Raw genomic sequence first — 55,425 nt, 5'->3', positions numbered from 1 at the left:
GCCCTGGGTAGCCCGTCGAGCCACGCCACCCGCGTCGGCACGTAGTCGACGGCCACCTCCAGGAACGTCCCCTTCCTGGTGAACGACAGTCCGATCGGCTGGCTCGGGTAGGACGTCGCCACGCGCTCGGAGTCCGCCAAGTCCGCCGCCATCGTGGCGAGGAAGGGCCACAGCCAGTTGACGTCATCCCATTCGGCCACGCCGACGATTTCCTGGCCGTCAATGGACATCCGTATCGCACCCTCGACATAGTCGGGGTCGCGGATCGGCGCGTCGTACTCCGCGATCCGCGTGAACACTCCGTCCCGGCCGCGCAGGTATGTCTCGATCTCGACTGTCATCAGTGGCAATCCTGTGATCGTCATTTGAGAATCGACCGATCCGGCCGCGAAAGACCTTGAGCGTGTGGTGCAAGGCGCCGACTCGCGCGCAGATCTGATCATACGCTGATAACGATCTTCCAGATCGCCTTACCGAGAACTCGCCGTTCTCAGGAGAATCCGCGTCCGGCTGGGTACGCGGCGCTGCCAGGCTCCCTTACGTGCCTTGCGCGGGGTTGCGTCGGGTGTGCGCGGGCCTTCGCGGCGGAGCGGTGCGCGCCGGCCGGGAACGCGATCATCGCCAGGTCGCGAGGGCCCCTGGTCGCATGCCGCTCGCTGCTGAATATGTCTGAGTGGCGTGTTCCGGCGGAGTTTGTCGCTATCGTCGGCGCTCAGCAGCCTGGTTGCGGGCGGTGGGACGTGGGAGGTCGAGTGCGCCAGACAGCCGTCGTGGGGGGTTCAGTGCGAGGACGGACGGGCCGATGATTCGCCTGCGTCAGCCCTTGGGGCTCCGGTGGTACGTCCTGCTCGGTGCCGTCCAGGTCATTGTTCTCGGCGCGGCCGTGGGTTACGCGGCCCGGCTTTCCGAGGATCCGGGCGCGAACCCCTCCCCGGCCGTGACCGGGGCGGGGCCCGGCGTCGGGGGTGCCGGGCGGATGACGGAGTCGGCGGCTCCGGTCGGGCCGAGGCGGAGCGGTACCGTCACACCGTCGCCCGCGGCGGCCGTCACGCCCAGGACGCCCTCTCCCACGCCGTCCAAGGTCACGTCGGCGCCGGCCACGTCCCGGCGTCCCACGCCGCGGCCGACTCCGTCCGTGACGCGGCCCGCGCCCGCCGCGTGGACGGCCGGTGTCAGCTACCGGCCCGGCGACAGGGTGGCCCACCGCGGCGTGTCGTACGTGTGCAGGCAGGGGCATATCGCGCAGTCCGACTGGCAGCCCCAGGTCACTCCCAACCTGTGGAGCCCCGCCTGAATCGGTGGCCGAACACGGGTCGGTGCCATTGTTCGTCGAGGAGAAAGAGTCCGGGTGACACGTTTCATGGGAGTGTGCGACTATTGTCGGCGCTCAGTCACCGGTGCCGCTGCGATACCCCGAGCGGCTGGAACGGGAGGTCGTGTGCGCCGGAGTCCCGTCGTGGGTGCGGGCGGTCCTGGCGGGGCCGGCTGATGGCCCACGCGCGTCCTCCTTCCAGAACGCCCCACCGTCGTCGGCACGTGGTGCTCGGCGCCGTCGTCGCGGTCGTGCTCGTCGTCGTGGTGGGTTACGCGGCCCTCGGTGACGCGGTCGGGCCGTCCGATGATCCGGGGCCGTCTCCCGCTCCGGCGATGACCGGCGCGGGTCCGGCGGTCAAGTCGGGAGCGCCGGGCCCGCAGCGGTCGGACGCGGTCGGTGTGGGACGGAACAGCTCCGCGACGCCGTCCCCGACGACGAGTACGACCGGCCCGGCCACGCCGACGCCGTCGACCACCCGGCCCACCCCGCCGCGCACCACCGCGCCGCCACGGACGGAGGAGACGCCGTCGAGGCCGGCGAGGCGGCCCGGGGTTCCGGCGTGGTCGGCCGGTGTCAGCTACCGTCCCGGCGACACGGTGACGCACAACGGCGCGTACTACGTCTGCAGGCAGGGGCACACCGCGCAGAACGACTGGCAGCCCCAGGACACCCCCACGCTCTGGAACGCGGCGTGAGCCGGAGACGCGCTACCGCTCCTCCGACGCCCGCTCTCCGGGCAGCTCCACCTTCGTGATCTCGAAGAAGTCGTTGGGACGGCCCGCGTAGTGGTCGGTGATCCGGGACTCCACGTGAATGTCGTCCCAGGCCGCGGCCGGTTCGAGGCCGACGCATTCGTGCGGGTCGGCGGGTCGGATGTCGAAACCGGTCCGGTGGTCGACGAGCCAGCAGTGTTCCGGGGTGATCGAGTCCTGCCGGAAGTACACCGGGTCGTCGGGCAGGTCGTCCGGGTGGACCTTGCCGAGGACCCTTCCCCAGCGGCCCTTGGCGTAGGCGGCGTTCGCGACCCAGGCGATGAACAGCGGTGGTCCGGAGAAGACATAGCGCGGGCGGCGTCCCTCCCGGCGCACCTCGGCGAGGGCGTCCTCGGCGTAGAAGGCCGTGCTGCTCTTGCGCATGAACACCGCGTAGGCGACGTCGCCCGATTCGGTGACGACCTTCAGAACTCCGCCGGGTGTGAACCGGACCGCCATGCGCACACTCCCTCATCCGGGACGGCATGATCATGGCACACGGGTGTCGCGCCGTTCCAAGCTGGGTGGGCCTCGGGAAGGGCGGTCCGGCGGCGTCGCTCCGTGCCGAGGAAGCGGTACACGATGAAGGCGATGGTCGCGGCGGCCGACGTCCACACGATGACCCGCCCGATGGTCGAGAGGACCTCGTTCCTTCCGGGAGGCTGCACGGCCATCTGCAGGGCGGCGCCGACCGGGACGGTCACCCTCGCGAGCAGACCGACCGGACCGGGCCGGGGGATGCACGCGCCCACGGCGCCCAGGGGAAATCCGAAGACGACGGCGGCGGGCAGCCACACCGGGTCGACCACCTCCCAGGAGAACACGGATCGGTCGTCATGGACGGTCTCCACGACGGCGTAGGCCTCCGTCGCCGCCGCCAGGGCCAGCGCACCGGCGACGGCGCCCCGAAGCAGTGCGTCCGGGCCGGGTGCGGCGTTTCCGGCGCGGACGGTCAGCCATCCGATGAGGACCGCCGACCCCGCCCACGCCCAGCCGACGTCCAGCAGCAGGCTGACGATCTCGGCGACCGACCAGCCCTCGGTCGTGGCGGTCCGGCTCTCAAGATCGACTGTGCTCAGGGCGAGGGCGTTGGCCAGGGCGGTCAGCGCACCGAAACCCGCTCCGGCCGCCAGCGCGCCCGCGAGCGTTCGCAGCGGGCGGCTCGGGGGCCGCTCGTTCGGCCCGGTGTCGATCATGCCTTTCTTTGTACCTTACGGAGATCGTTTTCAGTGTTTCATCCGCACGCGGGCCGGTTCCGGCTAGAGGCGGCTTGGCAAGAGTGACTCTTCCGGTAGGTCTGGTTTCGGTACCTTGAGTGGATGGGTGATGGCACGTTCCTTTTCAGGGAATTCCTCCGCTGTCCATTACAGGTCGGCGCGGTCCTGCCGAGCTCGCCGTCCCTGGCGGCGGTGGCGGCCCGGACCGTGCCGGAACACGGGGACCCGGTCGTGGTCGAACTGGGACCCGGGACGGGGCCGATCACCAAGGCCGTCCAGGAGCGGCTGGGGGAGCGCGGGCGGCATGTCGCGGTGGAGGTCAACCCGCGGCTGGCCGAGTCGCTGGAGCGGCGCTGGCCCCGGGTGACGGTGGTGCACGGGAACGCGGTGCGGCTGCCGGAGATCCTCACCCGCAGGGGCCTGACCGCCGACGCCGTCATCAGCTCGCTGCCGTGGGCGTCGTTCGGCGGTGAGCTCCAGGACAAATTGCTGGCCGCCACCCTGAACGCGTTGGGAGACGACGGCGTGTTCTCCGCGTTCGCCTACATCCACGCGCGGCTGATGCCGTCCGCCGTGCGGTTCCGGCGGCGGCTCGACGCGTCGTTCAGCGAGGTCGAGGTCAGCCCGGTCGTCTGGCGGAACGCTCCGCCCGCCGTCGTCTACTTCTGCCGCCGCCCGAGACATGGAGGTCGCTGAACGGGTGACGGGAGGCGGCGTCCACCGTCAGGGCGTCCGCGACCTCGCGTCGCTCTTAGGGCTCGCAGCTTCGGTCACCGGCCTTTTCGCTCTCTACCGGCCGTTGAACAGCGGACCGGCACGGTTGAACCTGAAGACCCCGCTGGACGACTGGATCCCGCTGGTCGCTCCGTTCGTCGTCCCCTACGTGTCGGTGATGCTCCTGGTGCCGCTGACGTTGGCCGTGCTGCTCACCGTGAACGCTCGCCTCGCCAAATCCGCGCTGATGGCGACCGTGCTCACCCTGCTCGTCGCGTACGCCTTCTACAGCCTCGCCCAGACGCACGTACCGCGCCCGCTCATCGACGGGGACGACGTGTTCGCGCGGTTGCTCCGCACCGTTTACCGCAACGACGAGCCGTACAACTGTTTCCCGAGTCTGCACACCGCGTTGTCGGTCATCATGGCCGTGCACTGGGTGCGACTCAGCCCCCGGATCGGGCGTTGCGTCGCGGCCTGGTGCGGCCTGATCATGTTCTCGACGCTTTTCGTCCATCAGCACTACGTGGCCGACATGGCGGGTGGAGCGGCGGTCGCGGCGTTCTCCTGTTGGGCGGGACTGCGTCTGAGCCGCGAGTGACCTAAAGTGGCCAACCCCGGTGCGACCACGGGGCCACCACGGCAGTCTGAACGCATGTAGCGAACACGCACCGTGAGGGACTGGTGGCGGAAACGTGAGAAGGCCCTCCTTCCTCGGCAGTGGCCTCATGGCAGTTCTGGTGATCCTGGCGATCGTCGTGCTCCCGCTCTTCCACGAAGCGGGCGGCGGCCTGCTCCCCGAGGAGTTCATCAGACGGCACCAGCTCGGATTCTGGACGGTGTTCGGCCTGATCAGCCTGCTGGCGATCGTGCTGTACTGGCTGGAACGGCTGGAGCGGCGCCGCGCCCGCACCGAGCATCCGCCGCCCGGCGACGACCCGCTCGACCGCGCCGTCGGTCAACTGTCCAGAACCGTCGACGAGTACTGGCGCCGGGAGGCCGCCCGGCGCGGCATCGGCGACCACGACCGGCATCTGCCGCTGCGCTGGAGCGTCCGGGCACCCGAGGGAACGCCCGAACCCTTATCGCACACGGGCACGCTCACCGAGGCGATCGTCGCGACGTACCTCGCCTCGACCGGACGGATGGTGATCCTCGGCGAGCCGGGAAGCGGCAAGTCCGCCCTCGCGATGATGCTGACCCGGGGGCTGGTGCGGGCCGAGGACACCGAGGCGCCCGTGCCCGTCCTGCTGTCGGTGTCCGGCTGGGACCCCGCCGAGGAGGAATTGGATACCTGGGTCGCCGGACGGATCGCCGACGACCACTCGTACCTGCGCTCCACCGACGTCTACGGCAGGGGCGCCCCGGCCGGCCTGCTGGCCCAGCGGAAGGTCATTCCGGTGCTGGACGGTCTCGACGAACTCCCGCGCGGCCTGCGGTCCCTCGCGATCCGCCGCATCGGCGGCTCGTCCTTCGACGCCTTCGTCCTGACCTGCCGGTCCGCCGACTACGCCGACGCCTCGCGCAGCGGCGGCGCGCTGGTCCGCAACGCCACCGAGGTGCGGCTGGAGCCGCTGCGGCCCGACGACGTCACCCTCGCCCTCTTCCGCGACTACGAGGCCGGGCAGCGCTCCCGCTGGGGGCCGGTCCTCGAACGGCTGCACTCGGGCACCGACACCGCGTTGACCGCCGCGTTCAGCACACCACTGATCGTCTCGATCGCCCGCGACATCTACCAGGACCCGCGCAACGATCCGAAGGAGCTCCTCGACCGGCGCCGGTTTCCCACGTCCGAGGCGATCCGGGCGCACGTCCTGCGGTCGCTGGTCCCGACCGTCTTCCCCGTCGACCTGTCACGGGAGGCGCTGCGCGAGCCCGACGCGTGGGACGGTCACCACGCCGAGCGCTGGCTGCGGTACCTGGCGCGCAGCCTGGAGGAGCGGCAGATCGGCGACATCCGCTGGTGGGAGCTGCCGTTGCTGGCGCGCCGCACCGAACGGATCCTCGCGGCGGCGGTGGGCGCGTTGATCGCCGGGGTTCCCGTCGGCCTCGGGTTCGGCGCGCTGACGAAGCCGATGTGGGGCCTGGTCGCCGGGCTGGTCGCCGCGGCGCTCCTCGGCGCCTGCAGCGCCGGCACGCTCCCCCCGCCGTCCGAACTGCACTTCGGCCTGCGCAAGAGCTGGGCGCCGGGGCTGAGCGGCACCCTGACCGCGGCGGGCGGCGGCGTCGTGGGCTGGGCCCTCGAGGGCAGCACGAGCTTCGGCGCCGTCGTCGCGCTGGGGCTCGGCATGCCGATCGGCATCGGCTACGGCCTGGCACAGCCGGACGCGACCGTCCGCCCCACCAGCCCGCGCCGGCTGCTGCGGCAGGACCAACAGGTCGCCATCGTCTTCGGTCTGCTCTACGCGGTCACGACCGGCATCGTGGCCGGCATCAGCATCGGGCCGCTGTTCGCCGTCGCGTTCGGCGTCGGATGCGGGCTCGCCGGAGGGCTGCTGTACGGGCCGATCTGGTTACTGGCGTTCCAGACCCAGAACGTCGGCGTCATCGCCTGGGTGCACTATGTGCTGATCCGCGTGCTCCTCGTTCCCCGGGGCCACCTGCCACGCCGGACGATGGCGTTTCTGGAGGCCGCCCACCAGCGCGGTGTGCTCCGGCAGGTCGGCACCATCTACCAGTTCCGGCACGCCGACCTCCAGGCGAGCATCGCCGCCGGCGGCGTCAACGGCTCGGCCCCCGGCTGACCCGCCCGGCCTCGACGGTGCCGGGAGCGCGGGTGGCGATGCCGTCCAGAAGCAGGTCGAGCTTGCGGCGAACCACAGGAGGGGCGGGTCGTCGCCGCGCTGCTCGGCGTGCTCGCCGCCGCCGTTCTGATCCGCTCCCGCGACCTGCGCGACGACGCGCCCGCCCGCGCCCCCGTCGCCGATCCGCGGGCCGAGCCGACCTGAGCGCGTTGACCGGTGACCCACGGCCACTTCCGGACGTCCTGGACGAGTTCGCTGGTCCGGCCCGTTCGATCGCGGTTCGATCGAGACCTTCCTGGTCTGCCGGAGCGGGGCCGCGCGGAGGACGTCTAGGATGAGGCGGCGACGACATCGCCGGAACCTTGGGGCGACGGCGCATGGGACCGCGCACCTGGCTGATCGCCGTCGACACCGTTGGAGGACGGGCGCGCGTGTACGCATACCGGCCGATGCCCGGGGGGACGGCCGTCACGGAACCCGAGCGCGCCGACGGTCCGCTCCGCCGCTTAGCCTCCGGCCCGACGGGCGGTGCCTGACATGCCGGACAACGCCGTGCCGGTGCTGGAGCTCCGCGGGGTGGGCAAGACGTTCGGTGGCGCCCGCGCCCTGACCGACGTCGACTTCACCCTGGCGGCCGGTGAGGTCCACGCCGTCGTCGGGTTGAACGGCGCGGGCAAGTCCACCCTCGTCGAGACGATGTGCGGCGCCCTCGTGCCCGACGGCGGCACCGTCCACATCGACGGTCGCCACACCGCGCTGACGCCCCGTCGCGCGCACGCGGCCGGGGTGCGCATCGTGCACCAGAGACGCTCCCTGGTCCCCGGGCTGACCATCGCCGAGAACCTCCTCCTCGGCCGCCTCCCCACCCGCTTCGGCGTGGTCGACTGGCGGCGCGCGCACCGGACGGCGGCGGACGCCCTCGCCGACCTCGGCATCGAGATCGCCACCGACCGGACCGCCGCCGGCCTCGCCCCGGCCGAGCGGACCCTGGTCGAGATCGCCCGCGAGGCGCATCTCGGCGGGCGCGTCCTCGTCCTCGACGAGCCGACCGCGTCACTGGGCGCCGCCGACGCCGCCCGCGTCCACCGGCTGGTACGCGCCCTGCGCTCCCGCGGCACCGGCGTCGTCTACATCTCGCACGACCTGGACGAGATCCTCGGCCTGGCCGACCGGATCACGGTGCTCCGTGACGGCCGCCGGATCGTCACCGTGGCCGCCGCGGACGTCGACCTGCCCGCCCTGGTCAGGGCCATGGTCGGCGACCGCCTCACACACGAGGCCGACACCCGCGACCCCCGGCCCGACCCCACCCGGACCCACGATGCCCAGGATTCCGATGTCGGGGGTTCTGGGGGGCGGGCGCGGATGGCCGGTGAACCGGTGTTGGAACTCAGGGGGCTCAGCGCGGGGCGCCTGCGCGGGTTCGATCTGAAGGTGCACTCCGGGGAGATCACCGCGGTGCTCGGGCCCATCGGTGACGGTCAGTCCGAGCTGTTCCCGTTGCTCAGTGGGCTGCGGCGCGCGGGGGCCGGGCAGATTCGGGTGGACGGCCGGGACGTGCCGTCCGGTGATGTCGGCGCGGCGCTGGCCGCGGGGCTGCGCTGTGTCACCGGTGACCGGCTCGCCCACGGACTCGTCCCGGGGTTGACCGTCGACGAGAACCTCGACCTGGTCCGCCGTGGGCTGCGCCGCCCCTGGCTGGTGCGGTGGCGCCGGATGCGCGAGCGCGGGCGGGCCGCCCGGGACCGGTACGGCGTCACCGCCGTGCACGCGAACCCGCCCGTCGCCGCCCTGTCCGGCGGCAACCAGCAGAAGACGCTGCTCGCCGCGTGGCTCGGCACCGACATGACCGCGTGCCTGCTGGAGGAGCCGACGGGCGGCGTCGACGTCGCGGCGAAGGCCGACATCCACCGGATCGTCGGCGGGTTGGCCGCGTCGGGCGCCGCGGTGCTGCTCGCGTCCGGTGACGTCGACGAGGTCGTCGGGCTCGCCGACCGGGTCGTGGTCGTCCGGGCGGGCCGGACGGTCGCGGACCGGCCCATCGACCAGGTGACCCGCGACGAGCTGGTCGCGCTGACGGCCGGAGGACGGGCGACATGAGCATCACCACTCTCCGCGGCCGCGTCGGCGTGACCCTCCCGGCCGGGCTGACCCGGCATCTGGGGCTGCTGACGGTGCTGCTGGTCATCGGCGCGGTCACGGCCGTGAACAGTCCCGCGTTCCTCACCGGGACGAACCTGCTCAACGTCTCGCAGCAGGTCGCCGTCACCGCCGTGCTGGCCGCGGGTCTCACCCTGCTCATGACCGCGGGCGGCATCGACTTCTCGCTCGGCTCCATCGCGGCCGTGACCAGCGGTGTGGTCGCCCAGCTCATCTCCTCGGGCGTGGACGGGTGGACGGCGGCGCTCGCGGGCGTCGCGGTCGGCGCGGCGATCGGCCTGGTGAACGGGTCCGTCGTGACGTTCTTCCGCGTCGCGCCGTTCGTCGCGACGCTCGCGACGTCCACCGTCCTCGGCGGGGTGGCACTGCTGATCATCGACGGGCAGAGCGTCTCCATCGGCGACCACCTGGAGGTGCTCGGGTTCGGCGAGGTGCTCGGCGCGGTCCCCGCGCTGGTCGTGCTCGCCTCGCTCGTCTGCCTGGCCGCCGGGCTGATCATGCGTTGGACGGCGTTCGGCCGCAACGCCTTCGCCATCGGCGGCAACGAGAACGCGGCACGGCTCGCGGGCATCCCGGTGGCACGCACCAAACTGCTCCTCTACACGCTGAGCGGCCTGCTCGCCGGGCTCGGCGGCGTCATGCTCGTGTCCCGGCTCGGCGCGGCGAGCCCCGGCACGGGCGGGCTGCAACTGGAGCTGACCGTGGTCGCCGCGGTCGTGATCGGCGGCACCGCGCTGCACGGCGGGAGCGGCACCGTCGTCGGGACCGTGCTCGGCGTGATCCTGCTCGGCGTCGTCGCCAACGCCCTCAACCTCCTCCAGGTGGACGCGCACTACCAGGACGTCGCGGTCGGCGGCGTCCTGCTGGTCGCGGCCATCACCAACCATCTCCGCGGCCGCGACCGTGGGACGACCAGGTGACAAGCCCCCCGGAAGGGACTGAAAGGATCGTTATGGCCGACACTTCACGCAGGTGCCTCCGTTCGGTGGCATCGGGCCTCGCGCTCGCCGTCTCCCTCGGTCTCGCCGTCGGATGCTCGGTGGACGAGGGCGGGAAGGAGGCCGCCGCCGTCCCGTCCGACAAGAAGATCACGGTCGGCTTCGTCAACGGCAACAGCATCCAGTTCCACACGTGCCTGCAGAAGGCGCTGCTGGCGCGGGCGGCGAAGCGGGACGTCGAGGTCCTGACCGCGAACTCGGCCGCGGACCCGAACAAGGAGCTGTCCAACATCGACGACATGATCGCCAAGAAGGTCGATGTGATCGTCGTGCAGACCGTGAACGTCGACTCCCTGCGCGGCGGCGTCGCCCGCGCCAACCGGGCCGGTATCCCGATCTTCCTCACCGGGGTCGCCTCCGGAGTCGACCAGTCGAAGATCCTCGGCGCGGTCGTCGCCGACGTGACGCAGGTCGGAAGTTCGCTCGGCGGCTGGGTGGCCAAGGACACCGGCGGCGGGCCCGCCAAGATCGCGATCATCGGGGGCGCTCCCGGCGGCGCCGCCGAACTCATGACCGCCGCGTTCAAGAAGAGCATGGGCCCCGGGGCGAAGATCGTGTTCGAACAGCCGGCCTTCTGGCAGCGGTCCAAGGCGCAGGACGTGGCGGAGAACCTCCTCCAGGCCGAACCGGACGTCGAGTACGTCCTCGTCCACAACGAGGACATGGCCTTCGGTGTCGAGGCGGCGTTCCGCGCCGCCGGCCGCACGCGCGTCAAGATCCTCACCAACGGCGGCACGGCCGAGGGCGTCGAGGCGGTCCGGACCGGCCGGTTCGCCGTCACGGTCAGCAACACGCCGAAGGACATCGGGGAGATGGCCGTGGAGAGCGTCGTCGGGCTGCTCCGGAAGGACGCGTCGGCCAAGAAGATCGACAGCGTGCCCCAGGTGGTCGTCACCCGGGAGAACACGAGCGCGGCACGGCCCTACTGCGTCCGGTGACCGTCCGGCGGCGCGGGCCGGCGGCCGGGGAGGGCTCGCCGATCCCGCCGCACGCGACGGACGAGGTCGGAGGCCGCCTCCGGCCATTCGGGGTGGTCGAAGGCGAATCCTGATTCCAGGAGGCGGCCCGGGACGACGCGGCGGCTCTTCAGCAGGAGCTCGGTGTCCGAGCGCAGCGCGAGCGCCCCGAGTTCGGCCATCCAACTCGTCGCGGGCAGGCCCACGGGAACGCCCCACGCGGCGCGCAGCGCCCGCATGAACGCGCGCTGCGAAAGCGGGTTGGGGGCGGCGACGTTCACCGGGCCCGTGATGTCGTCGCGGTCGATCAGGAACTCGACGGCGCGGACGAGATCGCGGTCGTGGATCCAGGACACGTACTGCGCGCCGCCCGCGACCGGGCCGCCGAGGCCGAGACGCGCCAGGCGCAGCAGGACGTCGAAGACGCCGCCACGGTCGGGGCTCATCACCATGGCGGAGCGCAGCGCGACCTTGCGGGTGGACGGCGTCGCGGCGCGTTCCTGCTCCCGCTCCCACGCCTTGGCGATCTCGACGCTGTAGGCCCAGTAGCGGGGGACGCCGGTCTCCGCGCCGCCGATCACGCCGGTCGCCTCGTCGTTGGGCGCGTCGAAGCGGTGGGCGTAGATGGTGGCGGTGCTCATCTGAAGCCAGATCCGGGGCGGCCGCGCGGCGGCGGCGACGGCCTCGCCGACGACCCGGGTGGAGCGGACGCGCGAGTCCATCATGGCCGTCAGGGTGGCCGGTGTGTAGCGGCAGCCGACGCTGCGACCGGCCAGGTTGATCACGACGTCGGCGCCGTCGATCGCCTCGGCCCATGGGCCCGGGGTCTCCCCGTCCCAGCCGATGTCGCCCTCGCGTGACGGTCTTCGGGTCAGGATCACGACGTCGTGGCCGGCTGCGGTCAGGGCCCGGCGCAGGATCGTGCCGACCTGCCCGGTGCCCCCGGGAATCACCATCTTCATCGGCTGCCCCTCGATGTGGGACACCGAGCCTAGCGCAGTTCCTGAACGCGTTCAAAAGCGAGGGAGGGTGATCACCTCGGGCCGCTTCTCAGGGGGCGGGGGTGGCGAGCCGGACCGCGATCGCGTCCTCGACGTCCTTCGGGGCGCGCCCGGCGTAGCCGTTGAAGACGCTGGAGAAGACCAGCGTGCGGCCGTCGGGGCGGGTGACGTACCCGGACAGGGCGGTGACGCCGGTCAGCGTGCCGGTCTTGGCGTGGACGTTGCCCGCCGCCGCGGTGCCGACCATCCGTTTCGCGAGCGTCCCGCCGACGAGCCGGTCGGGTCGTCCGGCGACCGGCAGGGCCGCGTACCAGGCCGGGAACCACGCCTGCCGCCGCGCGTTGCCCAGCAGGACGCCGAGCTGCGCGGCCGTCGTGCGGTTGGACCGGGCGAGGCCGGAGCCGTCCGTCATGGTCACCCGCGCGGGGTCCACACCGAGCCGTCGCAGGTAGGCGGTGACGGCGGGCAGTCCGGCCCGCCAGGTGCCGCGGCCGTGGACCTTCCGACCGACCGCCTTGACGAGGGTCTCGGCGATGACGTTGTTGCTCAGCTTCATGAACGGCGCGGCGAGCCGGGACAGCGGCATCGACGTCCGTGCCGCGACCGTCGTGGCGTCCGCGGGCGTCCGGCCGCGTTCGATGGTCCCCGCCACGCGGACGCCGTGGGCCCGCAGCGCCCGGCGGAACACGTCGGCGGCGTACAGCGCGGGGTCCTCCACCGTCCGCAGGAACTCCTTGGCGGGCGCGCCCGCCGGATGCGAGCCGCTGATCACGATCGTGTCGGAGCCGTTGGCCCGCTGCACCGTGATCGTGGACCGCGACCCGGCCGGGCCCGTCGTGGCCCTGTTGTCGACCTTCACCACGCCGGTGGCCGGGGTCAGGGCGACCCCGACCGGTTCGCCCGCCCCGGCGGCGGTCACCGAGACACCGACCGAGCCCGCGTCGAAGTCGGCGTTGGGGGAGACGGTGAGCGCGGAGATCCGCCCCGCGTAGGCGTACTGGAGGTCCTCCGGATCCCAGTCGCGCCGGACGCGCTCGCCGCCGAACCAGGTGTCGTCGGCGACGAGGTCGCCCTCGATCGTGGTGATCCCCCTGGCCGCGACGGCCCCGGCGAGCCGGTCGTAGTCGGCGGCCCGCATGGTGGTGTCGCCGGTGCCCGTGAGGTAGAGGTTCCCGCCCTTGACGCTCACCGTCGTCCGGAACCGGTATCCGGCGCCGAGGACGCCGAACGCCGACGCGGACGTGTACAGCTTGTTGTTCGACGCGGGCACGACCGGCGTGTCGCCGCCCCGGTCGTACAGGACCCCGCCGGACGCGGCGTCGCGGACGACGACGCCCACGGTCGCGCCGCCGAGGCGCGCGTCCCGCAGGACGGCGTCCAGGTCCCCGGCCAGACCGCCGCCGTCCGGAGGTGTTCGGGCGAGGGCGGCGCGGGCGGGGACGGCGCCGCCGGCGACCAGTCCCGCGCCCAGCAGGAGGGCCGCCACGACCCGTCGGATGACCATGACGCGGGAGCCTAGGCGGGGCCCCCTTCCTGAACGCGCGTTCGACGCGCAGACTTTACAGAAGGAGGGCAGGCACATGGACGACGGAGAAAGGACGCAACGACCGCACGTCCTGTTCGGTTTCGACGGGACGGCGGAGAACGAGGCCGCGATGCGCTGGGCCGTGGGGGAGGCCCGGTGCCGTGGGCTCGACCTGGTGATGCTGCACTGCTGGCACTGGCCCTACGCGAGCGGCCACGTGGACCGCGACGCCGAGACGATCATGAAGCGGGCGGGGGAGAACCTGCTGGAGCGGGGCGTCCACCGGGCCCGGGAGCTGGGGGCGCCGGGCGCGGTGCACGGCCGCCTGACGCGCGGACCCGCGGCGCAGGCCCTGCTGCGCGCGTCCGCGACGGCGGAGCTGGTCGTGATCGGCGCGCACGAGCGGCTGGACGCGGGCGCGACGGCCCTGGAGCTTCCGGCGCGGGCCACCCGGCCGGTGATCGTCGTCCGGGACGTCGACGGGCGGGCCCGGCCGCGGGGCCCGGTCGTGGCGGGCGTCGACGGGACGGCGCGCAGCGACGCGGTGCTCGGCTTCGCCTTCGAGGCGGCGGCGCTGCGCGGCTGGGACCTGCAGGTCGTGTACGGATGCTGGGAGCCCGGCGCCGTGATCGACTCCGAGCTGGCGCTGTTCAACGACCGGGAACTGCTGGAGAAGACCCGCGCCGCCGAGTTGGAGGAGGCCGTCGGGCCGTGGCGGGATCGCCATCCGACGGTCGACATGACGGTGTCGCTGCTGCTGGAGCGCCCCTGCGAGGCGCTGCGGGACGCGGTGGAGCACGCCGGCCTGCTGGTGCTCGGCGACCGCGGAACCGGCTGGGACCCGCTCGGCGCGACCAGCACGGGGATGCTTCGCAGCGCACCGTGCCCCGTCGCGATCGTCCCGGGAGGCGGGGCCGGGTGACGGCCGCCCGCCGCTAGGGCTTGCGGAGGATGCCGCCGTACTCGTTCAGGTCGCGTCCGAGCCTCGACCCGTCCGCGTACGCCGCGAGTTCGGCGGGGATGGGCGCGAGCGGCGGCTGGTCCGGGTCGGGGCGCCAGTCGCCGACGTCGACCAGCCCCGGCTCGACGGGCTCCAACCCGGCCGGGAGGAGCGCGTCGACCTCGGCGCGGTCGCGGGTCTGCCAGCGCAGGCCCGCGGCCGTCGAGCGGGAGTCCATGTCGGTGGCGCGCTCGCGGTCGGAGCAGACGATCTGCGTGAACGCGAGGTGGCTGCCGGGGACCGCGCGCTCGATGACGGTGCGCAGCACGCCGCGCGGGTCGTCGGCGTCGATCAGGTGATGGCCGACGGACAGGAACAGCACGGCGAGCGGCTCGTCGAAGTCGATGAGACGTTCCACGTCCGGGTGCGCGAGGAGGGCCTCCTGGTCGCGCATGTCGGCGGTGATCACGACGGTGGAGCCGTCACCGGCCAGCAGCGCCCGGGCGTGCACGAGCACGATCGGGTCGATGTCGACGTAGACGACGCGGGCGTCGGGCACGAACCGCCGCGCGACCTGGTGGACGTTGTCGTCGGTCGGCAGCCCGCACCCCATGTCGAGGAACTGCCGGATGCCGGCCTCCCGCGCGAGGTACCGGACGGCCCGGTACAGGAACAGCCGGTTCTGCCGGGCGACGTCGATCATCTCGGGGAACTCCGGCAGGTTCTTCAGCATGAACCGCCGGTCGACCTCGTAGTTGTCCTTGCTGCCGAGAGCCCACCCGTAGATGCGGGCGGGTGTCGGCACGTCGTAGGGGATATCGACAGGGACGTCCTCGTTTGCGGCCACAGCACCTCAGGCTAGCGCCTATGCCGCGTTCCACCCGGCCGAAGCCGTCAAACGAAAACGATCATGGTTTGCCGACCAGCGCGGCGGTGGCGTCCAAGGCCGGCCCGACCGACAGCCCCGGATCGAGGATCAGCTGGAGCATCAGACCGTCCAGCAACGCGATGACCAGCATGGCGGTGCCCTCGCGGCGCTCGGCGGGCCACTCCGGGCACAGCTCCGCCAGCCGTCCGGCGACCCGGCCGCGCACGGCGCGTGTCCAGTCCCGGCGCTCGGCGCCCATCCGCGGATCGCGCAGCGCCCGGACCAGCAGCTCCGCCGCCAGCCTCAGCCGGCGCTCCCCGGCCACCATGTCCGGGACGAGATCGTGCAGCGCCCGCACGGCGGTCGGGGTGTCGGGCGCGGCGAGCAGCGCCTCCACCACCGGATCGACGATCATCTCGCCGGCGCGCTGCGCCACCGCCACATGCAGCCCCGGCAGCCCGTTGAAGTAGTGGTGCAGCAGTCCCGGCCTGATGCGGGCCCGGTCGGCGACGGCCCGCGCCGTGATCGCCGACCAGCCGCCCTCGGCGAGCAGATCGAGGCCGATCCGCACCAGCTGGTCGCGGCGCGCCCGCCCGCGAGGAGTCGACGCGCTGCGCACGCCGGACGGATCCTCGTCGGTCATGCCGCCAAGCTATCCCAACGGTTGCACCGTGCAAAGATCACCCACGGGGAGTTCGGACGGTCGCGCCCGCGACCGTTCCCGCCGTGTGCGAGGATGATCCCCCGAGAAGACAGCGCCTTCCCGGTGCACGGCGCACCGGTCCCGCCCGGAGGCCTGAGGTGAGTTACGACGCCGCACCCGACGCCGCTCTCGACCCTGCGCTGGACAGGGTGTCCGGCCCGCCCATGTCGATCGACATGACGATCGAGCGGGGCTGCATCGTGGTCCGGCTCGGCGGACATCTCGTCGTCGACAACGTTCCCCGGCTCAACCGCTGGATGGACCGCATCGGCAGGCTGGAGGGCCGCGTGCTGGTCGCGATGGACCTGCACGGCGTCGTGGGCTGCGACTCCGCGGGCGTCAACGCGCTCGTCGGCGGCGCGGGCCGCATCCGGCAGGCCGGCGGTTTCCTCATAGCCGCGCATTACCCCGACGCGTGCGAGGCGTTCGCCGGACGCGCCGACCTGGAGACCCGCGCCACCGTCGACGACGCCATCGCCGAACTGCGCGCCCTGCGTTCCTAGCGCGTTCGGCATTCCCGGCGCGCCCGGTGCGCCCGGCCCGGTGCGGGCCGGGCCGGGCCGGGGGCACCGGGCCGGGCCGTCACGAGTCGCGTTCGCGTTCGGCGACGAGCTGCAACGCCACGTCGATGATCATGTCCTCCTGGCCGCCGACGTATCCGGCCTCGCCGACCCGCTGCAGGATCTCGTGCGCCGGGACGCCGTAGCGTTCGGCGGCCCGCTCCGCGTGCAGCAGGAAGCTGGAGTACACGCCCGCGTACCCCTGCGTGATCGCGCCGCGGTCGGCGTGCGGCAGCCGGTGCAGGAACGGCTTGACCACCTCGTCGGCGGCGGCCAGCACCCCCTGCACGTCCACGCCGGTCGGGACCCCGAGCCGCTCGAACGTCGGAACGAGCACCTCGGTCGGCGAGTTGCCCGCGCCCGCCCCGAGCGCGCACAGCGCCCCGTCGATCTGCAGGGCCCCGTTCTGCTGCGCGAGGACGGAGTTGGCGACGCCGAGCGACAGGTTCTGGTGGCCGTGGAAACCGACCTGCGCCTCGTGCCCGATCTCCCTCACCAGCGCGCCGACCCGCTCCTGCGCCTCGCCGAGGACGAGCGCCCCCGCCGAGTCGACGACGTAGACGCACTGCGCGCCGCGGTCCACCATGATCCGCGCCTGCCGCGCCAGCTCGTCCGGGCCGACGCGGTGCGACAGCATCAGGAACCCGACGGTCTCCATGCCGAGGTCGCGGGCGGCGGCGAAATGCTGGAGCGACACGTCCGCCTCGGTGCAGTGCGTCGCGATCCGCGCGACGGACGCCCCGGCGTCATGCGCCAGCTTCAGGTCCTCGACCGTGCCGAGGCCCGGCAGCAGCAGCACGGCGATCTTCGCTCGGGTGGCCTCGTCCACGGCGGCGGCGACGAGCTTGACGTCGTCCTCCAGCGAGAACCCGTAGTTGAACGACGAGCCGCCGAGCCCGTCGCCGTGCGTGACCTCGATGACCTCCACCCCGGCGGAGTCCAGCGCGTGCACGACCCCGCGGACCTGCTCCTCGGTGAAGCGGTGCGCCATCGCGTGGCTGCCGTCCCGCAGCGTGGAGTCGGTGATCCGGATCTTCTGGTTCTCGCTCATGAGGTGACCTTCCTGCGCGCGAGCCGCTCACCGACGCGGGCGGCGGCCGCGGTCATGATGTCGAGGTTCCCCGCCCACGGCGGCAGGTGGTCGCCGTTGCCGCGGACCTCCAGGAACACGGCGACGCGCGCCATCCCGTTCCAGATGTCGCGGGGCCCGTCGAACTGCGGCTCGGCCCGCAACGTGTAACCGGGCACGTAGTTCCGCACCTCGGCGACCATCTTCTCGATCGACTCGGTGATCGCCTTCGTGTCGGCGTCCTCCGGGATCGCGCAGAACACCGTGTCCCGCATGATCATCGGCGGGGTGACCGGGTTCAGGATGATGATCGCCTTGCCGCGTCCCGCGCCGCCGACCTTCTCGATCGCGCGGGCCGTGGTCTGCGTGAACTCGTCGATGTTGGCGCGGGTGCCGGGCCCGGCGGAACGGGACGCGATCGACGCGACGATCTCCGCGTACGGGACCGGGACGATCGACGACACCGCGTGCACGATCGGGATCGTCGCCTGCCCCCCGCACGTGATCATGTTGAGGTTGGGGGCGTCCGACAGCGCGTCCAGGTTCACCGGCGGGCACACCAGCGGGCCCGTCGCGGCGGGCGTCAGGTCGATCGCGGTGATCCCGGCCTCGGCGTAGCGCGGCGCGTTCGCCAGGTGCGCCTTCGCGGACGTCGCCTCGAACACCAGGTCGGGGAGCGTCGGCTGGGACAGCAGCCAGTCCACGCCCTCCGCCGACGCCTGGACGCCGAGCCCGCGCGCCCGTTCCAGGCCGTCGGACTCCGGAACCACGCCCACCATCGAATGGACGTCGATCAGATCGCTGCGCATCAGCTTCACCAGTAGGTCGGTACCGATGTTGCCCGGCCCGACGATCGCGGCGGTCAGCCCGCTCATGCCCGTTCCTCCTTCCCGAATCTCGCGGTGACGGTGCCGATCCCGGCGAACGTCGCGGACAGCGTCTCCCCGGGGGTGACGGGGACGGCCGCGGTGACCGAGCCGGGCAGCACCACATGCCCCGCCTCCAGCGTCACGCCGCGCTCGCCGAGGACGTTCGCCAGCCAGACCAGGGCGTTGATCGGCGAGCCGAGCACGGCCCCGCCCGCGCCGGTGTCGATCAGGTCGCCGTCGCGGCGCAGCAGGCAGCCCATCAGCGACAGGTCGAGCCCGTCCAGCCGCACCGGCCGGGTGCCGAGCACGACGCCGCCGCTGGAGGCGTTGTCCGCGATCGTGTCCGGCAGGGTGATCCTCCAGTCGGCGACGCGGGAGTCGATGACCTCCAGCGCCGGCAGCACGTACTCGACGGCGGCGACCGCGTCGGCGGCCGTCGCGCCCGGCCCGGCCAGCGGACGGCCCAGCACGAACGCGATCTCCGGTTCGATCCGCGGCTGGAGGAACCGTCCGGTGTCGATCGGGGCGCTGTCCTGGAAGAACATCGAGTCCAGCAGCACGCCGAAGTCCGGCTGGTCCACGCCCATCTGGCGCTGCATCGCGGCCGAGGTCAGCCCCACCTTGTGGCCTTTGATCCGCGCGCCCGCGGCGGTCCACGACTCGACCTGCGCGAGCTGGACCGCGTACGCGTCGGCCACCGACATGTCCGGATGGTCGGTCGTCAGCGGCGGGATGGGAGTGCGGGTCGCGTACGCGCCGAGCAGCGCGGCCGCGGCCTTCTCCACGGAACCCGGATCCATGGGGCGTCCTCTCGTAGGTGGCACTGGCGAGCCTCGCCCGTCCGGGCGGACGCGGGCAACGCGAGCGTCCCGCGAGGTGGGACACTGCCCTTATGACGACGTTCCTTGACCGGGTCGTCGCCGTACTGACCGCGTTCCGCGCGGACGACGACGGCCTCGGCGCCGCCGAGCTCGCCCGCCGCAGCGGCCTGCCGAAGTCGACCGCGCACCGGATCGCGCTCGACCTGGTGGACGCCGGGCTGCTGGAACGGCGGGGCGCTCGGGTGCGGCTCGGCCTGAGACTGTTCGAGATCGGGCAGCGGGTGCCGCGCCAGCGGGTGCTGCGGGACGCCGCCGTCCCGTACATGTCCGACCTGCGGGAGGCGACCCGGCAGACCGTGCATCTGGCGGTGCTGGAGGGCCGCGAGGTCGTCTACGTGGAGATCCTCGGCTCGTCGGGCGGGCCGCGGTTGCCGTCGCAGGTCGGCGGGCGGCTGCCCGCGCACGTGACCGGGGTCGGCAAGGCGATCCTGGCGTTCTCGCCGCCGGAGGTGGTGAAGTCCGTCCTGGGGGCCGACCTCGTCAAGACCAGCGAGCGGAGCGTCACCGCGCCGGGGCTGCTGGCGAAGGAGCTGGAGCGGATCCGGGACGAGGGCGTCGCCTACGACCGGGAGGAGTCGGGGAGGGGCATCGTGTGCGCGGCCAGCCCCGTCCTCGGCCCGGACGGTCTGGCGATCGGCGCGCTGTCGGTGTCGGGCTGGTCCACGAAGCTGCGGCCGTCCGTGGTCGCCCCGGCGGTGCACACCGCCGCGCTCACCCTGTCCCGCACGCTGGGCGCCGACTGACGGAACATCGAACGCGTGAGCAGGGCGGATGCCGTGACCGGCATCCGCCCTGCTTACGTGCTGGCCTTAGTGGCTCAACGTGCGTTGGCCTTGGGGTGGTCCTGGCTCAGCGCGTAGGTCTTGCCTCCGAAGGTGAGGGTGAAGTTGGACGGTGTCGCGATGGGGAGCTGGTAGCTCAGCGCGACGGTGGCGGAGGCGCCGTTGGCGATGCTCGACCAGCTCGGCACCGTGAGGGTCGCTTTATGGAAGTCGCCCTTCAGACCGCCGGTGTTGTTGCCCGTGTGCCCTGCCTGGACCTGGAGGGTCCAGCCGGTCTGCTGGGTCATGGTGGCGGGTGCGGAGGTGCCGTAGTCGAACTTGAAGACGGCGCCGCCCGGGATGGTCTGCCCGGAGTTGTTGGTGATCTTCATCTTCGGCGTGATCGGGTAGTTCCGGTCGCCGACGGGGAAGTCGACCAGCTCCACCTTGACGTCGAGGCGGTCGGCGGGCACGGGCTTGTCGGACTTGAGGTTCCCGTACGGGCTCGCGTTCTTGAGCTTGTCGTGGATCGTGTTGATCAGGGTCTTGCCCATGAAGTACTCGCCCTTGCCGTCGTTGCGGGACGGGTCCCAGGCGTAGTCGCCGGCGAGCTCCCAGATCATGATCCCGCCGATGCCCTTGTCGGCGACCCACTGGGCCTTGGCGGCGAGCGACTCCTCGTCCTCGGTGGACAGGAACACGCCCTCCTGGCTGTTCCACAGCCACGGCGCCTTCATGACGCTGCTGTACTGGCGGGTGTAGGTGCCGACGAGCCGGTCGTCGGGGTCGCTGGCCGGGTCGAGGCCGTAGGCGCCGATGTAGCTGCCGGAGATTCCCTTTTCGAGGTTCTTGGCGTGCCACATCGGGTTGCTGCCCGACGCCATTTCCTTGCCGTTCTCGTCAAGGTCGTGCCAGAGGTTGTCGATGCCGATGCCCCCGTCGCCGCACGGCGTCGTGGAACCGACGTCACCCGCGGTGCCCTTGGGGCACTTCTTCTGGTCGGGGAGCGCGGATTTGCCCCACAACCCGTTCGTGCCGCCCTTCACCTTCTGCCAGCCACGGGTGTAGAAGGGCACGCCGATGTTGATCCGGCCCGCCTGCATCGCGCCGCGGAAGTAGTGGTAGGCCCAGTCGGTATTCAGGTATCCGATGCCGTAGGTGCTGTAGACGCTGCCTTCCTGGAGTTCGTTGTCCTTGCCGTCGTCGAACAGGGCGGCGTTGGGACCGACGAAGTGGTTCCAGGTTCCGTGCAGGTCGTAGGTCATCATGTTGGCGTAGTCCAGGTACGGGACGACCTGGTAGCTGTCGTGCCCGCGCAGAATCCAACCGGAGGCCGACACGGCCGCGGTCAGCATGTAGTACTTGCCGTCGGCGGCGCTCGCCGCGTCGAGCTTCTCGCGCAGCGTCTTCATGAGCGCCACGTACCCGGCCATCAGCTTGGCGCGCCGCGGGTTGGAGAACGTGAAGTCGTCGGGGTGCCCGGCGTACTGCATCGAGGTGGCGTACTCGTAGTCGATGTCGGCGCCGTTGAAACCGTACTTGCGCAGGAACTCGACGACGGAGTCGGCGAAGGTGTTGATGCTCGCCTGGCTGTCGGTCATCTTGTAGAAACCGCCGGAGGCGACGCGCTTACCGTTGTCGTCGATGTAGCCGCCGGACTCCGCCCAGCCGCCGATGGAGATCAGCGTCTTGACGTTCGGGTGCTGCTTCTTGAACTTGTTGAGCAGGTTGAAGTGGCCCTTGTACGGGAACGCGGAGTCCATTTCCGCGCCCTTCACGTCCGGCCATTCCATTCCGGTCGCCGGGTTGGTGGGCTTGTCGCCGCCGACCGAGACCTTGTTCTGGTCGTTGACGTGCGCGAAGGCGTAGTTGATGTGGGTGACCTTGTCCCACGGGATGTCGCTGGCGAGGTAGCGCGGGGTGTTGTTCGCACCGGTCCGCCAGCTGGTGAAGTATCCGATGGCGCGACGCGGGTGGTCGGCGCCCATCTTCTCTCGACCCGCCTCGTCGTAGATCTCGCAGTACGGCGGCGTCACGCCGGGCGACTGGTACAGCCCGTCGGGGCGACAGTCCGCGTGGGCCGAGGCGGAACTCGGCGTCGAACTGGCGGAGGGCGGTACGGCGACGGCGAGGCCGAGCGTCAGCAGGAGCGCGGCACATCCGGTGAGGATCGCCCGGAGTGGGGAGCGGCTTGCGGCCACGGCAATCCTGTCCCTTCAATTATTAGGAAACTATACTAATTATTTGGACCATAACCGCACTTCAAGCCCATAGGCAAGCATTGAAATTTAACGCCGTCTTACAGAATGAACCGCCCCAGCCAGGGGGCCAGACCAGTGAAAGGACATTGTGAAGGAACGCTCCGCGCTCGAACGATCACGGATGGACACGGGGATCGTGGGACACGTGGGCCCGAACGGGATCATTCGAACGGGGTCTGATCCTCGCGGTCGTCGCCGGGGAGGTGGCGGGCCAGAAGCTGCGCGAGGTGCTCGCCGTCGCGCCCGGCGAGCTCGCGCAGTTGGGTTCGGCAGCTGAACCCGTCGGCGAGGACGACCCCGTCCGGTCCGGTCTCGCGGACGGCGGGGAGCAGGTTCTGCTCGGCCACCGCGACCGACACGTCGTGGTGCCCCTTCTCGACGCCGAAGTTCCCGGCGAGCCCGCAGCAGTTCCCGACCCTGCCGACGTCGGCCCCCGCCCGCCTGAGCAGCGCGGCGTCCTTCGTCCAGCCCATGACGGCGTGGTGGTGGCAGTGCGGCTGCGCGATTCCGGTGACCGCGGACAGGTCGGGCGGCGTCCAGTCGTCCGTCTCGTCGAGCAGTTCGGCGAGCGTCCGGGTCGCGGCGGCCACCTCGCGGGCGGTGGCCGCGTCCACCCCCCGGAGCAGTTCCTCGGCGTCCGAGCGCAGAACACCCGTGCACGACGGCTCCATCCCCACGACCCTCGCGCCGCGGCGGACGTGGGGCAGCAGCGCCCGGACGGCGTGCCGGGCCCGGGTGCGCGCGCCGTCCAGTTGCCCGGTCGAGATCCACGTGATTCCGCAGCACACCGGACGCTCGGTGACGGTGACGCGGTAACCCGCGTGCTCCAGCACCCGGACGGTCGCCCTGCCGACCTCGGGGGAGAAGGCGTCGGTGAAGCTGTCGACGAACAGCACCACGTCGCCGTTGCGCCCTTCCGGGCTGGGATGGGACGCGAACCAGCGGCGGAACGTCACCGGCGCGAACGCGGGCAGGGTGCGGCGGCGGTCGACGCCCGCGCTCCACGCGATCAACGGCCGCAGCGCGGCCGACCGCAGCGCCGCGTTCACGACCCTGATCGCCGGAGGCGCCTTGGCGGCGAGCCGCGTCCACCGGGGCAGCCATCCCAGCGCGTAGTGGGCGCGCGGACGGACCTTCCGCCGGTACCGCCGGTGCAGCGCCTCGGCCTTGTAGGACGCCATGTCGATGCCCGTGGGGCAGTCGGACGCGCAGCCCTTGCAGGACAGGCACAGGTCGAGCACGTCGTGCAGGGCTTGCGACGTCCAGCCGTCCGGGCCGAGGTTCCCGCTGACGACCTCCTGCAGCACGCGGGCCCGCCCGCGCGTGGAGTCCTTCTCCTCCCGCGTCGCCAGGTACGACGGGCACATCACGCCGCCCGCGCCCGTGTTGTCGGCGCGGCACTTGCCGATGCCCGTACAGCGGTGCACGGCCCGGGAGAGATCGCCGCGATCGTCCCGGTACGCGAGCGCCAGGCCGCGCGTCAGCGCGACGGTCGTCGCCGGGCGCAGGTCGGCGTCCACCGGTGCCGGACGCACGATGATCCCCGGATTGAGCAGGTCATCGGGGTCGAACACGTCCTTGACGGCCGCGCACAGCGCCAGCGCCTCGGCCGAGTACATGTGCGGCAGCAGCTCGCCACGGGCGCGGCCGTCGCCGTGCTCGCCCGACATGGTCCCGCCGTGCCGGGCCGCGAGCGTCGCCGCCTCGGTGAGGAACCCACGGAAGACGCGGGCGCCGTCGGCCCGGCCGAACGGGAAGTCGATCCGGACGTGGACGCAGCCGTCGCCGAAGTGCCCGTACGGGACGCCGAACAGGCCGTGGCCCACCAGCAGCGCCTCCAGTTCCCGCAGGTAGGGGCCGAGCCGCTCCGGCGGGACGGCCGAGTCCTCCCATCCGGCGTGGGCCTGCTCGCCGTCCGGGGTCCGCGCCACGAGGCCGGAGCCGTCCTCCCGGATCCGCCACAGCGCGTCGGCGAGCGCCATGTCCTCGACCGGCATCGAGTCGAGGCACCCGGACTCCTTGACGATCCGCCGGGCGGTGACGCGCAGCTCCTCGATCCGGGGCCCGGCGAGCTCCACGAGCATCCAGCCGGACCCGCGCGGCAGCGGCGGCACCGCGTGCGGGCCGCGCCGCTCCCGCACGACCCCGGTGATCCGCGAGTCGAGCCCCTCGCAGGCGACGGGCCCGTACGGCAGGATCGCCGGGACGGCGTCGGCCGCGTCGGCCATCGACGCGTATCCGAGGACGACCAGCAGCCGGCACGCGGGCTCGCGCACCATCCGCACCCGCGCCGCCAGTGTCAGCGCCAGCGTCCCCTCGCTGCCGGTCAGGGCACGGGCGACGTCGAACCCGTTCTCGGGCAGGAGATGTTCGAGGGAGTAGCCGGACACCTGCCGCCCGAACCGGCCGAACTCCGTCCGGACCAGCGCCAGATGCTCGCCGACGAGCCCACGCAATCGATCAAGAGCGGCGTTCCCCGCGTCGGGTCCCGCCCCCGGTATGTCGCCGAGGCGCAGCCGCTCCCCGGCGCCGGTGACGACGTCGAGACCGAGCACGTTGTCGCTGGTCCGCCCGTAGCCGAGCGCCCGCGACCCGCACGCGTTGTTGCCGATCATCCCGCCGAGCGTCGCCCGCGTCCGCGTCGACGGATCGGGCCCGAACCGCAGCCCGTGCGCCGCCGCCACCCGGTGCAGCCGCTCCTGGACGATCCCGGGCTCGACCAGCGCCGTCCCCGCGTCGGGGTCGATCTCCAGGACCCGGTCGACGTGCCTGCTGACGTCCACGACCACCCCGGGGCCGACCGCGTTGCCCGCGATGGACGTCCCGCCGCCGCGCATCGTCAGCGGCACCCGCGCGTCCCGGCACACCTCCAGCACCGCCGGAAGCTCGCCCGCGTCCCGGGGCGTCACCACGACCCGCGGCGGAACCCGGTACAGCGACGCGTCGGAGGAGTACATCGACCGGGCGAGCGTGGAGCCGTCGACCCCGCCGACCCCGGCCCGCCGCAGCGCGGCCACCAGCTCCGCGTGTTCGGGACGATCGGTCACGACTCCAACGGTAGTCGGTGCCCCTAGGCCGGTTCCGACTCGTCGGCCCGCTGCCGGGGCAGCCGCAGTTCGAGGGTCGGCGTCAGGGTCGCCTCCGCCACGAGGGCCTCGCGGGGCACCCGGCCCGCGGCGGCCAGGGCGCGGCCGACGGGAAAGGCGCGGGCGCTGGCGGGCAGGGGACCCTCACGGCCGCTGAGGAGCACCTCGACCCGCCCGGCGGCGTGCGGGTCGGTGGCCCGGGGCAGCCGTCGCAGTGTCTGGCGGGCGACCGCCTCCGCGCTGTCGTACAGCGCGGTGCCGGCGGGCAGCCGCCGCAGGATCTCCGGTGCCACCAGCGGATAGTGGGTGCACCCGAGGACCACGGCGTCGCAGTGGTGGGGGGTCCGCGCGGCGGCGTCGTCGATCGCCGCCGCGGCGGCGGCCACGTTCCCGTGGTCGATGGCCTCGGCCAGCCCGGGGCAGGCGACCCGCTCCACCGGCTTGCCGTTCGCGAACTCGGCGATCAGGCGGGTCTGGTAGCTGCTGGCCGTGGTCCGGACGGTCGCCCAGACCGCGATGCTCCGGCCCGCCGCCGCGGCCGGTTTCACCGCGGGGACGGTACCGATCACCGGTACCTCGGGCTCGAACTCCCGGCGCAGCACGTCGATCGCGGTGACGGTGGCGGTGTTGCAGGGCACGACGATCGCCTCGGCGTCCCGCCGGACCGCCTCGCGGGCGGCGGCGAACAGCCGGTCGGTGATGAAGGACGTGCTCCGCGGCCCCCACGGCGCGCCCTCGGGGTCCATGAGCAGCACCAGATCGAGCTCCGGAGCCAGATGCCGCACCCAACCGGCGGTGGAGAGAAGACCAAGCCCCGAATCGATCAATGCCACGGACACAGGGTCAAGTTATCAACCCCTCCGTCCCGCCCTCCGCCCGGTGGGCGGCCCTGCCGTCCCGGTCGCGCACACGGCGTCTCGCGGCGATACCACCCCTGGTTCACCCCTTGACCTGCTCTGCCGGGTCGTGCACACTCGCTTCAACCAGCGCACACTTGTGCGACGGACGAACCAGTTCCGTCGCCACCCGTTCACCGAAACGAGCTCCATGACCCCCGCAGAGGCGACGCGGGGCGGCAGGAGGGTCGCCGCCCCGCCCCACCCGAACCCGAAAGTCCCCGACCTGCGACTCCCGCCGCGAAGCTGCGACGCGCATTGCCATATCTTCGGTCCCGGTCATGTCTTCCCCTACCCGGAGGACCGGGCGTACGACCCTCCCGACGTCTCCAAGGACGATCTGCGCCGACGCCATGACCTGCTGGGCTTGGACCGTGCCATCATCGTCCAGTCCGCGGCCCACGGAACCGACCACTCGGCGCTGCTGGACGCGCTGCGCACCTACCCCGACGCGTACCGGGGCGTGGCGCTGCTGACCCCGCGGACCACGCCCGCCGAGGTCGCCGAGCTGCACGCGGCCGGGGTGCGCGGCGTGCGCGTGCAGTTCATGCCGCATCTCGGCCCCGGGCCGACGCCCGACGAGCTGCGCGCCGTCCTCGACCTCGTCCGCCCGTACGCCTGGCATGTGGCCTTCCACATCGCGGGAGACGCGGTCGTCGACATGTTCGACACGCTCCGGTCCACGGGACTGCCCGCGGTGATCGACCACATGGCCCGCGTCGACCTCGCCACCGGGCTGGACGGCGACCAGGTCCGGGCGCTGCGCCGGTTGCTCGACACCGGCGACGTGTGGGTCAAGCTCAGCGCGCCCGAGCGGCTGTCGACCGAGGGCCCGCCCTACGAGGACGCCGTCGCGCTGGCCCGCCTGCTCGCCGCGCAGGCGCCCGAACGGTGCCTGTGGGGCACCGACTTCCCCCACCCCAACGTGCCCGAGATGCCCGACGACGGCGTGCTGGTCGACCTGATCGAGCGGATCGTGCCGGACGAGACCGCCCGGCACCGCATCCTCGTCGCCAACCCCGCCGGGCTGGCCGACTTCCCGGCGGAGCCCCGATGACCCGGTTGCATCCGCGCGGCACGGTCTTCACCCGGGCGCCGAGACCGTCGGACGAGGTGCTGCGGGCCTACGACGATCTGGCGGTGGCGTCCGTCCACGAGGCGATGGGCCAGCGGAACCTGGTGCGCGGCGTCCGGCCGCTGGCGCCCGGCACCCGCGCGGTCGGCCGGGCCGTCACCGCGCTCGACCTGTCCGGCAGCAACCTCAGCCTGCACGCGATGCTCGAAGTGGCCGGACCCGGCGACGTCCTGGTGTGGACGTCGCAGCACGGGCCGGTGGACTCGGCGGTGTGGGGCGCCAACGTCAGCGAGTCGGCCGCGGCGCGGGGGCTGGCGGGCGCGGTGATCGAGGGCCATGCCCGCGACATCGCCGACATCGAACGGGTCGGGTTCCCGCTGTGGGCGCTGGGCGTGACCCCGGCCGCCACCGGCAAGACCCGCGCGGGCTGGGGCAACGTCCCCGTCGTGTGCGGCGGCGCGTACGTGCGGCCGGGCGACCTCATCGTCGCGGACGGCGACGGCGTCGCGGTCGTCCCGCTGGAGGACGCCGCGCGGGTCGCCGACGCCGCGGCCGCCCGGGACCTGCGGGAGACGACGACGCTCACGCCGCGCGTGCGCGAGGGCGAGTCGCTGTTCGCGGTCCGCGACTGGGCCGGCAACTTCCCCGCCGACGGCGGTCGCTTCGTCGACGCCGAATGGGATCAGGCCGGGCCGGAGCCCGGCGAGGAGAAACGGAACGGAGCGTAGATGAAGGCCGTCGTCGCCAAGGAGACCGGTCCGCCGAGCGTGATGACGTGGACGGACATGGAGCCGCCGCGACCCGCGCGTGACGAGTGCGTGGTGAAGGTCGAGGCGTGCGGGGCGTGCATGCACGAGGTGCTCGTCCGGCGCGGCGACCGGGCGCAGGGCACCGGTTTCCCGATCATTCCGGGTCACGAGGTCGTCGGCGAGGTGGTCGAGGTCGGCGCCGACGTCGTGGACTTCGCGGTCGGCGACCGGGTCGTCTCCAACCAGCGGCAGCGGGTCTGCGGCAAGTGCCGGGAGTGCCGGATGGGACGCGAGACCCGCTGCCCGCGCAAGGTGTTCCTCGGCGACATCGGGCTGAACGGCGGCTACGCCGAGCTGGTGGCGGTGTCGGACGGCAGCCTGGTGAAGGTGCCGCCGCGGCTCACGTCCCCGGACGTCGCCATCGCGTCCTGCGCCATCGGCACCGTGCTCAACGCGCTGCGGGACGTCGCGCGCCTGGAGCTGGGGGAGACGGTGCTGGTCACCGGGGCGGGCGGCGGCATCGGGCTGCACGCCATCCAGCTCGCGAAGGCCTCGGGCGCCCGCGTGGTCGCGCAGACCACCTCGCCCGGCAAGGTCGAGGCGGTCAGGGAGGCGGGCGCGGACGAGATCCTGCTCGTCGAGCGCGGCGCGGACTACAGCAAGAACGTCATGGAGGTCACGGACGGTCAGGGCTGCGACATCGTGCTGGAGAACGTCGGCGCGGTGTCGTTCCTGTCCAGCGTCAACACCCTCGCCCTCCACGGACGCCTCGTGCTGATCGGAGAGGTGCAGCGGACACCGCCGACGGTGGAGGCGGACCTGGTCGGCTGGCGCGGCCGTGACATCTCGATCCTGTCGGCGGCCAGCACCACCAAACGGCAGTTGGAGGACGTGCTGACCCTGATGGACCGGGGTCTGGTGACCCCGGTGGTGACCGACACGCTGCCGATGTCGGAGGCGCCGCGAGCCCACGAAATCCTGGAGAGCGGCTCGGTGACCGGCCGCATTCTCCTCGTCCCCGACACCGCCTGACGAAAGCCCGATGAACGCCGGATTGATTGGGAGGCAGGACCAGGATGGGACCTCGTAGATCGCGCTCTTTGGTGTTCCGGGTCGTGGCGGGGGCGCTCGCGGTCGCGTTGGCGGCGGCCGGATGCGGCGGCGACGGCGGCAATTCCCAGGAGGACGGCGAGAACCTGCGGACCGTGAAGGTCGCGCTGTCCATCAAGGCGATGAACTCCAGTTTCGCGGCCATTTCGGTGGCCCGCTACCTCGGCTACTTCAAGGAGGAGGGGCTCAAGGTCGAGACCACGTTCACGCCCGGCTCGACGCAGGCGATCCAGGCGGTGGCCGCCGGGCAGATGGACATGGCCGCGCCCGTCCCGCAGGCCCTGATCCCGGACGCGGTGAAGAACAACTCCGACCAGCGGATGTTCTTCAACTGGGCGCGGTCGCAGGTGGCCAGCTTCGCCGTGGAGGCAAACAGCCCCATCCGGAACTGGGCCGACTTCAGGGGCAAGAAGATCGGCGCGCAGAGCCTGGGCAGCGGGACGATCCCGCTGGCCCAGGCGCTGCTGCGGGAGCAGGGCATGGACCCGGACAAGGACGTCAAGTTCGTGTCGGTGGGGCTGGAGGCCGGGGCGTACCACGCGTTGCAGAGCAAGCGGGTGGACGCGCTGATGCTGTTCGACTCGCAGTACGCGGCGATGGAGAACCTCGGCGCCAAGCTCCGCTATTTCAAGTCGTCGCTGTCCCAGCAGCTGTTCTCCACCGGGTTCTCCGCGAAGCAGTCGTTCATGAAGGCCAACCCGAAGGTGATCGAGGGGTTCGGCCGGGCGATGGCGAAGGCGAACGTCTTCACCACCGCCAATCCCGAGGCCGCCATCAAGATGATGTACGAGGTCTACCCCAAGACGAACATCCCCGGCATTCCCGAGGACAAGAAGATGGAGGACAACAAACGGATCCTCGCGCTGCGCACCACGCACGTCACCAGCGGCAATCCGGACGCGGGCAAGAACTGGGGTTCCTTCCCCGAGGAGGGCGTGAAGGCGTGGAGCGACTTCTCGGTCGCCACCAAGCTGACCCCCACCGCGTTCAAGGCGGAACAGTTCGTGACCAACGAGTTCGTGCGGGCGTTCAACGCTTTCGACGCCCAGAAGATCAAGACCGCGGCGAAGAACTACAAGTTCGAGGGCTGACATGACCACGACAGAGCACGCGGTGGAACTCGCCGGTCTGCGTCACGTGTTCGCCGGGCGGGGCCGGGGGCGGCGGGCCGTCCAGGACACCGAGGCGGTCAGGAACGTCGACCTCACCGTCCGGCCCGGCGAGTTCGTCAGCATCGTCGGGCCGAGCGGCTGCGGGAAGAGCACCATCCTGAAGATGATCGCCGGTCTGCTCCGTCCCACCCACGGCACCGTGCGGGTCTGGGGCGAGCCGGTCACCGGGCCGCGCCGCGACATCGGCATCGCGTTGCAGGACGCGACGCTGCTGCCGTGGCGTGACGTGATGGCGAACTGCCTGTTCCCCGTCGAACTGCACGGCAAGGTCACCGACGCGGCCCGCGAACGGGTGTCGGGACTGCTGGAACGGGCCGGGCTCGCGGGCTTCGAGACGCGGCGGCCCAAGGAGCTGTCCGGCGGGATGCGGCAGCGCGTCGCCATCTGCCGGGCCCTCGCCGACGATCCCAGGCTGCTGCTGCTCGACGAGCCGTTCGGCTCTCTGGACGCGCTGACCAGGGAGCAGATGAACATCGACCTGAACCGCATCTGGCGGGAGACGGAGAAGACCGCCCTCCTGATCACGCACGGGATCGACGAGGCGGTGCTGCTGTCCACCCGGGTGGTGATCCTCTCCGAGCGTCCCGGCACCGTCGTGGAGGTCGTCACCCCGCCGTTCCCCAGGGAACGGACCAAGGAGCTGATGGCGACGCCGGAGTTCGCCGAGGTGTGCGGGCAGGTCCGGGACCGCCTGTTCGCCGCCGAGTCGAAGGTCGGCGGATGACCGCGCCGTCCGCCGACGCGCGTTCCGTCGCCCCTCCCCGGCTGGACGGGCACCCGGACGGGGAGGCGCGGAGCGCGTCCGCGGCGGTGCGCTGGGGCGGCCTGGTGGTGGTCACCGCCGCCCTGCTCGCCGCCTGGCAGATCCTGCCGTCCGGTGTGCAGGGCGACGGCAGTTCCGTGCCGAAGCTGGACGCGGTGCTGAAGGCGCTCGGCCCGTCCGGCGAGTGGGGCGAGTACCTGCGGGCGCTGCGCACGACGCTCGGCGAGGCGTTCTTCGGCCTGCTGATCGGCTTCGTCGCCGGGGTGGTGCTCGGGGTGCTGCTCGGCGAGTCCCGGATCCTGCGGCAGGGCTTCTACCCGTACGCGGTGGCGTTGCAGGCGCTGCCGCCGATCGCGCTGGCCCCGATCTTCGTGATCTGGTTCGGGCTCGGCATGGAGTCCAAGATCGGGCTGGTCGGCGCGGCCACGCTGTTCCCCATCCTGGTGAGCACGATGGCGGGGGTCGCCGAGACCGACCGGGGCCGGATCGAGATGGCCACCGCGTTCGGCGCGTCCCGATCCCAGATCCGCCTCAAGATCGTTTTCCCCGGGCTGGTGGTGCCGATCTTCTCCGGGTTGGAGATCTCGGTGGTGCTGTCGTTCCTCGCCGCCATCGCCGGTGAGCTGATCAGCGCCAACGCCGGCGTCGGCGTGATCCTGCAGGTGTACCAGCGCGACTTCCGGCTGGCCGAGGAGTTCGCCGTGCTGGTGATCCTCGTCGCGGTCGGGCTGGCCCTGGCGCTGCTGGTGCGGCTCGCCCGGCACTTCGTCCTGGAGCGGATGCCCAATGAGTGAGGCCAGATGAGTGAGGTGGCCCATGAGTAAGGTGACGCCCGCGCCGGACCGCGTCCGGCGCAGGGAGCCCGCCGCCGCCCGCAGACCCCTGGGCACCGGGCTCGCCGCCCGCGCGGCGTTCCTCCTGCTGCCGCCCGTGGTCGTCGGGGTGGTCGGGGTCCTGCTGATCCAGCTCGTGATCTCCCGCTTCGAGATCAGCGGGGTGGTGATCCCCAAGCCCACCGACGTGTTCGAGGTGATGCGCTCGGAGATCTTCATGGAGCAGATCGGGGAGAGCACCTGGCAGACGTGGAAGGCGACGCTCATCGGGTTCGTGCTGGGCGCCGGGTCGGGCGTCGTGCTCGGCACGCTGATGGCCGAGTCCCGCCTCGTACGGTTCGTGCTGTACCCGTACGTCGTCGCATTCCAGTCACTGCCCAAGATCGCGCTCGCCCCGGTGTGCGTGCTGTGGCTCGGGTTCGGGCTGACGATGAAGTTCAGCTTCGCGGCGATGCTGGCGTTCTTCCCCGCCGTGATCGCGACGCTGGCCGCGCTGTCCACGGTTCCGCGGACGCGGCTGGAGATGGCGACGGCGTTCTGCGCGAGTCCCCGGCAGCGGTTCTTCCGCGTCTCGCTGCCGTCCGCGATGCCGGGAATCGTGTCCGGGCTGGAGATCAGCATGGCGTTCGCGCTGATCGGCGCGATCGTCGGCGAGTTCGTCGCGCCCTCGGCCGGCGGGCTCGGCCAGCTGCTCCTCACCTACAGCGAGGCGATCAACGTGGCCGCCGAGTTCTCGGTGCTGGTCGTGCTGATGGTGCTCGGCGTCCTGCAGAACAAGATCCTCTTCGGCGTCGTCCGCGCGGGCACGGAACGGTTCTTCGAGTCGTCCCGATGACGCGCCGGGCCGGGGCGATGTGCGGATCCGGGTCGGGGCGGGCGATAACGTCCGGTCGACCGATCCAGATCACGTCATCGCCGTTCCGTCGCCCGGAGGTCGCTCTTGCTCGCCGTCACCACCGCCGATCTGCGGATCTTCCTGCATGTGCTCGCCGCGACGATCTGGGTCGGCGGGCAGATCACGCTCGGCGCGCTCGTGCCCGCGCTGCGCGGACACGAGGGCGTCACCAAGATCGCCGCGCGCCGCTTCAACACGATCGCCTGGCCCGCCTTCGCCGTCCTGGTGCTCACCGGCGTCTGGAACATCACGGCGGGCGACCTCGGCGGCGCCGCGCGGCGGACCCTGGAGGTGAAGCTGGCGTTCGTCCTGCTGTCCGGGGTCGCCGCGTTCCTGCACACACGCGCCTCGTCGAAGGCAGGGCTCGCCGTCTGGGGCGCGCTCGGCGCGGTCGGCGCGCTGGCCGCCCTGTTCTTCGGCGTCCAACTCGGCTGAGTTCGCCGGGCGGGGGGCGAACCGCGGAGGCGGCCGGATCCCGGGGTCGGTGCAAGGGAGTGGTCATCCACCTCGGGACCCGACCGCCCCTTGGGTCCTCGCGGTGCTGGGTCGCCGTGTCGGAACGACCGGGGGCGTACGGCCGGAATCCTTCTGGACGAACGCGAGGAATTCGAAGCCTAACTCCGCCCGTCAGCGGGGTGTAATGACACGGTGCTTACAGTTGTTTCCCACTGGTGTATAGAACGCGACGTGGCAAAATCACCCACCGGGGCGGGTGTGGCCTGAATCACGTCCGGTTCCGTCCGTCCGCGCGAGCGGGACAATGGGCCGTGTGAGAGTCGTGGCCATCTCCGACACGCACGCTCCCAGGCGCTGGAAGTCGTGCCCGCCGCGCGTGGCCGAGCACCTGCGCGGCGCGGACGTGATCCTGCACGCCGGAGACGTGTGCGTCAGCTCCGTGCTGGACGAGCTGGCGGAGTTCGCGCCCGTCCACGCCGTCCTCGGCAACAACGACGGCCCGGACGTCGCCGAGTGGGGCGCCCCCGAGCGGCTCGAACTCGACCTCGACGGCCTCGCCGTCGCGATGGTCCACGACAGCGGTCAGGCCCGGGGCCGCACGGCCCGGATGCGGCGCTGGTTCCCCGGCGCCGACCTGGTCGTCTTCGGCCACTCGCACATCCCGCTGGACGAGACCGGCGACGGCGTCCGCGTCTTCAACCCCGGTTCGCCCACCGACCGGCGCCGCCAACCGCACGGCACCCTCGGCCTGCTCGACATCCGCGACGGCCGCCTCACCGGCGCGAGGATCGTTCCCGTCACCTGACACCGAAACGGGGGCCCGGCATGGGCGATGACCAGGCGGACCGCGTGACCGTGCACGTCGACGGCGGGGTCGCCGACGTGCGGCTCGACCGCCCCGAGAAACTGAACGCCCTCGACATGGCCATGTTCGGCGCGCTCGCCGAGACCGGTGAGGCGCTCGCCGCGGACCCGTCCGTCCGCGCCGTCGTCCTGTCCGGCGAGGGCCGCGCGTTCTGCGCCGGGCTGGACTTCGCCAACTTCGCCGCCATGGCCGCCGACGCCCCGCCCGCCGGAGCGAGCGCCCGGTTCCGGCGGCTGGTGAACGACATCACCGCCCGTGAGCCGGGCCGCGCCACCAATCTCGCCCAACAGGTGGTGCACGTGTGGCGGGAGATGCCGCAGCCCGTCATCGCCGCCGTCCACGGGCACGCCCTCGGCGGCGGTCTCCAGATCGCGCTCGGCGCCGACATCCGGATCGTCGCGCCCGACGCGACGCTGTCCGTCCTGGAGATCCGCTGGGGCCTGGTGCCCGACATGACGGGGACCGCCGCGCTGATCCGCCTCGTCGGCGAGGACGTGGCGAAGGAGCTCACCTTCACCGGACGCATGATCACCGGCGCGGAGGCCGTCCGCCTCGGCCTCGCGACCCGGGCCGCGGACGACCCGCGCGCCGCGGCGACCGAGCTCGCCCGCGAGATCGCCGGTCACAGCCCGGACGCCGTCCGCGGCGCGAAACGCCTCCTCAACCGTGCCGCGGACGGTGACCTCGCCGGACAGTTCCTCGAAGAATCCCGCACGCTGGACGCCCTGCGCGGTTCCCCCAACCAGGTCGAGGCCGTGCGCGCCTACTTCGAGAAGCGCCCCCCGAAATTCACCGACCCTCTTTGACGCCATTCAATTCGTCCCCATGAATAGCGGAAAATCGCGCCCTACAGTCGGAAGTGGCGTGCTTCAGCGCCGATGACGCCGCACGGAGAGCGCCTGGGGGAGTAGGATGCGACCGACTCGAATTAGTCGGGGGCCGTCCCATTTCCGGGCGGCCCTCGACGCGTGTCGTGCGGCCGGGAAGTAGGCTGCAGGAGTCCACGGAACCAGCTTCTAGAACAGTGACGGACGTGATGAGCGCGGAAGAGGACGGTCGCGGCGGCGACGACCGCGAGCGGCGGGGCGGCGACGGGAGGCGGAACCCGTCCGCCCGTCGTGGAGGCGGCGCCCGGGGCGGGCCCGGGGGCCCCGGAGCCCGCAAGGGCGGCGGTCCGCGCGGAGGCGGTTTCCGGGGCGGCGCGCCCAAGGGCGGTCGCGGCCGTCCGGGCGCCGGCCGCCAGGACCGGGACACGCGCGGCCGGGATGCGCGTGGCCGGGACACACGCGGCGAACGCGACGAACGCGCTCCACGCGGTGAACGCGCCGAGCGTGGTCCACGCGGTGAACGTTTTGAGCGCGGTCCACGTGGTGAACGCGCCGAGCGCGGTCCACGCGGTGAACGCGCCGAACGCGGTCCACGCGGTGAACGCGCCGAACGCGGTCCACGCGGTGAACGTTTTGAGCGCGGTCCACGCGGTGAACGCGCCGAACGCGGTCCACGCGGTGAACGTTTCGATCGCGGTCCACGCGGTGAACGCGCCGAGCGTGGTCCACGGGGGGACGGCCGTCGGGAGTACGGGGCCGGTGGGCCGCGCGGTGAGCGGCGGGACGCACGCGCCGGAAAGGGCTCGGGCGGAGGGCCGCGCCGTGACGGGCGTCCGGAGGGTCCCCGGGCGGGTGGACGCCGGGGTGAGCGGCGGTTCGAGGAACGCCCGAAGGGCCGCCGACCCCAGGACCGGGACGAGCGCGGCGGCGGACGGTTCGGCGGCAAGCGTCAGGAGCGTCCGGGAGACCGCGACAGGCGCGGCGGCGGACGCTCCTACGGACCGCCCCGCGACCGCCGGGCGCGCACCGAGGAACGGGAGCGGCCGGCGCCCAAGCATGATGATCCGCTCCTGCCGGACGACGTGACGGGCGAGGAACTCGACCCGGACGCCCGTGCCGAGCTGCGCACCCTGCCCAAGGACCTGGCCACGAAGGTCGCCCGGCACCTCGTGATGGCCGGGCGGCTCGCCGACGAGGAGCCCGAGCGGGCCCACCGGCACGCGCGGGCCGCGCGCCGCCTCGCGTCCCGGGTCGGGATCGTCCGGGAGGCCGCCGGCATCGCCGCGTACCACGCGGGCGAGTGGGCGGAGGCGCTCGCGGAACTGCGGGCGGCGCGCCGGCTGAGCTCGGGCGACGACGCGTACCTGCCGGTGATGGCCGACTGCGAACGCGGGCTCGGCCGTCCCGAACGCGCCCTCGACCTGATCAAGTCGCCGGAGGCGCGGAACCTCGACCCGATGGGCCGCGTCGAGCTGCGCATCGTGGAGTCGGGCGTGCGCCGCGACCTCGGCCAGCGCGACGCGGCGGTCGTGACGCTACAGATCCCCGAACTGCGCGACAGGCGCCTGCGGCCCTGGTCGGTGCGGCTGTTCTACGCCTACGCGGACGCGCTGGAGGAGGCCGGGCGGCGCAGCGAGGCGGCCGACTGGTTCGCCCGCGCCGCGGCGGCCGACCGGGACGGCGAGACCGACGCCGCCGAACGGTACGCCGAACTCGACGGCCTCCACATCGTCGACACCGAGGAGGCCGACACCGAGGAGGCCGACACCGGTGACGGTGCCGAGGCGGTGGCGGAGGCGGTGGGTGCGCCGGGGACGTCGGCGGTGTTCCTGGAGCCGACGGCGCCCGCGGTCGAGGAGGAGCCGCCGCCCCCGGAAGACTGAGGTCGCGCGGACGGGCCGTTCAGGCGCCCCTGTCCAGGGCGTGCAGGATTCCGGCGACGTTGCTCTCGACGCTGTTCAGCATCTCGTGCTTGGCGGCCACGTCCGGGTCGGCGTCGTCGCTCAGGACGGCGTACCGGTCCTTGGTGCGCTCGACGACCATCGCGACGGCGTGGTCGAGGTCGAGACCCCGGTCCTTGGCGTCCCGGACGGTGTCGACCCAGACCCGCAGTTCCTCGGCCGAGCGCTCCAGCGTCCCCTCGACCTCCGCGACGGGCCCGTAATGCGCGAACAGCAGCCGCTGCGGGCCCAGTGACCGGAACCGTTCGAGCGACGCCAGCGCGGTGTCGAGGTCGAAGTCGGGCGGCGGTGTCGAGGGCCGCACGTCCGCGGTCTCGGGGATGTAGACGCCCGCCGCGTCACCGACGTACAGGTCTCCCGTCTGGGAGTCCATCAGGCCGACGTGGTGTTTGGCGTGGCCCGGGGAGTAGTGCGACTCCAGCCGCCGCCCGCCGCCGAGGTCGACCGTTCCGGTGTCCTCGACGGCCCGGATCCTGGCCGCGTCCGTCGGCTTCAGCTCACCGAACAACGTGTCGAGGCTGTCGCCGTACACCATCCGGGCGCTGCGCATGAGCCGCTCCGGGTTCGCGAGGTGCCGGGCGCCCTTCTCGTGGACGACGACCTCCGCGCGGGGGAACGCGCGGGCGATGTCACCGACGCCGCCCGCGTGGTCGAGGTGGATGTGCGTGACGACCACGCTCGCCAGATCGTCCGGGCCGACGCCCAGTTCCCGCAGCGCTCGCCGTACGACGGGCGCCGAGCCGGACGTGCCGGGCTCCACCAGGCACGGCCGGTCGGACAGGATCAGGTATCCGGCGGTGATCCCGGCGTATCCGGCCATCCGCGTGTCGATCTCGTAGACGTCCCCGCCGAGCGGCGTGATCGTGGTCGTGGTGTCCATCGGCTGGGCATCCTCTCCGGTGGTGCGCGGGCCGCCGCCCCTCAGGGGTCGAGGAGGCGCAGGACGAGTCCCGTGCGGGGCTTCGGGCCGAACGAGGTGGACTTGCGGGGGACGCGTTCGCCCGCGTCCGCGACGGCCAGGACGTCCTCGACCCTGAGCGGGTTCAGGACGACGGCCGTCCCGCCCGCGGCGCGGGCGCGCTCGATCGCGGCGGACGGATCGTCGTGCACGACCTGGATCGCGTCCTCGTTCTCGGGGACGTTCCACAGGTTCCCGACGAGGAGATGGTCGAGGACGGCGGTGTCGAGCCCACGCCAGCGCGGCGAGTGCTCGAACGGCATGGAGTGGCTCAACGCGCCCGGCTCGGGCTCGGTGAGCAGGTGCAGGGTGTCGCCGCCGCCGAGGAGGAACGCGGGCCCGCGTTCCTCCTCGGCGGACGCGAACACGTCCGCGAGCGCTTCGAGGGCGGCCGGCTCGTCCGCGAAGTCGGTGACGCGGAACACCGCGCGGGCCCGCGCCAGCGCGTCGCCCGGACGGAGCCCCGGCAGGACGCGGTGGATCGCGGCCAGATGCGGCGGGTAGCGGGTGGAGTCGACCAGCATGGCCAGGCCCGCGTCCCACGGGCCGGGGCCGTCGCCGGCGGCGTGCCGGTGGGCCTGGAGGGCGCGGTAGGTGGCGTACCGGTGGTGGCCGTCGGCGATGAGCGCCCGCCTGCCGCGCAGGTCGGCGGCCACCCGCGCGTGCAGCGCGGGATCGGAGATGCGCCACAGCCGGTGCGTGAGCCCGTCGTCGGCGCGGAAGTCCAGCAGGGGCGTGTCCTCGGACGCGTCGTCGACGATGCGGGCCGCGTCGCCGCCGCCCTCGTACACCAGGAAGATCGGCTCCAGGTTGGCGTTGGCGGCCCGCATCAGCGCGAGCCGGTCGCGGACCGGGCCGGGGAACACGTTCTCGTGCGGGAGCACCACCCCGTCGGACTCGGGGCGAAGTCCGAGGGCCCCGATCAGGCCGCGCTGGAGGACCGTCCCGTCGCGGGCCGCCTCGTACACGTACAGGGCGGGGTCGGGGTCGATGGCGAGGGCGCCCTCGTCCAGCCACCGGCGCAGCCGCCGTCCCGCCGCGTCGTAGCTCTCGCCGGCGGCGCGCGGCAGGTTCAGCCGGACGATGTTGTGGCCGCCGCTCGCCAGCAGCCGCGACGCCGTCGCGTCGTCGATCAGATCGTAGGGGGGCGTGGTCACCGACGCCGGGTCGCCCGCGATCTCCGGGACGAAGCGGACGCCGCGGAAGGGAGCCAGTTCCAGCGCGCCGCCCGTCCGCGGCGCGGACGTGCCGAAGATCCGGGCGCTGAACTCCTCCGGTCCGAGGCCGGAGGGGAGGTCGTCGTCCATCCCGGGCATGCTAATCGTCGGAGGGCGTTCGGAGGCCCGGCGGGTACGGTCGAATTCCGAGGGGAGGTCCACATGGAAGATCAAGTTCCTGGACGGTCGGAGGATTCCCCAGGGGACGATCCGGGCGGGCACGCGGCCCCGCCCGCCGGAGGCGTCTACGAGTGGTACACGCGGGGCCTGGAGCTGCTCAGGACGGGCAGCGCGGCGGCGGCGCTGCAACTGCTGGCCAGGGCCGCCGACGCCGAGCCGGGGTCCCACAGCATCCGGGAGGCGCTCGCCCGCGCCCAGTTCGGGGCGCGGCGGTTCGACGCGGCGGCGGAGAGCTTCCGGTGGATCGTCGAGGCGGAGCCCGCCGAGGACTACGCGCGGTTCGGCCTCGGACTGTCCCTGAGCCGGATGGGCGACTTCGAGGGCGCGGTGGAGCATCTCGCGCTCGCCGCCGCCATGCGTCCCGAGAACCGCGACTACGCGAACGCGCTGCGGCACGCCAGGGCCACCCTGGAGTACCGGCGCCGATGAGGAGCCCGATGAAGGAAAGCGACACCCCCCTCTGCGAGGCGTACGACGTCGCCCTGCTCGACCTCGACGGGGTCGTCTACGTCGGCCGCCGGGCCGTCCCGGCGGCGGCGGAGTCGCTCGCCAAGGCCCGCGCGGCGGGCCAGCGGCTGGCGTTCGTCACCAACAACGCCTCGCGGACCCCGTCCGCGGTCGCCGCGCTGCTCACCGACGTCGGCGTCCCGGCGGACGCGGCGGACGTCGTGACCTCGGCGCAGGCCGCGGCGCGGCTGCTCGCCGAACGGCTGCCCGCCGGGTCGCCGGTGCTCGTGGTGGGCGGCATGGGCCTGCGTCACGCCCTGTACGCGCGGGGGCTGCGCCCGGTGTCGACGGCGGCCGGGCGGCCCGCGGCCGTCGTGCAGGGCTTCCACCCGGACCTCGGGTACGGGCTGCTCTCAGAGGGGGCGAAGGCCGTCACGGCGGGCGCGCTGTTCGTCGGCTCCAACGGCGACCTCACCATCCCCGGCGGCGACGGGCCCCCGAACCCCGGGAACGGCGCCCTGCTCCGCGTGATCAGCTCCGCGACCGGCGTCGAACCGATCGTCACCGGCAAGCCGGAGCGCCCGCTCCACCAGGAGTCGATCCTGCGCACCGGCGCGCGGAACCCCCTCGTCGTCGGCGACCGTCTCGACACCGACATCGAGGGCGCCCACAACGGGGGCGCCGACAGCCTCCTGGTCTTCACCGGCGTCACCGAACCCCTGGACGCCCTCACCGCGCCCCCGAACCGGCGGCCGACGTACCTGGCGCCCGACCTGACCGGGCTCCTCGTCCCGCACCCGCGGACCGTCCGGGACGGCGACGCCCACCGCTGCGGAGGCTGGACGGCCCGACGCGACGGCGACACGTTCACGGTCACCGGCTCGGGCGACCCCTACGACGGTCTCCGCGCCCTCGCGTCCGCCGCCTGGGCCACCGACGAACCCCCGCCCCGGGCCGCCCTCGCCGGTGCCCTGGAGTCCCTGGCGCCGTAGCTACAGGACCTTGCGGAGGCGGAGCAGGTCGAAGATGCTCGCCTCGATCTTGAGCCTGCCCTCGGCCCACGCCCTGGTCGGGTGCAGGTCGTCGTCGGCCATCGCGACGAGGTCGTCGCTGTCCACGGTGAGCCGCACCTGGGCCTCCCGCGGATCGCCGTCGGGCTCGAACGGGTCGAGGCCGCCCTGGTGCAACCGGGTGCGGTACGCCACCCCGAGGTCCGCGACGCGGCAGCTGATCGTCCGCTCGACGGCGTGCTCGGCGAGCCGGTCGGCGTCCACGTCCGCCAGCCGCGCCGCGATGCGTCCGAGCGCCGCCAGGCACTCCTCCTCGTTCGCCATGGTCAGGCCGTTCCCCGTTCCGTCGACAACGGTGTCGTTCAGGGACGGTAGCGTTCAGCATGAGCCGGAAGCGACTCGTCCCGGGCGCCGGGGGTCCACTGGGAGGTAAACGTGATGTCCGACGAGGTCGCGCGGGAACCGGACGTCCCCGACGTCCCGGCCGCGCCGCCGCCCGACCCGACGGGCGATCCGCGCGTGGACGCCGCCGTCGCCCGCCTCACCGAACTGGCCGGACGACCCGTCCCCGAGCATGTGGAGATCTTCGAGGCCGTCCACCAGCGGCTCCAGGAGCTCCTCGCCTCCGCCGACCACGACCCCGAAGACCATGACCACCGACCATGACCAGCGACCATGACCACTAGGCGGCGGCTGGACGCGGAGCTGGTCCGGCGCGGCCTGGCGCGCTCCCGCGAGCACGCGTGCCGCCTGATCGACGACGGGCGGGTCCGGGTCGGCGGCCGGCCGGCGGCGAAGGCGGCGACGCAGGTGGAGACCGCCGCGGCCATCGTCGTCGCCGACGCGGACGACGGCCCCGAGTACGTCTCCCGCGGCGGCCACAAGCTCGCGGGCGCCCTCCGGGCGTTCGAGGGCCTGGACGTGTCGGGCCGCGTATGCCTGGACGCGGGCGCCTCCACCGGGGGGTTCACCGACGTCCTGCTGCGCGCCGGCGCGGCGCACGTGTACGCGGTCGACGTCGGGTACGGCCAGATCGCCTGGTCCCTGCGGACGGACCAGCGCGTCACCGTCCTGGAACGCACGAACGTCCGCGACCTGCGCCCCGGCATGCTCGGCGACACGCCCCCCGGCCTCGTCGTGGGCGACCTGTCGTTCATCTCCCTGAAACTCGTGCTCGGGCCGGCGCGCGACTGCGCGGCGCCCGGCGCCGACTTCGCGCTGATGGTGAAACCGCAGTTCGAGGTCGGCAAGGACCGGGTCGGCGCGGGCGGCGTCGTCCGCGACCCGGAGCTGCGCGCCGAGGCGGTCAGGGACGTGGCCCGGCACGCGGAGACGCTCGGGCTCGGCGTCCGCGGCGTGACGGCGAGCCCGCTGCCCGGCCCGTCCGGCAACGTGGAGTACTTCCTGTGGCTGCGGGCCGACGCCCCGCCGCTGGACGAGTCCGCCCTCGCGAAGGCCATCGCGGACGGCCCCCGGTGACCGGCACGGTGATCTGCACGATGATCGTGTACGGCCCGCGGCCCGTACGAAGTGCGTGCGAAGCGGGAACGTCTCCGCCGGGGATGTTCGTCCTGATGTCTGTACGCCCGAGAACGCCGGGGAGTGGGGCGAGAGCATGAGCAAGAGATCGGTGCTGGTCGTGGCGCACACCGGACGGCCGGAGGCGATCCGCAGCGCGCATCTCGTCGTCGAGCGGCTCAGCGAGGCCGGGATCCGCGTGCGGGTCCTGGACGGCGAGGCCGAGGAGATCGGCGCCACGGGCGTGGAGGTCATGCCCAGCACCGCGGCCGCGGCCGAGGACGCCGAGGTCGTCATGGTCCTCGGCGGCGACGGGACGCTGCTGCGCGCCGCCGACCTGACCCGCACCGCCGGCACCCCGCTCCTCGGCGTCAACCTCGGCCATGTCGGGTTCCTCGCGGAGGCGGAGCGCGACGACCTCGCCGCCACCGTCGACCGGGTCGTGACCCGCCGCTACGACGTCGAGGAGCGGATGACCGTCGACGTCGTCGTCCGCCTCAACGGCACGGTCACCGGCCACACGTGGGCGCTGAACGAGGCGAGCATCGAGAAGGCCGAGCGGGAGCGGATGCTGGAGGTCGTCGCCGAGATCGACGGCCGGCCCCTGTCGAACTGGGGCTGCGACGGGGTGGTGTGCGCGACGCCGACCGGGTCGACCGCGTACGCGTTCTCCGCCGGGGGCCCGGTCGTCTGGCCGGAGGTCGAGGCGATGCTGGTCGTGCCGATCAGCGCCCATTCGCTGTTCGCGCGTCCGCTGGTGGTGTCGCCGCGGTCGCTGGTCGCGGTGGAGGTGCTGCCCGGCACGCCCCGCGCCGTCCTGTGGTGCGACGGGCGCCGCACCCTCGACGTGCCGCCCGGCGCGCGGGTCGAGGTCCGGCGCGGCGCCGAGCCGGTGCGGCTGGCGCGGTTGCACCTCACCCCGTTCACCGACCGCCTCGTCACGAAGTTCGGGCTGCCCGTCACGGGCTGGCGCGGCCGGGTCAGGCAGCCCGCCCGACCGACCCCTCCATTGGAGGACTCGCAGGTCGCGGACGCCTCGACGATCGGCGGGGAGGCGCCGGGCGAGCAGAGGGGATAATCTCCACAGGCGCGATCCGGGATCTGTTTGCGGAGGGTTGTGACGCTGGTGCGCCCGATGGTCGATGAGGTGCGGATCGAGGGCCTCGGAGTGATCGATGAGGCCGTGCTCGACCTGTCCCCGGGGTTCAACGTCGTCACCGGCGAGACGGGGGCCGGCAAGACCATGGTGGTCACCAGCCTCGGTCTGCTGTTCGGCGGCCGCGCCGACCCGCAGAGGGTCAGGCCCGGCGCGGACCGCGCCACCGTGGAGGGCCGGATCGTCGTCGATCCCGGCGGCCGCGTGGTGGAGCGGGTGGAGGAGTCCGGCGGCGAACTGGACGACGGCGCGTTGATCGTGACGCGTTCGGTGTCGGCGGAGGGCCGGTCCCGCGCGTTCCTCGGCGGCCGGTCCGTCCCCGTGAACGTGCTGATCACCATCGCCGACGACCTGGTCGCGGTGCACGGGCAGTCCGACCAGCAGCGGCTGCTTCAGGCGTCCCGGCAGCGCGGCGCCCTCGACCGCTACGCGGGCGCCGCGCTGACCAAGCCGATGCGCGCCTACACCAAGGCGTACCAGCGGCACCGGCAGGTCACCGCGCTGCTGGACGAGCTGACCACCCGGGCCCGCGAACGCGCCCGGGAGGCGGACGCGCTCCGCTTCGGCCTGGAGGAGATCGAGAAGGTCGATCCGAAGGAGGGCGAGGAGGCCGACCTCGCCGCCGAGGAGGAGCGGCTCGGGCACGCCGACGCGTTGCGCGGCGCCGCCGACACCGCGCACGAGGCGCTGCTCGGCGACCCGGCCGCGGCGATCGAGGCGGCGAACGTGACGAGCCTGCTCGGCCAGGCCCGCAACGCCTTGGACGCCGTCCGTGACCACGACCCGGAGCTCGCGGCGCTCGCCGACCGGCTCGCCGAGGCGGGGTACCTCGTCTCCGACGTCGGCACCGACCTCGCGTCCTACGCCGAGTCCGTGGACGCCGACCCGGCGCGGCTCGCGACCGTCCAGGAGCGGCGCGCCGAGGTGACCGCGCTGATCCGCAAGTACGGCGGGCCGGACGGCACCGCCGCGGCGGTCCTGGAGTGGGCGCGGGCGTCGGCGGCGCGGCTCGCCGAGCTGGAGGGCGACGACGACCGCATCGAGGAGCTGCGGTCCGAGCACGCCGAGCTGACCGAGCGGCTCGCCGCCGAGGCGGGGGAGCTGACCGCGGTCCGCGCCCGCGCCGCCGAGCGGTTCTCCGACGCCGTCACGGAGGAGCTGACCGCGCTGGCGATGCCGCACGCCCGCGTCTCCGTCACCGTCACCCCGACCGGCGACTACGGCCCGCACGGCGTCGACGAGGTGGAGGTCCGGCTCGCCCCGCACCCCGGCGCGAAGCCGCTGCCGCTGCACAAGGGCGCGTCGGGCGGTGAGCTGTCCCGCGTTATGCTCGCGATCGAGGTCGTGTTCGCGGGCGCCGACCCCGTGCCGACGTTCGTGTTCGACGAGGTCGACGCGGGCGTCGGCGGCAAGGCCGCGGTGGAGATCGGACGGCGGCTGGCGCGGCTGGCCCGCAACGCCCAGGTGATCGTCGTCACACATCTCCCGCAGGTCGCGGCGTTCGCCGACCGGCACCTGCTGGTGGAGAAGTCCGACGACGGCACCGTCACCCGCAGCGGCGTCACCACCCTCGACCAGGAGGGGCGGGTGCGGGAACTGTCGCGGATGCTCGCCGGGCTGGAGGACTCCGAGCTCGGCCGCGCCCACGCCGAGGAGCTCCTCGCCATGGCGTCCGCCGAACGGTGACACCCAAAAAATACAGAGCGTACACGAACGGACACGCCTGGACACTCGCCGTTTCCAGTATCGGCCCCCGTGCTCTGGCAGGATGGCAAGTGATGAACGAGCCGTCACCCATGACAGAGCGGCGCGTCCGGCTGGCCCACCGGCTGCCCAGGCACGTGCTCAAGAGGCGCGTCCTCACGCTCGGCCTGGCCCGCGACGACGGCCCGCCCGGTGTCAGCGCCACGGTGCGGCTCGACCGCCGCACCAAGGATCTCACCAAGCGCCTGCAGCCCGGTGAGATCGCGGTGATCGACCATGTCGACCTCGACCGGGTCAGCGCGGAGGCGCTGGTGGCGTGCGGTGTCGGCGCCGTCGTCAACGTCGCGCCGAGCATCTCGGGCCGCTACCCGAACCTCGGGCCGCAGATCCTGCTGGACGCCGACATCCCGCTCGTGGACGACGTCGGCCCGGAGATCTTCACCAGGCTCCAGGAGGGCGACCAGGTCAGCGTCCGGGGCCGTGTCGTGCACAAGGTGACGCACAAGGGCGAGGACGTCGTCGCCAAGGGCACCGAGCAGACGCCCGAGAGCGTCCTGGCGGCGCTGACCGACGCGAAGTCCGGGCTCGCGACCCAGTTGGAGGCGTTCGTCGCCAACACGATGGAGTACATCAAACGCGAGCGCGACCTGCTCATCGACGGTGTCGGCGTCCCCGAGGTCACCACGAAGCTCGCGGGACGGCACGCGCTGATCGTCGTGCGCGGCTACCACTACCGCGAGGACATCGCCACGCTGCGGCCCTACATCCGCGAGTACCGTCCCGTCCTGATCGGCGTGGACGGCGGCGCCGACGCGCTGATGGAGGCCGGCTACCGCCCCGACATGATCGTCGGGGACATGGACTCGGTGTCCGACGACGCGCTGACCTGCGGCGCCGAGATCGTCGTGCACGCCTACCGGGACGGCCGGGCGCCGGGGCTGAAGCGGGTGCACGACCTCGGGCAGGAAGCGGTGACGTTTCCCGCCACCGCGACCAGCGAGGACATCGCGATGCTGCTCGCCGACGACAAGGGCGCCACGCTCATCGTCGCGGTCGGCACCCACGCCAACATGGTGGAGTTCCTCGACAAGGGCCGCGCCGGGATGGCGAGCACGTTCCTCACCCGGCTGCGGGTCGGCAGCAAGCTCGTGGACGCCAAGGGCGTCAGCCGCCTCTACCGCAGCCGTATCTCCACCTGGTCGCTGCTGTTCCTCGTCCTCGGCGCGGTCGTCGCCATCGTCACCGCCGTCGCCATGTCCCCGGCGGGGGACGTCATCAGTCCCCTGCTCGCCGACCGCTGGCACGCCTTCGTCTTCTGGTTGACCGGACTCTTCACGTGATCGATTTCCGTTACCACCTCGTCTCCATCGTCGCGATCTTCCTCGCGCTGGCGCTCGGCATCGTGCTCGGCTCCACCACCCTGTCGGACTCGGTGAGCGAGACGCTGCGCCAGCAGGCGAACTCGGCGGCCAAGACCGCCCAGCAGGCCCGCAACCAGCAGCGGCAGCTGGAGCACCGGATGAACGGGCAGGAGCAGTTCGCCCAGGTGCTGGCGCCGCAGATCGTCCTGAACCGGCTGCGGGGCCAGTCCCTGGTGCTCGTCGAGACGCCCGGTGCGGGCGAGGACGGCATCGACCGGATCGGCGAGCTCGCCAAGGACGCGGGCGCGTCCGTCACCGGGCGCGTGACCGTCCAGAAGAAGTTCCTGGACGACGACCAGCGCACCACGATCGACGAACTCGCCACCCAGCTGAAACCGGACGGCGTCGAGTACCCGGAGGGCGCCACCGCCTACGACAAGGCGGGCACGGTGCTGGCCGGGGCCCTCGTCACCCAGGACCCCGCCAAGTCCGGACGGGAGGACGCCGCGAGCGGCGCCGTCCTGAACGCCTTCACCCAGGCCGGGTACATCACCGCCAGCGGCAAGCCGGGGCAGCACGCGACCCTCGCCGTGATGGTCGCGCCCGCCAGCGCGTACGCCTACGACGGCGGCGGCGACGACAACAAGGCGCTGATCTCGCTGGCGTCCGCACTCGACGCCGCCGGGCGCGGTACCGTCGTCGGTGGCCCGCCGACCTCGGCGCAGGAGGGCGGGCTGATCGCGGCGCTGCGTGACTCCGACACCAAGGACTCGGTCTCCGCCATCGACGTGGTGGACTCCGCGTCCGGGCAGGTCGTGACGATCCTGGCGCTGCAGAACGAGATGAGCGGCAAGTCCGGCCAGTACGGCACGGGCGCCGGGACGAGCGGCTACGCGCCGTCGCCCGCGCCCGAGGCGGGGAAGAACGGGTGACCCAGATGAAACGACGCGTCTCCCCCCGGCAGTTCCGGGGGGTGTGGGGGGTCGCCCCCCCACCGAGGCCGGCGAGGGCGGGGCGGCTGCTGGTGGGGGCGGGGCTCGGCGCCGTCGCCGCCCGCGCCGCCTACGCCGCGCTGACCCGACGGCCGCCGGGCCTGAACGGGCTGCCGGGCGAGGAGGTGTGGGCCCGCACCAACCACCGCGGTGAGCCGGTGACGCTGCTGGAGGGCCCGGCGCTCGTCGCGGGCGCCGCCGCGGGCGGGCTGCTCGCGCCCGGCGCCGGGGGCCGGACCCGCGCCGCCGCGCTGCTCGCGGGCACCGGCGCCGCGCTGCTCGGCGGGTACGACGACCTCGCGGGGTCCGCCTCGTCCCGGGGTTTCAAGGGTCATCTGAAGGCGCTGGCCCGCGGCGAGGTCACCAGCGGCTCCGTCAAGATCCTCGGCATCGGCGCGACCGGGCTGGCCGCCGCCGCGATCGCCGGGTCGCCCGCCCCGTCCCGGTCGGGACGCGCGGTCGACACGCTGCTCAACGGCGCGATCATCGCCGGGAGCGCGAACCTGATGAACCTGTTCGACCTGCGGCCCGGACGGGCCGTCAAGGTCGGTCTCCTCACCGGGGCGCCGCTGGCGCTGAGCCGGTCCGGGGCCGCGGTCGTGGCCGCGCCGCTCGGCGCCGCCGCCGCGCTGCTGCCCGAGGACCTCGGCGAGCGCGCGATGCTCGGTGACACCGGCGCCAACGCGCTCGGCGCCCTGCTCGGCCTCGCCGCGACCCGGCTCGGACGCGGGCCGCGCCTCGCCGTCCTCGCGGGGATCGCCGGGCTGAACGTGGCCAGCGAGTTCGTCAGCTTCACCAAGGTGATCGCGGGCAACCCGGTGCTGAACCGCGTCGACATGCTCGGCCGCCGTCCCGTCGCCGTGCCCGTCCCGGCGCCCGGCCCGGCGTCCGAGACAGACGAACAGCGCACACCCGACACCGACGAACAGGACAAGCCCGACACCGACGACGCGTTCCGGCCGTCGCCCGCGTAGCCGCGTCGCCGCCGACCCGTCCCCCCGGTAGACCTTCACGAGCGTGTCACCGCCGAACCGTGCCACCGCGCTTCGCCGCCTGACCGGCGGCCTCGCCGGAGCAGCCGTCGTCATCGCCGTCATCACGGTGCTGTCGCGGCTGGCCGGATTCGGGCGCACCTACGCGTTCTCCCAGACGGTCACCACGTCGTGCCTCAGCCAGGCGTACTTCACCTCGACGCAGTTCCCCAGCATCGTCTACGAGATCGTCGCGGGCGGCGCGCTCGCCGGCATGGTCGTGCCGGTCCTCGCGGGGCCCGCCGAACGCGGCGACCGTGAGCAGGTCCGCCACATCGCCTCGGCGCTGCTCACCTGGATCGTGCTGCTGATGGTGCCGCTGTCGGCGCTGATGGCGGTCGGCTCCCGCCCGATCATGGAGCTGCTCGTCGGCGGCGACCTGAAGGGCTGTTCGCGCGGCGACATCGTGGACGTCGGCTCCACCATGCTCGCGATCATGTCGGCGCAGATGGTGATGTACGGGGTCGCGGTCGTCCTGTACGGGCTGTTGCAGTCGCACCGCCGTTTCGTCGCGCCCGCGCTGGCGCCGCTGATGTCGAGCGTCGTGGTGATCGCCGCGTACGTCGTCTACGCGCCGCTCGGCCGCGGGTACGAGAACGACCTGGCGGGCCTGCCCCTGGACGCGGAGCTGACCCTGTCGATCGGGACCACGTTCGGCGGCGTCGCGATGGCGGTCACGGCCGGGATCGCCGCGTGGCGGCTGAGGCTCCGGCTGCGTCCCACGCTGCGCTTCCCGGACGGGGTGGCGCCACGCGTGCGGCGGCTCGCGGTCGCGGGCCTGGCGACCGTCGCGGCCCAGCAGGTGTCGGCGCTGCTGGTCGTCCGGCTCAGCTACGAGGGCACGGGCGGCGCGCTCGCCAACTACCAGTACGCGTGGGCGATCTACCTGCTGCCGTGGGCGATCCTCGCCGTGCCGATCGCGACGAGCGCGTTCCCGCTGCTGTCCGCCCGGATCGGCGCGGGGGAGAACGACCGGTTCGACCGGATCACCGCGTCCACGACCCGCGCGGTGATCCTGGTGTCGTGCGCGGGCGCGGCGGCGCTCGCGGCCGTCGCCGTCCCGATCGGCGCGGTGTTCAACCCCGGTCACCCGGACCAGCAGGAGGTGCTGTCCCACGCGGTGCTCGCGTTCGCGCCCGGGTTGATCGGATATGGGCTTATCGCGCATCTCGGCCGCGTCCTGTACGCCTGCCATCGCGGGCGGATGGGCGCCGCGGCGATCGTCACCGGCTGGCTCGTCGTGATGGTCGCGGACGTCGCGCTCGTGTGGACGGTCGACCGGCAGTGGGTCGTCGCGGCGCTCGGCGCGGGCAACGCCGCCGGGATGACCGTGGCGGGCGCGCTGCTGCTGGGAACGCTCCTGCGCGCCCGGGGCGCCGCGTCGGTGGCGGGGATCCCGCGGGCGCTGGCGGCGGGCCTGGCGGGCGGTGCGGCGGGCGGCGCCGCCGGATACGCTACGGCCGCGCTGCTCGGGACGGGCGGGCCCGGCGCGGCCGGGGAACTGCGCGACGTCGGCACCGGGCTGCTCGCCGCGGTCGCCGCCGCCGCGGTCTTCCTGGCCATCGCATTCGTGATCGACGGCCGTGACCTGCGGGCCGTCCTGAGCCGGAGGGTCACACGCCATGTCTGACAACAGGGATCTGGACGGGCTGCGTGTCGCGCTCGTCCTTGGCACGGTCGCGGGCGGCGTCGGGAAGCACGTCCGGTCCATCGCCGGTCGGCTGGCCGGTCGCGGCGCGCAGGTGGTGGTCTGCGGGCCCGCGTCGGCCGAGGAGCTGTTCGGATTCGCCGGCGCGGGTGACGGGCGCGTCCGGTTCGCCGAGGTCGACCTCGCGGACCGGCCCCGCCCGGCGCGTGACGCCAGGGCCGTGGCGCGGCTGCGGGGGCTGCTGCGCGGCGCCGACGTCGTCCACGCGCACGGGCTGCGGGCCGGTGCCCTGGCGGTGGCGGCGTGCGCGCGGATCGCGCCGGGGCCGCTGCGTTTCGCGGGGGGCGGGCCGCCGCTGGTCGTCACCCTGCACAACGCGCTCATCGCGGGCGGCCGGACGGCCGTCGTCCACGCCGGGCTGGAGCGGGTCGTGGCGCGCGGCGCGGCGCGCGTCCTCGCGGTGTCGCCCGACCTGGAGCGGCGGATGCGGGATCTCGGCGCCCGGTCGGTGGGGCACGCGATCATTCCGGCGCCGGCGCCGCAGGCCCCGCCGGGCCCGGCGGTCCGCGCCGACCTGCGGGCGGAGTTGGGCGTGGGGGAGCGGCCGCTGGTGCTCACGGTCGCGCGGCTCGCCGAGCAGAAGGGCCTGCCGACGCTGCTGGACGCGTCGCGCGCCTGGACGGGACGCACCCCGCCGCCGCTCGTCGCCATCGTCGGTGACGGTCCGCTGGAGGAGGAGCTGCGCGCCCGGATCGAGGCCGAGGACCTGCCCGTCCGGCTGCTCGGGCGCCGGTCGGACATCGCCGGGCTGCTGGCCGCGTCGGACGTGGCGGTCGTCCCGAGCGTGTGGGAGGGGCAGCCGCTGGTCGTCCAGGAGATCCTGCGTGCGGGACGGCCGCTCGTCGCCACCCGCGTCGGCGGGATTCCCGGCATGGTCGGCGCGGACGAGCGTCCCGCCGCCGCGGCCGGCGCGGGGCCGCTGTTGCAGGGTCCGGAGAGCGAGGCGGCGCTGCTGGTCCCGCCGGGTGATCCGGACGCGCTGGACCGCGCGGTGAGCCGCGTCCTGGACGATCCGGCGCTCGCGACCCGGCTGGCGTCGGCCGCCGCGCGGCGTTCGGCCCTGCTGCCCGGCGAGGACGACGCCGTGGACCAGCTCGCGGACGTCTATCGGGAACTGGTTCCCGCCCGCCGCTGACGAATTTCTCCAGGTGGGGAACCTGTGCCGACCCTTCCGCGTTGAAGGAGGTAATGGAGGGGAGTATCCCCACACACGGTTCCCGTCAATACGGTCGGTCCGTACCGACCCGGGTTCCGCGGCCCCGCAGGCGAGCACCCGTCGCCCGGGGCGGGAGAGACCTCCGGCGCTCTTCCGTGTCCGCTGGAGGTCACCGCCTTGTCCGTCTCACCCCTGGTCTGGGGGCTCACGATCGCGGCGATCCTCGCCGTCATCGCCGCCGACCTGTTCCTCATCCACCGCAACGACACGCGGGAGTTCACGACGCGGCGCGCCGCGTTCTGGTCGGCCGTCTACATCGGCCTCGCCGTGCTGTTCGGAGTCGGGGTCTGGCTGTTCGCCGGCGGGCGGTACGCCGGGGAGTACTTCGGCGGCTTCGTCACCGAGAAGAGCCTCAGCGTCGACAACCTGTTCGTGTTCATGGTGATCCTGGCCCGGTTCGCCGTGCCGAAGCACGCCCAGCACACCGTGCTGATGGCGGGCATCGTGATCGCGTTGCTGCTGCGCGGCCTGTTCATCGCGGTCGGCGCCGCGGCGATCTCCACGTTCACCTGGGTGTTCTTCATCTTCGGCGCGTTCCTCATCTGGACGGCGATCGGTCTCGTCCGCGGCGACGACGAGGACGAGTTCAAGGAGAACGCGCTGCTGCGGTGGGCCAAGCGGATCATCCCGACGTCCGAGGAGTACGACGGGTCCCGGTTCACCACGAGGCGTGGCGGGCGCCGGCACTTCACACCCCTCGCCATCGTCATGATCGCGATCGGGTCCACGGACGTGCTGTTCGCGCTGGACTCCATTCCCGCGATCTTCGGGCTGACCACCGAGCCGTACCTGGTGTTCACCGCCAACGCGTTCGCGCTGATGGGGCTCGTCCAGCTGTACTTCCTGCTCGGCGGGCTCACCGACCGCCTGGTCTACCTCGGGCACGGTCTGGCGTTCATCCTCGGCTTCATCGGCGTGAAGCTGGTCCTGCACGCGCTGCACGAGTACGGCGTCTCCTGGGCTCCGGACATCCCGATCTGGGTGTCCCTCGGAGTGATCGCCGGGACGCTCGCCGCGACCACGGTCGCCAGCCTCGCCGCCGGGAGGCGGACGCCCGCCGCCGGCACGTCGACCTCGAACGACGCCGTCGACGCCGCGGACGCGGACGCCGCCACGGACGCCGCCGCGACACGCGACGCGTGACCGCGTGAAGCGTGCCTTCCCATAACCGAATCCTGTTCTAGAATGTCGCTCAGCGGTGCGGGGAGGGAAGGGGCCTACGCATGGGCATGGGGCTGACCGAGGAACACGAGGCGCTCGCGGACGCGGTCCGCGGCTTCGCCGAGCGGCACATTCCGGCGACGACCGTCCGGGCGGCGATGGACGCGGACGAGGAGGCCCGGCCCGGGTTCTGGCCTGCCCTTGCGGGTCAGGGCCTGCTCGGGCTGCACCTCGGCGAGGAGCACGGCGGCCAGGGCTACGGTCTGTTGGAACTGGCGGTCGCGCTGGAGGAACTGGGCCGGGCCGCCGCGCCGGGCCCGTTCCTGCCGACCGTCCTCGCGAGCGCCGTGATCGACGCGTCCGGCGACGCGAAGGCGCGCGGGGAGCTGCTGCCCTCGCTCGCCGACGGGTCCGCGACCGGCGCCGTCGCGCTGGACGGGACGCTGACCGCCCGCGGCGACGGCGACGCGCTCGTCGTGTCCGGAACGGCGGAGACGGTCCTCGGCGCGGCGCTCGCCGACGTGATCGTGCTGCCGGTGGACGGCGGTGAGCGGTGGGTCGCCGTCGACGCCGCGGACGTCACGGTCACGCCCGTCGTGAGCCTGGACAGGACCCGCCGCGTCGCCGCGGTCGAGGCCGCCGATCTCACCGTCGCCGCCGACCGCGTGCTCGACGGCGTCCCCGCCGGGCGCGTCCGGGACATCGCCGCCGCCCTGTTCGGCGCCGAGGCGGCGGGCCTCGCCGGGTGGCTGGTGACGACAGCGGCCGAGTACGCGAAGGTCCGCGAGCAGTTCGGCCGTCCGATCGGGCAGTTCCAGGGCGTCAAGCACAAGGCCGCCCGCGCCCTCACCGCGCTGGAGCAGGCCCGCGCCGCCGCGTGGGACGCCGCCCGCGCCCTGGACGAGGACGCCCCCGACGCCGGTTTCGCGGCCGCGGTCGCCGCCGTCGTCGCCGCCGACGCGGGCGTGCGGACCGCTCGCGACGCCATCCAGATCCTCGGCGGCATCGGCTTCACCTGGGAGCACGACGCGCACATCTACCTGCGCCGCGCCATGACGCTGCGGTCACTGCTCGGACCGTCCGCGGACTGGGCGGCCAGGGTCGCGGCGCTCGCGCTGGACGGCGGCCGCCGCGAGGTCGTCCTGGAACTGGACGATGAGTTCCGGCCGCTCCGCGAGCGCGTCCGCGCCGAGATCGCGGCGTTGGCCGCCATCGACGACAAGGCCGAGTTGCACCGGAGACTGGGCGACGAGGGGTGGACCGCTCCGCACCTGCCCGAGCCGTGGGGTCGGGCGGCCGGGCCCGTCGAGCAGATCCTCATCCAGCAGGAACTGAAGGCCGCCGGGATCAAGGGACCGAACCTGGCGATCGGTCGGTGGCTGGTCCCCTCCCTCGTCCGGTACGGGACCGAAGAGCAGAAGGAGACGTTCCTGCGCCCGACCCTGCGCGGGAACATCACCTGGTGCCAGCTGTTCTCCGAGCCCGGCGCGGGATCCGACCTCGCGTCACTGGCGATGCGGGCCGAGCGGGTCGACGGCGGCTGGCGGCTCACCGGCCAGAAGATCTGGACGTCGTTCGCCCAGCATGCCGAGTGGGGCTTCTGCATCGCCCGGACCGACCCGCGCGCCCCCAAGCACGACGGCATCACCTACTTCCTGGTCGACATGAGGTCCCCGGGGGTGGACGTCCGGCCGCTGCGCGAGCTGACCGGAGACGCCCTGTTCAACGAGGTGTTCCTCGACGGTGTGTTCGTCCCGGACGACCGCGTCGTCGGCGAGGTGAACAAGGGCTGGGAGGTCGCGCGGCACACTCTGTCCAACGAGCGGGTGTCGCTGTCGACCGGCGGCGCGCTGGGCATGGGCGTTCCCGAGCTGCTGAAGTTCCTCCGGGGCCGCGACCTCGACGCCGTCGCGATGGTCGACGCGGGCGGGCTCGTGGCCCGCGGCCAGGCGATCGACCTGCTCGCGCTGCGCACCACGCTCAAGCGGCTGAGCGGCATGGAGCCGGGCGCGGAGGCCAGCGTCCGCAAACTCCTCGGCGTGCAGTTCAACCAGGACGTCGCCGACCACTGCTGGGCCGCGCAGGGCGTCGCCGCCGCGACCGAGGTGCCGCTCGCCGAGAGCGGCGTATTGGCACGTGCCACGCTGTTCAGCCGCGCGATGACCATCTACGGCGGCACCACCGAGGTCCAGCTCAACATCATCGCCGAGCGCCTCCTCGGCCTGCCCCGCGACCCCGAGCCGGGCGGGTGAGCGGTCAGCGCGGCCGGAACGTGTAGGTGACGTTCACCAGGACGATCGCCAGCAACGCGAACATCAGGCCCGGCAGACCCGCGTTGACGACGGCGATGGCGCTCAGCGGGATGGCGGCCAGCAGCGACACCACCGCCATCGCGAGGCTGTGGTCCTGCCGGCCGCGTGCGGGCTCCGCCGCCGGACGGGCCCGGGGCGCGGCCGCGGGGGTACGCGTGTCGAGGGCCTCCTGGATGCGGTCCACGACCGTCTCGATGAAGGCGTCGTCGTAGTCGGGGCCGAGCTCCCGCCTGGCCGCCATCGCCGCGGTCAGATCCTCGCGCGGCAGTCGTGGCATCGTCATGATTTCGTTTATAGGCGAACGTGCCCCCGGAACGCCTCATCCACCGGAACGAACCCTCATGTACCCCGTAGGTAGCAACGCCGGGACGGGCGGTACACCGTCAGATGGCGTGTAGCAGGTGAAGTGGGTCAGGTGAAGTGGATGGTCCGCAGCTTGTCGGCGGCGTCGCGGTCCAGGACGGTGACGCCG

At 72.8% G+C, this 55,425-nt stretch carries 55 protein-coding genes (2 of these 55 running past the window's edge); 35 read left to right on the top strand and 20 right to left on the bottom strand.

Going from position 1 to position 55,425, the window contains the following annotated elements; genetic code table 11:
- A protein-coding gene (locus tag D0T12_RS18290; protein ID WP_117400799.1) for a hypothetical protein crosses the window boundary here: on the bottom strand, window positions 1-341 show its 5' portion. The gene continues 196 nt to the left of window position 1, outside the view; the window shows 341 of its 537 coding nt (coding positions 1-341); its start codon is at window positions 339-341; its stop codon lies beyond the left edge, outside the window.
- A gap of 547 nt (window positions 342-888) precedes the next feature.
- Complete coding sequence (locus D0T12_RS35400) at window positions 889-1,116, bottom strand: hypothetical protein (RefSeq protein ID WP_158581531.1); 228 nt, start codon at window positions 1,114-1,116, stop codon at window positions 889-891.
- A 19-nt stretch (window positions 1,117-1,135) separates the two neighbouring features.
- On the opposite strand from D0T12_RS35400, the gene D0T12_RS35395 reads away from it, so the two are divergent.
- Together D0T12_RS35395 and D0T12_RS35390 are read left to right on the top strand one after the other, a co-directional pair.
- Entirely contained in the window at window positions 1,136-1,294 is a 159-nt protein-coding gene (locus tag D0T12_RS35395) for a carbohydrate-binding protein (protein ID WP_158581530.1), read from the top strand.
- Between the two features lie 242 nt (window positions 1,295-1,536).
- Window positions 1,537-2,010 (top strand): carbohydrate-binding protein, encoded by a 474-nt coding sequence (locus D0T12_RS35390; RefSeq protein ID WP_158581529.1) that lies wholly within the window; start codon window positions 1,537-1,539, stop codon window positions 2,008-2,010.
- A gap of 12 nt (window positions 2,011-2,022) precedes the next feature.
- On the opposite strand, the gene D0T12_RS18270 is transcribed toward D0T12_RS35390, so the two are convergent.
- Window positions 2,023-2,526, bottom strand: coding sequence for a hypothetical protein (locus D0T12_RS18270; protein WP_117400797.1), 504 nt, complete (start codon window positions 2,524-2,526; stop codon window positions 2,023-2,025).
- Window positions 2,493-3,263 carry a hypothetical protein gene (locus D0T12_RS18265; protein ID WP_199487524.1) on the bottom strand — a complete coding sequence of 257 codons (771 nt, stop codon included), beginning with the start codon at window positions 3,261-3,263 and terminating at the stop codon, window positions 2,493-2,495. Before D0T12_RS18265 ends, D0T12_RS18270 begins: the two co-directional genes overlap by 34 nt.
- 123 nt (window positions 3,264-3,386) lie before the next feature.
- Between D0T12_RS18265 and D0T12_RS18260 the strand changes: the two genes are divergently transcribed.
- The 6 genes from D0T12_RS18260 (at window position 3,387) to D0T12_RS18235 (ending at window position 10,838) form a co-directional block, all read left to right on the top strand.
- Window positions 3,387-3,980 carry a class I SAM-dependent methyltransferase gene (locus tag D0T12_RS18260; protein ID WP_117400796.1) on the top strand — a complete coding sequence of 198 codons (594 nt, stop codon included), beginning with the start codon at window positions 3,387-3,389 and terminating at the stop codon, window positions 3,978-3,980.
- Window positions 3,981-4,104: 124 nt separating this feature from the next.
- Complete coding sequence (locus D0T12_RS18255) at window positions 4,105-4,599, top strand: phosphatase PAP2 family protein (protein ID WP_158581528.1); 495 nt, start codon at window positions 4,105-4,107, stop codon at window positions 4,597-4,599.
- A 127-nt stretch (window positions 4,600-4,726) separates the two neighbouring features.
- The gene (locus tag D0T12_RS18250) at window positions 4,727-6,742 is read left to right on the top strand and encodes a hypothetical protein (RefSeq protein WP_117400794.1); all 2,016 of its coding nucleotides are present in this window, start codon (window positions 4,727-4,729) and stop codon (window positions 6,740-6,742) included.
- A 537-nt stretch (window positions 6,743-7,279) separates the two neighbouring features.
- Window positions 7,280-8,842, top strand: a complete 1,563-nt coding sequence (locus D0T12_RS18245) for a sugar ABC transporter ATP-binding protein (protein WP_117400793.1) — start codon at window positions 7,280-7,282, stop codon at window positions 8,840-8,842.
- Window positions 8,839-9,822: an ABC transporter permease gene (locus tag D0T12_RS18240; protein WP_117400792.1), complete on the top strand. Its 984-nt coding sequence runs from the start codon at window positions 8,839-8,841 to the stop codon at window positions 9,820-9,822. Before D0T12_RS18245 ends, D0T12_RS18240 begins: the two co-directional genes overlap by 4 nt.
- A 65-nt stretch (window positions 9,823-9,887) precedes the next feature.
- Entirely contained in the window at window positions 9,888-10,838 is a 951-nt protein-coding gene (locus tag D0T12_RS18235) for a sugar ABC transporter substrate-binding protein (protein WP_158581527.1), read from the top strand.
- Here D0T12_RS18235 and D0T12_RS18230 read toward each other — a convergent pair.
- Entirely contained in the window at window positions 10,823-11,818 is a 996-nt protein-coding gene (locus D0T12_RS18230) for a TIGR01777 family oxidoreductase (RefSeq protein ID WP_117401100.1), read from the bottom strand. The two genes, D0T12_RS18235 and D0T12_RS18230, sit on opposite strands and share 16 nt — an antisense overlap.
- 88 nt (window positions 11,819-11,906) lie before the next feature.
- Window positions 11,907-13,361, bottom strand: coding sequence for a D-alanyl-D-alanine carboxypeptidase/D-alanyl-D-alanine endopeptidase (dacB, locus tag D0T12_RS18225; RefSeq protein WP_158581526.1), 1,455 nt, complete (start codon window positions 13,359-13,361; stop codon window positions 11,907-11,909).
- A gap of 76 nt (window positions 13,362-13,437) precedes the next feature.
- On the opposite strand from dacB, the gene D0T12_RS18220 reads away from it, so the two are divergent.
- Window positions 13,438-14,304: a universal stress protein gene (locus D0T12_RS18220; RefSeq protein WP_117400789.1), complete on the top strand. Its 867-nt coding sequence runs from the start codon at window positions 13,438-13,440 to the stop codon at window positions 14,302-14,304.
- 13 nt (window positions 14,305-14,317) lie between these two features.
- On the opposite strand, the gene D0T12_RS18215 is transcribed toward D0T12_RS18220, so the two are convergent.
- Together D0T12_RS18215 and D0T12_RS18210 are read right to left on the bottom strand one after the other, a co-directional pair.
- Window positions 14,318-15,169 carry an SAM-dependent methyltransferase gene (locus tag D0T12_RS18215; protein ID WP_117400788.1) on the bottom strand — a complete coding sequence of 284 codons (852 nt, stop codon included), beginning with the start codon at window positions 15,167-15,169 and terminating at the stop codon, window positions 14,318-14,320.
- 61 nt (window positions 15,170-15,230) lie between these two features.
- Window positions 15,231-15,833: a TetR/AcrR family transcriptional regulator gene (locus D0T12_RS18210; protein ID WP_117400787.1), complete on the bottom strand. Its 603-nt coding sequence runs from the start codon at window positions 15,831-15,833 to the stop codon at window positions 15,231-15,233.
- 158 nt (window positions 15,834-15,991) lie between these two features.
- On the opposite strand from D0T12_RS18210, the gene D0T12_RS18205 reads away from it, so the two are divergent.
- A complete protein-coding gene (locus tag D0T12_RS18205; protein WP_117400786.1) occupies window positions 15,992-16,396 on the top strand; it encodes an STAS domain-containing protein in 405 nt (134 codons plus the stop codon).
- A gap of 79 nt (window positions 16,397-16,475) precedes the next feature.
- Here D0T12_RS18205 and dmpG read toward each other — a convergent pair whose 3' ends face one another.
- The 3 genes from dmpG to D0T12_RS18190 are packed head-to-tail and all read right to left on the bottom strand — an operon-like array spanning window position 16,476 to window position 19,191.
- On the bottom strand, window positions 16,476-17,504 hold the full coding sequence (dmpG, locus tag D0T12_RS18200; RefSeq protein WP_117400785.1) for a 4-hydroxy-2-oxovalerate aldolase: 1,029 nt from the start codon (window positions 17,502-17,504) through the stop codon (window positions 16,476-16,478).
- Window positions 17,501-18,397, bottom strand: a complete 897-nt coding sequence (locus D0T12_RS18195; RefSeq protein WP_117400784.1) for an acetaldehyde dehydrogenase (acetylating) — start codon at window positions 18,395-18,397, stop codon at window positions 17,501-17,503. Before D0T12_RS18195 ends, dmpG begins: the two co-directional genes overlap by 4 nt.
- Window positions 18,394-19,191 carry a 2-keto-4-pentenoate hydratase gene (locus tag D0T12_RS18190; protein WP_117400783.1) on the bottom strand — a complete coding sequence of 266 codons (798 nt, stop codon included), beginning with the start codon at window positions 19,189-19,191 and terminating at the stop codon, window positions 18,394-18,396. Before D0T12_RS18190 ends, D0T12_RS18195 begins: the two co-directional genes overlap by 4 nt.
- 92 nt (window positions 19,192-19,283) lie before the next feature.
- On the opposite strand from D0T12_RS18190, the gene D0T12_RS18185 reads away from it, so the two are divergent.
- Complete coding sequence (locus D0T12_RS18185; protein WP_117400782.1) at window positions 19,284-20,015, top strand: IclR family transcriptional regulator; 732 nt, start codon at window positions 19,284-19,286, stop codon at window positions 20,013-20,015.
- 74 nt (window positions 20,016-20,089) lie between these two features.
- Here D0T12_RS18185 and D0T12_RS18180 read toward each other — a convergent pair whose 3' ends face one another.
- From D0T12_RS18180 to D0T12_RS18170, 3 genes are all read right to left on the bottom strand, one after another.
- On the bottom strand, window positions 20,090-22,234 hold the full coding sequence (locus D0T12_RS18180; RefSeq protein WP_233526149.1) for a chitinase C-terminal domain-containing protein: 2,145 nt from the start codon (window positions 22,232-22,234) through the stop codon (window positions 20,090-20,092).
- Between the two features lie 221 nt (window positions 22,235-22,455).
- The gene (locus D0T12_RS18175; RefSeq protein WP_117401098.1) at window positions 22,456-25,251 is read right to left on the bottom strand and encodes an FAD-binding and (Fe-S)-binding domain-containing protein; all 2,796 of its coding nucleotides are present in this window, start codon (window positions 25,249-25,251) and stop codon (window positions 22,456-22,458) included.
- A 113-nt stretch (window positions 25,252-25,364) separates the two neighbouring features.
- Complete coding sequence (locus tag D0T12_RS18170; RefSeq protein WP_325050821.1) at window positions 25,365-26,213, bottom strand: glutamate racemase; 849 nt, start codon at window positions 26,211-26,213, stop codon at window positions 25,365-25,367.
- 214 nt (window positions 26,214-26,427) lie between these two features.
- Between D0T12_RS18170 and D0T12_RS18165 the strand changes: the two genes are divergently transcribed.
- The 10 genes from D0T12_RS18165 (at window position 26,428) to D0T12_RS18120 (ending at window position 35,000) form a co-directional block, all read left to right on the top strand.
- A complete protein-coding gene (locus D0T12_RS18165) occupies window positions 26,428-27,333 on the top strand; it encodes an amidohydrolase family protein (protein ID WP_117400780.1) in 906 nt (301 codons plus the stop codon).
- Window positions 27,330-28,079 carry an RraA family protein gene (locus D0T12_RS18160; RefSeq protein WP_117400779.1) on the top strand — a complete coding sequence of 250 codons (750 nt, stop codon included), beginning with the start codon at window positions 27,330-27,332 and terminating at the stop codon, window positions 28,077-28,079. Before D0T12_RS18165 ends, D0T12_RS18160 begins: the two co-directional genes overlap by 4 nt.
- On the top strand, window positions 28,080-29,132 hold the full coding sequence (locus D0T12_RS18155) for an alcohol dehydrogenase catalytic domain-containing protein (RefSeq protein WP_117400778.1): 1,053 nt from the start codon (window positions 28,080-28,082) through the stop codon (window positions 29,130-29,132).
- A gap of 44 nt (window positions 29,133-29,176) precedes the next feature.
- Window positions 29,177-30,301 carry an ABC transporter substrate-binding protein gene (locus D0T12_RS18150; RefSeq protein ID WP_117400777.1) on the top strand — a complete coding sequence of 375 codons (1,125 nt, stop codon included), beginning with the start codon at window positions 29,177-29,179 and terminating at the stop codon, window positions 30,299-30,301.
- Window position 30,302: 1 nt separating this feature from the next.
- Complete coding sequence (locus D0T12_RS18145; protein ID WP_117400776.1) at window positions 30,303-31,106, top strand: ABC transporter ATP-binding protein; 804 nt, start codon at window positions 30,303-30,305, stop codon at window positions 31,104-31,106.
- Entirely contained in the window at window positions 31,103-31,939 is an 837-nt protein-coding gene (locus D0T12_RS18140; RefSeq protein ID WP_117400775.1) for an ABC transporter permease, read from the top strand. The genes D0T12_RS18145 and D0T12_RS18140 overlap by 4 nt, the downstream gene beginning before the upstream one ends.
- 22 nt (window positions 31,940-31,961) lie before the next feature.
- Window positions 31,962-32,813, top strand: coding sequence for an ABC transporter permease (locus tag D0T12_RS18135; RefSeq protein WP_117400774.1), 852 nt, complete (start codon window positions 31,962-31,964; stop codon window positions 32,811-32,813).
- 105 nt (window positions 32,814-32,918) lie between these two features.
- Complete coding sequence (locus tag D0T12_RS18130) at window positions 32,919-33,308, top strand: hypothetical protein (RefSeq protein ID WP_117400773.1); 390 nt, start codon at window positions 32,919-32,921, stop codon at window positions 33,306-33,308.
- 325 nt (window positions 33,309-33,633) lie between these two features.
- Window positions 33,634-34,134, top strand: coding sequence for a metallophosphoesterase family protein (locus tag D0T12_RS18125; protein ID WP_233526148.1), 501 nt, complete (start codon window positions 33,634-33,636; stop codon window positions 34,132-34,134).
- Between the two features lie 20 nt (window positions 34,135-34,154).
- Entirely contained in the window at window positions 34,155-35,000 is an 846-nt protein-coding gene (locus D0T12_RS18120; protein WP_117400772.1) for a crotonase/enoyl-CoA hydratase family protein, read from the top strand.
- 122 nt (window positions 35,001-35,122) lie between these two features.
- Here D0T12_RS18120 and D0T12_RS35935 read toward each other — a convergent pair whose 3' ends face one another.
- Entirely contained in the window at window positions 35,123-36,079 is a 957-nt protein-coding gene (locus D0T12_RS35935; RefSeq protein ID WP_199487576.1) for a hypothetical protein, read from the bottom strand.
- Window positions 36,080-36,103: 24 nt separating this feature from the next.
- On the opposite strand from D0T12_RS35935, the gene D0T12_RS18115 reads away from it, so the two are divergent.
- Entirely contained in the window at window positions 36,104-36,904 is an 801-nt protein-coding gene (locus D0T12_RS18115) for a hypothetical protein (RefSeq protein WP_233526147.1), read from the top strand.
- 19 nt (window positions 36,905-36,923) lie between these two features.
- On the opposite strand, the gene D0T12_RS18110 is transcribed toward D0T12_RS18115, so the two are convergent.
- Together D0T12_RS18110 and D0T12_RS18105 are read right to left on the bottom strand one after the other, a co-directional pair.
- On the bottom strand, window positions 36,924-37,862 hold the full coding sequence (locus D0T12_RS18110; protein WP_117400771.1) for an MBL fold metallo-hydrolase: 939 nt from the start codon (window positions 37,860-37,862) through the stop codon (window positions 36,924-36,926).
- Window positions 37,863-37,903: 41 nt separating this feature from the next.
- Window positions 37,904-39,247: a DUF1015 domain-containing protein gene (locus tag D0T12_RS18105; RefSeq protein WP_325050820.1), complete on the bottom strand. Its 1,344-nt coding sequence runs from the start codon at window positions 39,245-39,247 to the stop codon at window positions 37,904-37,906.
- 72 nt (window positions 39,248-39,319) lie between these two features.
- Here D0T12_RS18105 and D0T12_RS18100 point away from each other — a divergent pair, with 72 nt between their 5' ends.
- Entirely contained in the window at window positions 39,320-39,766 is a 447-nt protein-coding gene (locus D0T12_RS18100) for a tetratricopeptide repeat protein (protein WP_117400769.1), read from the top strand.
- Between the two features lie 8 nt (window positions 39,767-39,774).
- A complete protein-coding gene (locus D0T12_RS18095) occupies window positions 39,775-40,776 on the top strand; it encodes an HAD-IIA family hydrolase (protein ID WP_117400768.1) in 1,002 nt (333 codons plus the stop codon).
- Here D0T12_RS18095 and D0T12_RS18090 read toward each other — a convergent pair whose 3' ends face one another.
- On the bottom strand, window positions 40,777-41,118 hold the full coding sequence (locus tag D0T12_RS18090; protein WP_117400767.1) for an SCP2 sterol-binding domain-containing protein: 342 nt from the start codon (window positions 41,116-41,118) through the stop codon (window positions 40,777-40,779). It abuts the gene before it with no gap.
- 114 nt (window positions 41,119-41,232) lie between these two features.
- Here D0T12_RS18090 and D0T12_RS18085 point away from each other — a divergent pair, with 114 nt between their 5' ends.
- The 11 genes from D0T12_RS18085 (at window position 41,233) to D0T12_RS18035 (ending at window position 54,893) form a co-directional block, all read left to right on the top strand.
- A complete protein-coding gene (locus D0T12_RS18085; RefSeq protein ID WP_117400766.1) occupies window positions 41,233-41,460 on the top strand; it encodes a hypothetical protein in 228 nt (75 codons plus the stop codon).
- A 9-nt stretch (window positions 41,461-41,469) separates the two neighbouring features.
- Window positions 41,470-42,273, top strand: a complete 804-nt coding sequence (locus D0T12_RS18080; protein WP_117400765.1) for a TlyA family RNA methyltransferase — start codon at window positions 41,470-41,472, stop codon at window positions 42,271-42,273.
- A 136-nt stretch (window positions 42,274-42,409) separates the two neighbouring features.
- Window positions 42,410-43,390, top strand: coding sequence for an NAD kinase (locus D0T12_RS18075; RefSeq protein WP_117400764.1), 981 nt, complete (start codon window positions 42,410-42,412; stop codon window positions 43,388-43,390).
- 57 nt (window positions 43,391-43,447) lie between these two features.
- Entirely contained in the window at window positions 43,448-45,154 is a 1,707-nt protein-coding gene (gene recN, locus D0T12_RS18070; protein WP_117401096.1) for a DNA repair protein RecN, read from the top strand.
- Between the two features lie 110 nt (window positions 45,155-45,264).
- Window positions 45,265-46,512 carry a putative cytokinetic ring protein SteA gene (steA, locus tag D0T12_RS18065; RefSeq protein ID WP_407642091.1) on the top strand — a complete coding sequence of 416 codons (1,248 nt, stop codon included), beginning with the start codon at window positions 45,265-45,267 and terminating at the stop codon, window positions 46,510-46,512.
- Window positions 46,509-47,465: a copper transporter gene (locus D0T12_RS18060; protein WP_117400762.1), complete on the top strand. Its 957-nt coding sequence runs from the start codon at window positions 46,509-46,511 to the stop codon at window positions 47,463-47,465. The genes steA and D0T12_RS18060 overlap by 4 nt, the downstream gene beginning before the upstream one ends.
- A 5-nt stretch (window positions 47,466-47,470) precedes the next feature.
- Window positions 47,471-48,499, top strand: coding sequence for a hypothetical protein (locus D0T12_RS18055; RefSeq protein WP_233526146.1), 1,029 nt, complete (start codon window positions 47,471-47,473; stop codon window positions 48,497-48,499).
- A 43-nt stretch (window positions 48,500-48,542) separates the two neighbouring features.
- Window positions 48,543-50,186, top strand: coding sequence for a murein biosynthesis integral membrane protein MurJ (murJ, locus tag D0T12_RS18050; RefSeq protein WP_117400761.1), 1,644 nt, complete (start codon window positions 48,543-48,545; stop codon window positions 50,184-50,186).
- Window positions 50,179-51,399: a glycosyltransferase family 4 protein gene (locus tag D0T12_RS18045; RefSeq protein WP_199487523.1), complete on the top strand. Its 1,221-nt coding sequence runs from the start codon at window positions 50,179-50,181 to the stop codon at window positions 51,397-51,399. Before murJ ends, D0T12_RS18045 begins: the two co-directional genes overlap by 8 nt.
- Window positions 51,400-51,597: 198 nt before the next feature.
- A complete protein-coding gene (locus D0T12_RS18040) occupies window positions 51,598-52,623 on the top strand; it encodes a TerC/Alx family metal homeostasis membrane protein (protein WP_117400760.1) in 1,026 nt (341 codons plus the stop codon).
- 80 nt (window positions 52,624-52,703) lie between these two features.
- Window positions 52,704-54,893: an acyl-CoA dehydrogenase gene (locus tag D0T12_RS18035; protein ID WP_117400759.1), complete on the top strand. Its 2,190-nt coding sequence runs from the start codon at window positions 52,704-52,706 to the stop codon at window positions 54,891-54,893.
- 4 nt (window positions 54,894-54,897) lie between these two features.
- On the opposite strand, the gene D0T12_RS18030 is transcribed toward D0T12_RS18035, so the two are convergent.
- Complete coding sequence (locus D0T12_RS18030) at window positions 54,898-55,236, bottom strand: hypothetical protein (protein WP_117400758.1); 339 nt, start codon at window positions 55,234-55,236, stop codon at window positions 54,898-54,900.
- A 128-nt stretch (window positions 55,237-55,364) separates the two neighbouring features.
- Window positions 55,365-55,425, bottom strand: the final stretch of a protein-coding gene (locus D0T12_RS18025) for an ATP-binding protein (RefSeq protein ID WP_233526145.1). 497 nt of this gene lie beyond the right edge of the window; the window shows 61 of its 558 coding nt (coding positions 498-558); the start codon falls outside the window, past its right edge; its stop codon occupies window positions 55,365-55,367.

The sequence above is a fragment of the Actinomadura spongiicola genome, assembly GCF_003432485.1.
GTDB lineage: Bacteria > Actinomycetota > Actinomycetes > Streptosporangiales > Streptosporangiaceae > Spirillospora > Spirillospora spongiicola.
Note: the sequence above shows the minus strand (reverse complement) of the source record. Positions and strands in the feature narration are given on the sequence as shown.

Excerpts from the sequence above, each read along its gene's own strand:
- D0T12_RS18270 (WP_117400797.1), bottom strand. The coding sequence starts at position 2,526 with ATGGCGGTCCGGTTCACACCCGGCGGAGTTCTGAAGGTCGTCACCGAA.
- D0T12_RS18265 (WP_199487524.1), bottom strand. The coding sequence starts at position 3,263 with ATGATCGACACCGGGCCGAACGAGCGGCCCCCGAGCCGCCCGCTGCGA.
- D0T12_RS18260 (WP_117400796.1), top strand. The coding sequence starts at position 3,387 with ATGGGTGATGGCACGTTCCTTTTCAGGGAATTCCTCCGCTGTCCATTA.
- D0T12_RS18250 (WP_117400794.1), top strand. The coding sequence starts at position 4,727 with ATGGCAGTTCTGGTGATCCTGGCGATCGTCGTGCTCCCGCTCTTCCAC.
- D0T12_RS18245 (WP_117400793.1), top strand. The coding sequence starts at position 7,280 with ATGCCGGACAACGCCGTGCCGGTGCTGGAGCTCCGCGGGGTGGGCAAG.
- D0T12_RS18240 (WP_117400792.1), top strand. The coding sequence starts at position 8,839 with ATGAGCATCACCACTCTCCGCGGCCGCGTCGGCGTGACCCTCCCGGCC.
- D0T12_RS18230 (WP_117401100.1), bottom strand. The coding sequence starts at position 11,818 with ATGAAGATGGTGATTCCCGGGGGCACCGGGCAGGTCGGCACGATCCTG.
- dacB (WP_158581526.1), bottom strand. The coding sequence starts at position 13,361 with ATGGTCATCCGACGGGTCGTGGCGGCCCTCCTGCTGGGCGCGGGACTG.
- D0T12_RS18220 (WP_117400789.1), top strand. The coding sequence starts at position 13,438 with ATGGACGACGGAGAAAGGACGCAACGACCGCACGTCCTGTTCGGTTTC.
- D0T12_RS18210 (WP_117400787.1), bottom strand. The coding sequence starts at position 15,833 with ATGACCGACGAGGATCCGTCCGGCGTGCGCAGCGCGTCGACTCCTCGC.
- dmpG (WP_117400785.1), bottom strand. The coding sequence starts at position 17,504 with ATGAGCGAGAACCAGAAGATCCGGATCACCGACTCCACGCTGCGGGAC.
- D0T12_RS18195 (WP_117400784.1), bottom strand. The coding sequence starts at position 18,397 with ATGAGCGGGCTGACCGCCGCGATCGTCGGGCCGGGCAACATCGGTACC.
- D0T12_RS18190 (WP_117400783.1), bottom strand. The coding sequence starts at position 19,191 with ATGGATCCGGGTTCCGTGGAGAAGGCCGCGGCCGCGCTGCTCGGCGCG.
- D0T12_RS18185 (WP_117400782.1), top strand. The coding sequence starts at position 19,284 with ATGACGACGTTCCTTGACCGGGTCGTCGCCGTACTGACCGCGTTCCGC.
- D0T12_RS18175 (WP_117401098.1), bottom strand. The coding sequence starts at position 25,251 with ATGTACTCCTCCGACGCGTCGCTGTACCGGGTTCCGCCGCGGGTCGTG.
- D0T12_RS18165 (WP_117400780.1), top strand. The coding sequence starts at position 26,428 with ATGACCCCCGCAGAGGCGACGCGGGGCGGCAGGAGGGTCGCCGCCCCG.
- D0T12_RS18160 (WP_117400779.1), top strand. The coding sequence starts at position 27,330 with ATGACCCGGTTGCATCCGCGCGGCACGGTCTTCACCCGGGCGCCGAGA.
- D0T12_RS18155 (WP_117400778.1), top strand. The coding sequence starts at position 28,080 with ATGAAGGCCGTCGTCGCCAAGGAGACCGGTCCGCCGAGCGTGATGACG.
- D0T12_RS18150 (WP_117400777.1), top strand. The coding sequence starts at position 29,177 with ATGGGACCTCGTAGATCGCGCTCTTTGGTGTTCCGGGTCGTGGCGGGG.
- D0T12_RS18145 (WP_117400776.1), top strand. The coding sequence starts at position 30,303 with ATGACCACGACAGAGCACGCGGTGGAACTCGCCGGTCTGCGTCACGTG.
- D0T12_RS18140 (WP_117400775.1), top strand. The coding sequence starts at position 31,103 with ATGACCGCGCCGTCCGCCGACGCGCGTTCCGTCGCCCCTCCCCGGCTG.
- D0T12_RS18135 (WP_117400774.1), top strand. The coding sequence starts at position 31,962 with ATGAGTAAGGTGACGCCCGCGCCGGACCGCGTCCGGCGCAGGGAGCCC.
- D0T12_RS18125 (WP_233526148.1), top strand. The coding sequence starts at position 33,634 with ATGGGCCGTGTGAGAGTCGTGGCCATCTCCGACACGCACGCTCCCAGG.
- D0T12_RS18120 (WP_117400772.1), top strand. The coding sequence starts at position 34,155 with ATGGGCGATGACCAGGCGGACCGCGTGACCGTGCACGTCGACGGCGGG.
- D0T12_RS35935 (WP_199487576.1), bottom strand. The coding sequence starts at position 36,079 with ATGCTTGGGCGCCGGCCGCTCCCGTTCCTCGGTGCGCGCCCGGCGGTC.
- D0T12_RS18110 (WP_117400771.1), bottom strand. The coding sequence starts at position 37,862 with ATGGACACCACGACCACGATCACGCCGCTCGGCGGGGACGTCTACGAG.
- D0T12_RS18105 (WP_325050820.1), bottom strand. The coding sequence starts at position 39,247 with ATGGACGACGACCTCCCCTCCGGCCTCGGACCGGAGGAGTTCAGCGCC.
- D0T12_RS18100 (WP_117400769.1), top strand. The coding sequence starts at position 39,320 with ATGGAAGATCAAGTTCCTGGACGGTCGGAGGATTCCCCAGGGGACGAT.
- D0T12_RS18095 (WP_117400768.1), top strand. The coding sequence starts at position 39,775 with ATGAAGGAAAGCGACACCCCCCTCTGCGAGGCGTACGACGTCGCCCTG.
- D0T12_RS18090 (WP_117400767.1), bottom strand. The coding sequence starts at position 41,118 with ATGGCGAACGAGGAGGAGTGCCTGGCGGCGCTCGGACGCATCGCGGCG.
- D0T12_RS18085 (WP_117400766.1), top strand. The coding sequence starts at position 41,233 with ATGTCCGACGAGGTCGCGCGGGAACCGGACGTCCCCGACGTCCCGGCC.
- D0T12_RS18080 (WP_117400765.1), top strand. The coding sequence starts at position 41,470 with ATGACCACTAGGCGGCGGCTGGACGCGGAGCTGGTCCGGCGCGGCCTG.
- D0T12_RS18075 (WP_117400764.1), top strand. The coding sequence starts at position 42,410 with ATGAGCAAGAGATCGGTGCTGGTCGTGGCGCACACCGGACGGCCGGAG.
- recN (WP_117401096.1), top strand. The coding sequence starts at position 43,448 with ATGGTCGATGAGGTGCGGATCGAGGGCCTCGGAGTGATCGATGAGGCC.
- steA (WP_407642091.1), top strand. The coding sequence starts at position 45,265 with ATGACAGAGCGGCGCGTCCGGCTGGCCCACCGGCTGCCCAGGCACGTG.
- D0T12_RS18055 (WP_233526146.1), top strand. The coding sequence starts at position 47,471 with ATGAAACGACGCGTCTCCCCCCGGCAGTTCCGGGGGGTGTGGGGGGTC.
- D0T12_RS18045 (WP_199487523.1), top strand. The coding sequence starts at position 50,179 with ATGTCTGACAACAGGGATCTGGACGGGCTGCGTGTCGCGCTCGTCCTT.
- D0T12_RS18035 (WP_117400759.1), top strand. The coding sequence starts at position 52,704 with ATGGGCATGGGGCTGACCGAGGAACACGAGGCGCTCGCGGACGCGGTC.
- D0T12_RS18030 (WP_117400758.1), bottom strand. The coding sequence starts at position 55,236 with ATGACGATGCCACGACTGCCGCGCGAGGATCTGACCGCGGCGATGGCG.